Origin of the sequence: Streptomyces sp. NPDC050448, from assembly GCF_040655295.1 — a bacterium.
Classification (GTDB): Bacteria; Actinomycetota; Actinomycetes; order Streptomycetales; family Streptomycetaceae; genus Streptomyces.
Map to the genome: position 1 here is coordinate 1 of NZ_JBFAJR010000037.1, position 56,950 is coordinate 56,950.

48 protein-coding genes and 3 pseudogenes are annotated in these 56,950 nt (G+C 72.5%); 30 read left to right on the forward strand and 21 right to left on the reverse strand.

Going from position 1 to position 56,950, the window contains the following annotated elements; genetic code table 11:
* Positions 1-236: 236 nt before the first annotated feature.
* The 17 genes from AB0I68_RS31380 to hisC all read left to right on the forward strand — a co-directional run bounded on the left by AB0I68_RS31380 (position 237) and on the right by hisC (position 24,608).
* Positions 237-1,484, forward strand: coding sequence for an MFS transporter (locus tag AB0I68_RS31380; protein ID WP_363180755.1), 1,248 nt, complete (start codon positions 237-239; stop codon positions 1,482-1,484).
* 53 nt (positions 1,485-1,537) lie between these two features.
* Positions 1,538-2,140 carry an HAD family phosphatase gene (locus tag AB0I68_RS31385; protein WP_363180756.1) on the forward strand — a complete coding sequence of 201 codons (603 nt, stop codon included), beginning with the start codon at positions 1,538-1,540 and terminating at the stop codon, positions 2,138-2,140.
* A complete protein-coding gene (locus AB0I68_RS31390) occupies positions 2,137-2,751 on the forward strand; it encodes a GPP34 family phosphoprotein (RefSeq protein ID WP_363180757.1) in 615 nt (204 codons plus the stop codon). Before AB0I68_RS31385 ends, AB0I68_RS31390 begins: the two co-directional genes overlap by 4 nt.
* Positions 2,752-2,980: 229 nt before the next feature.
* Complete coding sequence (locus AB0I68_RS31395; RefSeq protein ID WP_363180759.1) at positions 2,981-4,249, forward strand: aspartate aminotransferase family protein; 1,269 nt, start codon at positions 2,981-2,983, stop codon at positions 4,247-4,249.
* A complete protein-coding gene (locus AB0I68_RS31400; protein WP_363180760.1) occupies positions 4,246-5,217 on the forward strand; it encodes an inositol monophosphatase family protein in 972 nt (323 codons plus the stop codon). Before AB0I68_RS31395 ends, AB0I68_RS31400 begins: the two co-directional genes overlap by 4 nt.
* A complete protein-coding gene (locus AB0I68_RS31405; RefSeq protein WP_363180761.1) occupies positions 5,214-6,251 on the forward strand; it encodes an alcohol dehydrogenase catalytic domain-containing protein in 1,038 nt (345 codons plus the stop codon). Before AB0I68_RS31400 ends, AB0I68_RS31405 begins: the two co-directional genes overlap by 4 nt.
* A complete protein-coding gene (locus tag AB0I68_RS31410; RefSeq protein ID WP_363180762.1) occupies positions 6,248-8,170 on the forward strand; it encodes a beta-galactosidase in 1,923 nt (640 codons plus the stop codon). Before AB0I68_RS31405 ends, AB0I68_RS31410 begins: the two co-directional genes overlap by 4 nt.
* A gap of 117 nt (positions 8,171-8,287) precedes the next feature.
* The gene (locus AB0I68_RS31415) at positions 8,288-10,471 is read left to right on the forward strand and encodes an aminotransferase class III-fold pyridoxal phosphate-dependent enzyme (RefSeq protein ID WP_363180763.1); all 2,184 of its coding nucleotides are present in this window, start codon (positions 8,288-8,290) and stop codon (positions 10,469-10,471) included.
* On the forward strand, positions 10,468-10,893 hold the full coding sequence (locus tag AB0I68_RS31420) for a nuclear transport factor 2 family protein (protein WP_363180764.1): 426 nt from the start codon (positions 10,468-10,470) through the stop codon (positions 10,891-10,893). Before AB0I68_RS31415 ends, AB0I68_RS31420 begins: the two co-directional genes overlap by 4 nt.
* Entirely contained in the window at positions 10,890-17,138 is a 6,249-nt protein-coding gene (locus AB0I68_RS31425; protein WP_363180765.1) for an amino acid adenylation domain-containing protein, read from the forward strand. Before AB0I68_RS31420 ends, AB0I68_RS31425 begins: the two co-directional genes overlap by 4 nt.
* Entirely contained in the window at positions 17,131-18,333 is a 1,203-nt protein-coding gene (locus AB0I68_RS31430) for a cytochrome P450 (protein WP_363180766.1), read from the forward strand. The genes AB0I68_RS31425 and AB0I68_RS31430 overlap by 8 nt, the downstream gene beginning before the upstream one ends.
* Positions 18,334-18,436: 103 nt before the next feature.
* On the forward strand, positions 18,437-18,685 hold the full coding sequence (locus AB0I68_RS31435) for a ferredoxin (RefSeq protein WP_363180767.1): 249 nt from the start codon (positions 18,437-18,439) through the stop codon (positions 18,683-18,685).
* Positions 18,682-20,091: an FAD-linked oxidase C-terminal domain-containing protein gene (locus AB0I68_RS31440; protein ID WP_363180768.1), complete on the forward strand. Its 1,410-nt coding sequence runs from the start codon at positions 18,682-18,684 to the stop codon at positions 20,089-20,091. The genes AB0I68_RS31435 and AB0I68_RS31440 overlap by 4 nt, the downstream gene beginning before the upstream one ends.
* A complete protein-coding gene (locus tag AB0I68_RS31445) occupies positions 20,085-21,335 on the forward strand; it encodes an MFS transporter (RefSeq protein ID WP_363180769.1) in 1,251 nt (416 codons plus the stop codon). The genes AB0I68_RS31440 and AB0I68_RS31445 overlap by 7 nt, the downstream gene beginning before the upstream one ends.
* The gene (locus AB0I68_RS31450; RefSeq protein ID WP_363180770.1) at positions 21,317-22,156 is read left to right on the forward strand and encodes a TauD/TfdA family dioxygenase; all 840 of its coding nucleotides are present in this window, start codon (positions 21,317-21,319) and stop codon (positions 22,154-22,156) included. The genes AB0I68_RS31445 and AB0I68_RS31450 overlap by 19 nt, the downstream gene beginning before the upstream one ends.
* A gap of 34 nt (positions 22,157-22,190) precedes the next feature.
* Positions 22,191-23,471, forward strand: coding sequence for an ATP-grasp domain-containing protein (locus AB0I68_RS31455; protein ID WP_363180772.1), 1,281 nt, complete (start codon positions 22,191-22,193; stop codon positions 23,469-23,471).
* Positions 23,472-23,537: 66 nt separating this feature from the next.
* Entirely contained in the window at positions 23,538-24,608 is a 1,071-nt protein-coding gene (hisC, locus tag AB0I68_RS31460; RefSeq protein WP_363180773.1) for a histidinol-phosphate transaminase, read from the forward strand.
* On the opposite strand, the pseudogene AB0I68_RS31465 reads toward hisC, so the two are convergent.
* Positions 24,526-24,804, reverse strand: a pseudogene (locus AB0I68_RS31465) (hypothetical protein); the annotation flags it as partial. The gene hisC and the pseudogene AB0I68_RS31465 sit on opposite strands and share 83 nt — an antisense overlap.
* A 149-nt stretch (positions 24,805-24,953) precedes the next feature.
* Here AB0I68_RS31465 and AB0I68_RS31470 point away from each other — a divergent pair.
* Both AB0I68_RS31470 and AB0I68_RS31475 read left to right on the forward strand, forming a co-directional pair.
* Positions 24,954-25,136 carry a hypothetical protein gene (locus AB0I68_RS31470; protein ID WP_363180774.1) on the forward strand — a complete coding sequence of 61 codons (183 nt, stop codon included), beginning with the start codon at positions 24,954-24,956 and terminating at the stop codon, positions 25,134-25,136.
* 173 nt (positions 25,137-25,309) lie between these two features.
* On the forward strand, positions 25,310-25,513 hold the full coding sequence (locus AB0I68_RS31475) for a cold-shock protein (RefSeq protein ID WP_363180818.1): 204 nt from the start codon (positions 25,310-25,312) through the stop codon (positions 25,511-25,513).
* 327 nt (positions 25,514-25,840) lie between these two features.
* Here the strand turns inward: AB0I68_RS31475 and AB0I68_RS31480 are convergent, their stop codons facing one another.
* Complete coding sequence (locus AB0I68_RS31480; RefSeq protein ID WP_363180775.1) at positions 25,841-26,692, reverse strand: GNAT family N-acetyltransferase; 852 nt, start codon at positions 26,690-26,692, stop codon at positions 25,841-25,843.
* Positions 26,693-26,823: 131 nt separating this feature from the next.
* On the opposite strand from AB0I68_RS31480, the gene AB0I68_RS31485 reads away from it, so the two are divergent.
* Positions 26,824-27,060 (forward strand): hypothetical protein, encoded by a 237-nt coding sequence (locus tag AB0I68_RS31485; RefSeq protein WP_363180776.1) that lies wholly within the window; start codon positions 26,824-26,826, stop codon positions 27,058-27,060.
* A gap of 227 nt (positions 27,061-27,287) precedes the next feature.
* Positions 27,288-28,090, forward strand: a pseudogene (locus AB0I68_RS31490) (lantipeptide synthetase); the annotation flags it as partial.
* 148 nt (positions 28,091-28,238) lie between these two features.
* Here the strand turns inward: AB0I68_RS31490 and AB0I68_RS31495 are convergent.
* Positions 28,239-28,658, reverse strand: coding sequence for an SSI family serine proteinase inhibitor (locus AB0I68_RS31495; RefSeq protein WP_363180778.1), 420 nt, complete (start codon positions 28,656-28,658; stop codon positions 28,239-28,241).
* A 468-nt stretch (positions 28,659-29,126) separates the two neighbouring features.
* Positions 29,127-29,720, reverse strand: coding sequence for a hypothetical protein (locus tag AB0I68_RS31500; protein WP_363180780.1), 594 nt, complete (start codon positions 29,718-29,720; stop codon positions 29,127-29,129).
* 301 nt (positions 29,721-30,021) lie between these two features.
* On the opposite strand from AB0I68_RS31500, the gene AB0I68_RS31505 reads away from it, so the two are divergent.
* Positions 30,022-30,858, forward strand: coding sequence for a hypothetical protein (locus tag AB0I68_RS31505; RefSeq protein WP_363180781.1), 837 nt, complete (start codon positions 30,022-30,024; stop codon positions 30,856-30,858).
* Between the two features lie 502 nt (positions 30,859-31,360).
* On the opposite strand, the gene AB0I68_RS31510 is transcribed toward AB0I68_RS31505, so the two are convergent.
* The 8 genes from AB0I68_RS31510 to AB0I68_RS31545 form a co-directional block, all read right to left on the reverse strand.
* Entirely contained in the window at positions 31,361-32,983 is a 1,623-nt protein-coding gene (locus AB0I68_RS31510) for an ADP-ribosyltransferase domain-containing protein (protein WP_363180782.1), read from the reverse strand.
* A gap of 73 nt (positions 32,984-33,056) precedes the next feature.
* Complete coding sequence (locus tag AB0I68_RS31515; RefSeq protein ID WP_363180783.1) at positions 33,057-33,734, reverse strand: macro domain-containing protein; 678 nt, start codon at positions 33,732-33,734, stop codon at positions 33,057-33,059.
* 365 nt (positions 33,735-34,099) lie between these two features.
* Positions 34,100-35,608, reverse strand: coding sequence for a HAMP domain-containing sensor histidine kinase (locus tag AB0I68_RS31520; RefSeq protein ID WP_363180784.1), 1,509 nt, complete (start codon positions 35,606-35,608; stop codon positions 34,100-34,102).
* 1 nt (position 35,609) lies between these two features.
* Positions 35,610-36,335 (reverse strand): response regulator transcription factor, encoded by a 726-nt coding sequence (locus tag AB0I68_RS31525; RefSeq protein WP_363180785.1) that lies wholly within the window; start codon positions 36,333-36,335, stop codon positions 35,610-35,612.
* A 19-nt stretch (positions 36,336-36,354) separates the two neighbouring features.
* On the reverse strand, positions 36,355-37,185 hold the full coding sequence (locus AB0I68_RS31530; RefSeq protein WP_363180786.1) for a hypothetical protein: 831 nt from the start codon (positions 37,183-37,185) through the stop codon (positions 36,355-36,357).
* 32 nt (positions 37,186-37,217) lie between these two features.
* Entirely contained in the window at positions 37,218-38,429 is a 1,212-nt protein-coding gene (locus tag AB0I68_RS31535) for an ABC transporter permease (protein WP_363180787.1), read from the reverse strand.
* On the reverse strand, positions 38,426-39,274 hold the full coding sequence (locus AB0I68_RS31540) for an ABC transporter ATP-binding protein (RefSeq protein WP_363180788.1): 849 nt from the start codon (positions 39,272-39,274) through the stop codon (positions 38,426-38,428). The genes AB0I68_RS31535 and AB0I68_RS31540 overlap by 4 nt, the downstream gene beginning before the upstream one ends.
* Positions 39,271-40,626: a biotin/lipoyl-binding protein gene (locus tag AB0I68_RS31545; protein ID WP_363180789.1), complete on the reverse strand. Its 1,356-nt coding sequence runs from the start codon at positions 40,624-40,626 to the stop codon at positions 39,271-39,273. The genes AB0I68_RS31540 and AB0I68_RS31545 overlap by 4 nt, the downstream gene beginning before the upstream one ends.
* A gap of 265 nt (positions 40,627-40,891) precedes the next feature.
* Here AB0I68_RS31545 and AB0I68_RS31550 point away from each other — a divergent pair, with 265 nt between their 5' ends.
* The gene (locus AB0I68_RS31550; RefSeq protein ID WP_363180790.1) at positions 40,892-41,500 is read left to right on the forward strand and encodes a hypothetical protein; all 609 of its coding nucleotides are present in this window, start codon (positions 40,892-40,894) and stop codon (positions 41,498-41,500) included.
* A 108-nt stretch (positions 41,501-41,608) separates the two neighbouring features.
* On the opposite strand, the gene AB0I68_RS31555 is transcribed toward AB0I68_RS31550, so the two are convergent.
* The 6 genes from AB0I68_RS31555 to AB0I68_RS31580 form a co-directional block, all read right to left on the reverse strand.
* Positions 41,609-42,631, reverse strand: coding sequence for a DMT family transporter (locus tag AB0I68_RS31555; RefSeq protein WP_363180791.1), 1,023 nt, complete (start codon positions 42,629-42,631; stop codon positions 41,609-41,611).
* A gap of 191 nt (positions 42,632-42,822) precedes the next feature.
* A complete protein-coding gene (locus AB0I68_RS31560; RefSeq protein ID WP_363180792.1) occupies positions 42,823-43,815 on the reverse strand; it encodes a superoxide dismutase in 993 nt (330 codons plus the stop codon).
* 89 nt (positions 43,816-43,904) lie between these two features.
* Entirely contained in the window at positions 43,905-45,359 is a 1,455-nt protein-coding gene (locus tag AB0I68_RS31565) for an MmgE/PrpD family protein (protein WP_363180793.1), read from the reverse strand.
* Positions 45,356-46,225 (reverse strand): cyclase family protein, encoded by an 870-nt coding sequence (locus tag AB0I68_RS31570; protein ID WP_363180795.1) that lies wholly within the window; start codon positions 46,223-46,225, stop codon positions 45,356-45,358. Before AB0I68_RS31570 ends, AB0I68_RS31565 begins: the two co-directional genes overlap by 4 nt.
* An 80-nt stretch (positions 46,226-46,305) precedes the next feature.
* A complete protein-coding gene (locus tag AB0I68_RS31575) occupies positions 46,306-47,169 on the reverse strand; it encodes a CoA ester lyase (RefSeq protein ID WP_363180796.1) in 864 nt (287 codons plus the stop codon).
* Positions 47,166-48,401 carry a CoA transferase gene (locus AB0I68_RS31580; RefSeq protein WP_363180797.1) on the reverse strand — a complete coding sequence of 412 codons (1,236 nt, stop codon included), beginning with the start codon at positions 48,399-48,401 and terminating at the stop codon, positions 47,166-47,168. Before AB0I68_RS31580 ends, AB0I68_RS31575 begins: the two co-directional genes overlap by 4 nt.
* 214 nt (positions 48,402-48,615) lie before the next feature.
* On the opposite strand from AB0I68_RS31580, the gene AB0I68_RS31585 reads away from it, so the two are divergent.
* The 4 genes and pseudogenes from AB0I68_RS31585 to AB0I68_RS31600 form a co-directional block, all read left to right on the forward strand.
* Entirely contained in the window at positions 48,616-49,050 is a 435-nt protein-coding gene (locus tag AB0I68_RS31585; protein WP_363180798.1) for a MarR family transcriptional regulator, read from the forward strand.
* 19 nt (positions 49,051-49,069) lie between these two features.
* Positions 49,070-50,485: an MFS transporter gene (locus tag AB0I68_RS31590; protein WP_363180799.1), complete on the forward strand. Its 1,416-nt coding sequence runs from the start codon at positions 49,070-49,072 to the stop codon at positions 50,483-50,485.
* An 81-nt stretch (positions 50,486-50,566) separates the two neighbouring features.
* The gene (locus AB0I68_RS31595; protein WP_363180800.1) at positions 50,567-51,151 is read left to right on the forward strand and encodes an isochorismatase family protein; all 585 of its coding nucleotides are present in this window, start codon (positions 50,567-50,569) and stop codon (positions 51,149-51,151) included.
* Positions 51,152-51,243: 92 nt separating this feature from the next.
* Positions 51,244-51,783, forward strand: a pseudogene (locus AB0I68_RS31600) (zinc-binding dehydrogenase); the annotation flags it as partial.
* Between the two features lie 23 nt (positions 51,784-51,806).
* Here the strand turns inward: AB0I68_RS31600 and AB0I68_RS31605 are convergent.
* Positions 51,807-52,577, reverse strand: coding sequence for a TetR/AcrR family transcriptional regulator C-terminal domain-containing protein (locus tag AB0I68_RS31605; RefSeq protein ID WP_363180801.1), 771 nt, complete (start codon positions 52,575-52,577; stop codon positions 51,807-51,809).
* 154 nt (positions 52,578-52,731) lie between these two features.
* Here AB0I68_RS31605 and AB0I68_RS31610 point away from each other — a divergent pair, with 154 nt between their 5' ends.
* Together AB0I68_RS31610 and AB0I68_RS31615 are read left to right on the forward strand one after the other, a co-directional pair.
* Positions 52,732-53,928, forward strand: coding sequence for a CoA transferase (locus AB0I68_RS31610; protein ID WP_363180802.1), 1,197 nt, complete (start codon positions 52,732-52,734; stop codon positions 53,926-53,928).
* Complete coding sequence (locus tag AB0I68_RS31615; RefSeq protein ID WP_363180803.1) at positions 53,928-54,863, forward strand: CoA ester lyase; 936 nt, start codon at positions 53,928-53,930, stop codon at positions 54,861-54,863. Before AB0I68_RS31610 ends, AB0I68_RS31615 begins: the two co-directional genes overlap by 1 nt.
* 2 nt (positions 54,864-54,865) lie before the next feature.
* On the opposite strand, the gene AB0I68_RS31620 is transcribed toward AB0I68_RS31615, so the two are convergent.
* Entirely contained in the window at positions 54,866-55,357 is a 492-nt protein-coding gene (locus tag AB0I68_RS31620) for a hypothetical protein (RefSeq protein ID WP_363180804.1), read from the reverse strand.
* 202 nt (positions 55,358-55,559) lie between these two features.
* Between AB0I68_RS31620 and AB0I68_RS31625 the strand changes: the two genes are divergently transcribed.
* Positions 55,560-56,159, forward strand: coding sequence for a hypothetical protein (locus AB0I68_RS31625; RefSeq protein ID WP_363180805.1), 600 nt, complete (start codon positions 55,560-55,562; stop codon positions 56,157-56,159).
* 213 nt (positions 56,160-56,372) lie between these two features.
* Here AB0I68_RS31625 and AB0I68_RS31630 read toward each other — a convergent pair whose 3' ends face one another.
* Entirely contained in the window at positions 56,373-56,840 is a 468-nt protein-coding gene (locus AB0I68_RS31630; RefSeq protein ID WP_363180806.1) for a hypothetical protein, read from the reverse strand.
* Between the last annotated feature and the right edge of the window lie 110 nt (positions 56,841-56,950).

Genomic DNA, 56,950 nt, shown 5'->3' on the forward strand with positions numbered 1-56,950 from the left:
CCAGCTCGGACACGGTCGCGCGGTTCTGCTGCATGAGCAGACCCACGACGAACTTGTGCCTTTCCATCACGTTCATGTGTCTGCTTTTAGCACAGAAGAGGCTCCTGGAGCGCGTTGCGAACACCTCACATGTTGAAATGAACATCGACCATGCGTAGTGTGCGCTTCATTGTGTGAACTTCAAGCTGTTCTGAACATGGGATCTGTTCATTCGGCTGTGAGTGATGAGGAGAGCGATGTCCGTCACCAGTGAGGCCGGCCTGCCCGAAGCGGGGAGGCCTCTTCTGACCACCGTCGCGATCGTTGCGTCCTGTGCGGCGTTCGTCGTGATCGGCGCCTTGCAGGCGCTCTACGGTCCGGCGATTCCGGCGTTGCGGGAGGAGTACGGCATCAGCCCCGCGGTGGCCGGGCTCAGTCTCAGTGCCCATTTCGTCGGTGCGCTCCTGGGCGTGCTGGTCTACCACGTACTGCGGGGCCGGCTGAACAACCGGGTGCTGCTGGGCGGCTCGTATCTGCTGATGGCGGCCGGTGGGGCGGTCTTCGCGTTCTCGCCGAACTGGATCCTGGCGCTGGCCGGGACCTTCGTGATCGGGCTGGGCTTCGGTGGCATCGACTACGGCCTCAACCAGCTGTTCGCCATCGGCTTCGGCCGCCGCAGCACCGCCATGCTCAACCTGCTCAACGCTCACTTCGGTGTCGGTGCGATCGCGGGTCCGGCCCTGATCGGCTGGCTCGGGGCGGATCGCTACCCGGAGATCTTCCTCGGCATCGGGGTGGTCTGCCTGCTGATCCTGGTCACCCTGGGCGGGGTGGCCGCTCGGGAGCCGGACCCGGCCCCGGCGGACGGCGGAGCGGTGGCCGGGGCCCGGGTGCTGCCGATCATTGCCGTGTTCATCGGCATCTACGTGCTGCACGTGGCCATCGAGACCGGTGTCGGCGGCTGGGAGCCCACCCATCTCGAGGCCGTCGGGTACGGCGCGGCCACCGCCGCCACCGCGACGTCCGCCTACTGGGCGGCGATGACGATCGGCCGGTTCGTGGTCGCCCCGCTCAGCCTGCGCTGGTCCGCACCGTCGATCCTGATCGTCTGCTGCGCGGGCATGGCCGGCTTCCTGGTCCTGGCGACCGTACCGGCGCTCGCCCCGTACGCGTATTTCGGCGTCGGCCTGATGATCGCGCCGATCTTCCCGACCTGCCTGCCCTGGCTGAACCGGGCCGTGCCCAGTGTGGCCGCGGCGGGTGCGTACGTGATCGCCGCCTCGATGATCGGCGGAGTGGCCTTCCCGCCGCTGCTGGGCGGGGTGATCGACACCATGGACGTGAAGGCGGTGCCGCTGGTGCTGTTCGGCCTCGCCGCCGTGTGCGCGGCCCTGAGCCTGTGGCTGCGCAAGAACGCCCCCGATCCCGACGGCGTCAGCGGCCCCCGCACGCCGGGACCGGCCCGGACGGACGCCGTCACCACCCCGGAAACCCAAGGCACTTGAGGAACCCGAGGCACCTGATGGACAAGGAAGCTGATGGACAAGGAAGCCGAAGCATGAAAGCCGTTCTCTTCGACATGTTCGGTGTCATCGCGCGCGTCCAGTCGCCCGAGTCCCAGGGCGTACTGGAACGCACCGCCGGCGGTGACCGTGACCGCTTCTGGCAGGCGTACTGGTCGCAGCGCGCCCCCTACGACCGCGGTGACGTGACCGGCCCGGCCTACTGGAAGGGGGTCTGTGCAGAGCTGGGAATCACGCTCGACGAACGACTGACCGCCGATCTGATCGCCGCAGACCTGGCCAGCTGGAGCGAGATCGACGGACGCAGTGTGGAGCTGCTGGGCGCCCTCGCCGACCGGGGGGTCACCCTCGGCCTCCTCTCCAACATTCCGGAGGAACTGGCCGTCCAGTACGAGACCACCCAGCCGTGGCTGGGAGGATTCATGGTGCTCGGCTTCTCCTGCCGCATCCGCAGCGCCAAACCCGAACCGGCCGCCTACCAGTGGTGTGTCCGGGAACTCGGACTGCCTCCCGGGGACATCCTGTTCGTCGACGACCGGGCCGAGAACGTCCACGCCGCCCGCGAACTGGGTCTGCAGGGCCATGTGTTCACCACGCCCGATGATCTCTGGACCGTACTGGAGGCGGCGTTGCCGTGACGGGGACGCCCCTGCTGTTCGCGCTGTGCGCTGCTGCGTACGGCCGCTTTCCGCCACCGCGCCGAGAGGCCGAGACCGGTCGGGGCCTCGCGGGCGCGCTGCTGGTTCAGGGCACGCTGTCGGGCCGGCTGGAATGGGACGGCGACCGCGTCCGGCCGACCGGTCGCGGCAGCACGGGCGATCCGGCCCTGGACGAGGCCCTGGTGCGTCTGGGCCTCTCCGCCCGTGAACGGGCACCGGCCGACTGGGTGGCGCGTCTGGGCCCCTGGGCGCTGGCCCGGCTGCACCCCGGGCCGGCGCTGCCCCAAGATGCCGTGGGCGCGCGGCCCGACTGGGCGGACCCGCGGCCCCGCCAGGCGCTGCACCGGGTGAGGGAGGCGGTGCGGAGGCCGGCCGACGCCGGTGTCCCGGCCGTGGCAGCGGGCGCCCTGCTGGCCGCCTCGGGGCTGCACGGTGCGGCCTGGCCGGGGTGGTCCGCGGCCGAGGCCTCCCGTCGTACCGCGCGGGCGATGGCCGCGCTGGGGCCTGCCGGGATGCCCGCCATCCGGGCCGCGGCGGCGGTTTCCGACTCCCGCCGCGCCTCGGCCGCCGCTCTGGCCTTTCCCGGCTAGTGATGCGGGAAGAAAGAGATCCACATCTCCAAACAGCCTCTTGTCAGGGCCTGTTGGAATGTGTTCGTATGAATGAGAAGGCGCCGCGCGAACCCTGTCTGCAACGGGTGAATAATCCGGGCCGCCCCCACCGGCATCAAGCCGCATCCCATTCCTTGTCTGTTGGACGTGAGTTGTCTCTTTCCGTCCATACCTTGACGTTTTTCTGTGACCCGTATGAGAGGGACCGATGGAAACCAAGGATGTTACCGAGCACATCTATTACCCCGTCAGCGACCGAAAGATGGAGCGGGGTGAAGGTGTCTATCTCTACGACGAGGACGGAAAGAGCTACCTCGACTGCGCGTCGGCGACCTTCAATCTGAGCCTGGGCTATTCCCACCCGGCCGTCATCGCCGCCATGAAGGACCAGCTCGACAAGGTGGTCCACCTGACCTCCTCGTACCAGAGCGACCCGATCAACGGCCTCGTGCGCCGGCTGGTGGAGACCTCCCCGGACGGCCTGACCAAGGTGCACCCCAAGGTGTCCGGCGGCTCGGCAGCCAACGAGGGCGCCATCAAGATGGCCCAGATGGCCACCGGGAAGTCCGAGGTCATCACGCTGTTCCGCAGCCACGTCGGACAGACGATGATGATGACATCGATGTCCGGCAACGCCTTCCGCCGCGAGCCGTTCCCCAACCTCTTCCCGGGCAGCCTCCAGGTGCCCGATCCGTACTGCTTCCGCTGCTTCTACGGGCAGAAGAAGGAAACCTGCGGAATGATGTGCGTGGACCGTCTGGAGGACTTCGTCGACTACGCGAGCTCCGGCCGCGTCGCCGCCGTCCTCATCGAGCCGATCTCCGGAAACGGTGGCAACATCGTGCCGCCGGACGGCTACATGCAAAAGCTCCGGGCCTTCTGCGACGAGCAGAACATCGCCCTCATCTTCGACGAGATCCAGACGGGAATCGGCCGTACCGGCCACATGTTCGCCGCCCAGTACTTCGGTGTCGAGCCTGATGCCATCACCACGGCCAAGGGCCTCGGTGGATCGGGTGCGCAGGTCGCCGCAATCATCACCAACGAGCGGCTCGCCGGACTTCCCGCGAACCACCACTCCTTCACCTACGGTTCGAACCTGCTCGCCGCCGCGGCCGCGAACGTCACCCTCGACATCGTGCGTCAGCCGGAATTCCTGGCGAACGTCACGCGGACCGGCGATTACATCATGGAACGCCTCCACGACATGAAGCGCCGCTACCCGGCCATCGTGGACGTCCGCGGTGTCGGCCTCATGATCGGCTTCGAGATCGGCGAGCCGGACGGCAAGCCGGCCGTGAAGCTCACCAACCACCTGGCCGACAAGGCCATGGAGCACGGCCTGATCCTGCGCACCTCGCGCTACGGCTACGGCAACGTCCTCAAGATCCGTCCGCCGCTGATCCTCACCATGGACCAGGCCGAGGAGATCTGCGACAAGCTGGAGAACCTGTTCGTGGCGGAGCTGACCCGATGACCCCTGCGAACCCGATGAAGCAGCTCCTGAAGGCGCTCGGCGAGCACGTCCGCTCCGAGCTGCTCGCCTACGCGGACCACGGCCACGCCCGTCAGGTCCACGGCGACTCGCCCGGCGGCGACGCCCAGTTCGACGTCGACGAGGTGGCCGAGAAGGCCGTACTGGACTACCTGCGCGCCCACGCCCACGTACCGGTGGCGCTCTACACCGAGGACGGCTCCTACGTGGAGCTCGCTCCCGAGCCGCAGGTGCTGCTCGTCGTCGACCCGATCGACGGCACCCGTCCCACCTCGGCCGGGCTGGAGATGGGCATGGTGTCCATCGCCGCCGCTCCCTACGGCGACGGGGCACCCACCCTCGCCGACGTCAACGCCGCGTGCCTGGTGGAGATCAAGAGCGGTGCCTGGCTCTACGGCGACGACACCGACGGATTCGACAGCGGCGGCTTCACCACCCCCGTGCCGCGGCTGAGCCGTAACACCGACCTGACCCGGATGTTCTGGTCGATCGAGTTCAACGGCCACCCCATGCAGCTGATGACCGACGCCTACGGCCACCTCGTGGACCGGTCGGCCAACACCGGCGGCATCTTCGTCTTCAACAGCAGCACCTTCTCCATCTCCCGCATCATCACCGGCCAGCTCGACGCCTACGCCGACATCGGCAACCGCGTCCTGCGCGACCACCCCGACACCGAAGAGCAGTTCCTGAGTGTGGGCCGCGGCTCGATCCTGCACCTCTTCCCGTACGACATCGCCGCCGTCGTCTACCTCGCCCGGCAGGCCGGCGTGGTCATCACCGACGCCTACGGCGACGACCTCGGCACCACCTCCCTGGTCGACCTCGGCCCGATGAACCAGAAGTCCTGCATCGCCGCGGCCACCCCCGAACTCCACAAGCAGCTGCTCGACTCCATCCGCTGGGACCTCGGCCGCGGTACCGCCGCGCCCGCGAGGGAGGCATCATGAAGGCCCTGACGCTCACCGCCGACCGGACGCTCGCCCTCGTCGAGCACCCCAAGCCGGAGCCCCGCGCCGCGGACGACGTCATCATCCGCGTCACCCAGAGCGGGATCTGCGGCACCGACCGCAGCGTGCTCGTCGGCAAGTTCCCCGCCGAGACCGGCGTGGTGATGGGCCACGAGGCCGTCGGCGTCGTCGACGCCACCGGCCCCGGCGTCACCCGCTTCGCCGTCGGCGACCGGGTCATCGTCAACCCGACCCTGTACTGCGGCAATTGCGCCACCTGCCTGGAAGGCCACTGGAACTTCTGCGGCCACAAGGCGGGCACCGAGGTCGGCCTCGACTACGACGGGTCCTTCGCGGAGTTCATCCGCCTGCCCGAGCTGTTCTGCCACGCCATACCCGAGGGCATGAGCTTCGACCGCGCCGTCGTCGTCGAACCGCTCGCCTGCGCCCTCAACAACATCGAGGCCGGCCGGCTGGCAGCGGGCGAGACCGCGGTCGTCGTCGGCGGCGGCCCGATGGGCGTGGTCACCGCCATGGCCGCCCAGCTGTACGGCGCACACGTGCTGCTCGTCGAGCCCGACCCGGTGCGACGAAAGCTGGCCGGCGAGGTGTTCGACGCCCCCGAGTTCGGCGGCCGGGTCACCGTCCACACGCCGGAGGACCCCGCCCTCGCCGAGCGCGCAGACATGGTCGTCGACTCCGTCGGCAACCTCCTGGAGCAGAGCATCGGCTACGCCGCCCTGCGCGGCCGGGTCGTCATCATGGGCTTCAACAGCAACGCCTCCGCCACCGTGCGTCCGCTCACCCTGCTGCAGCGCGGACTCCAGATCATCGGCGCCGGCGACTACAACAGCATGATCTTCCCCAAGGCCATAGAGCTGGCCCGCCGGCTGCCGCTGGAGCGCGTGGTCACCCACCGCTTCGGCCTCGCCGACCACGAAGAGGCCTTCAAGGCGCTCGCCGCCGTCCCCGGCGCCGAGTACGCCGCGCTGAAGGTCGTCCTCGTACCGCCGCACGCCGGGGCGGACGCATGAGCCCGTCACCGCGCGCCCGCCTGGCCCAGGCCCTGGTACCCGGCGCCGCCCGGCCGGTCGTCATCGGCGAGTACCCGTACTACCGGGCCGACCCCGCCAACTGGGCCTCCAACCTGAGGGAGTTGCGCCGCCTCGGGGTGGACGTCGTCTCCTGCTACCTGCCGTGGCGGTTCCACGAGATCGGGGAAGGCGCCGAGCGGTCCTTCGACTTCACCGGGAAGACCGACCCGCAGCGCGATGTGACCCGGCTCCTCGAGCTGGCCGCCGACGCCGGACTGCGCGTACTCCTCAAGCCGGGGCCCTTCATCCATGCCGAGGTCCAGCTCGGTGGACTGCCCGACCGCCTGTGCGGCCCCGCGCACACTCCGTACCGCGGTCTGGACGGCACCGTCCTCACCTCTCAGGGCAAGCCGCTGCCCAGCCTCCTCGACCCGGCCGTGCAGGCCGAGACCGAGAGCTGGCTGCGGGCCGTCGCCGACGAGGTCGTCGCCAAGGCCGTCGCACCCGACGGCCCGGTGGTAGCCCTCCAGCTCGGCAACGAGGGCACCGCCGGGGACGCCCACCTCCCCGTGGACGCGCAGGACGCCTCCCCGGCCGCCCGCGAGGCCTTCGCCTGGTGGCTGACCGGACGCGGCCTGTCCGACGAGGCCTCCCTCGCCGCCGAGGACGTCGGTCAGTGGACCAGCGGCCTGCGCCTGCAGTGGTCCCGGTGGTGCGGGCACGCCATCGTCGGCCTGTGGGACCGGATCTCCGCGCTGTTCCCCGACGGCCCCGCCCGGCTGGCCAACGTACCGCTGGCCGGTCTCACGGCACCGGGCGCCGCACTGGACGCCTGGGCCGCCCGGCAACGCGCCATCCAGGGCTCCCGGCACCTGATCGGCCACACCGAGTGGGTCGGCAATCCGGCCCGCGACACCACCGCGTTCGGATCCCACCTGACCGGAATCCTGCTCGGCGGCACCGACGTGGTCGAGGCCAACTGGGGGTTCACCTGGACCGACGCGTCCTTCGCCGAGCCGGCCACCCCCGTCTTCAACGCGCTGCTGGCCCTGCTCCTGGGCTCCAGCACCGTCAGCGTCTACACCGCCTGCGCCACGGCCAACTGGGGCCCCCTGGTGGACATGGACGCCGACGGACTGCGCTCCGAAGGCGTGGACCCGGCCTTGCACGCACCGCCGTACAGCCCCGGAGCACCCCTCGCCGAGGCCGGGACCCACCAGGCCAACGCCGAAGGCCTGCGCCTCCTCGCCGCGTTCCTCGACCGCTTCGGCGACCTGCTGCTCGCCGGCGCGCCGGACCGGGACGCCGTGGTGCTCGTCGACCGGGCCCTGCCCGAGGCGGGCGCCTGGCAGCGCACCGGCCGTACCGTGCTCGCGGAGCTCGCCGAGGCCGTGGGGCAGCAGCTGGCCGAGACCGGCCGGCTGGTCGGCCTGGGCTGGCTGGACGAGCACCCCGGACCGGCCGCCGACGGCTCGCAGGTCCCGGTCGCCGTCCTGCGCGCCGGCCACCCCGACGCCTCCGACGGCCCCGGCGAGCTGACGCTCCCGGCCGGGGAACCCGCCGACGGAGCGGTCGCGGCCTTCGTCGCCTCCTTCGCCGCCGCACTGCCGGCCCCCGACGGGCCGCGCTGGACGACGGCGCACGGCAGGGCGCGCGTACTGAGCCGTTCCGGACCCGGCGGCGTCCGCATCACCGGGGCCTTCAACCCCACTGACAGCGCCGACCGGGTCACCGGCACCGGCACCGGCACCGACGGCGGCTGGACGCTGGACCTGCCGCCCGGCTCCGCCGCCGTGACCGTCACCCGCGACGGCGCACTCCTGGGATGGCTGGCCACCCCCGAGCCGCCGTCCACCACCCCCGTCGCCCTCACCTGGGGCGGCGAAGAGGCCGACGCGGCACGCGTCCACGCCTCCTGAGAACGCGGGCGGCGGGAGAACGTACCTGACAGCGCGCCTCCCGCCGCCCGCCCCTTGCCTTTCGGCCTCCCGCGGATCACCCCGCCGCCGGGGCCCTCCCACGAGCGAGACGGCACCATGCACCCGAACTCCCACGCCGTACCCGGCCCCGAGCCACACCTGCGCCCGGCCGGCCCGCAGACCCTCGGCATCCTGGCCGGCCTCATCGCCGAGGAACGGCCCGTCTTCGCGATGCCGTCCTGGTTCGTGACCACCGAATCCGCCCAAGCCGGCCACCTCATCAGCGAGTTCGTCCGGGAACTCGGCGGCATGCCGGCCGGCACCCGCCACCGCAGCTTCTTCGCCAACTCCCGCTACGAGGCCCTGCACGGCGCCGTCAAACTGCTGCGCCACCGCGCGGCCGCGACGGCCGCCACCCACCGCGGCCGCGTCCTCGTCCTGGACCCCGACGGCACCCTCGCCCGCCGCTGCGACCCGCTCGGCGAAGGGCCCGACCGCTCCCTTGCCCCCGGCGTCATGTGCCACGCCACCGTGGCCGAGCTGCGGGCGGCCCTGGACGGCACGGCCGTGTGCGGGCTCCTCGTACGCGCCCCGGAGCGGCTCGACGAGAGCGCCCTGGCCGCCGTCACGCAACTGGCCGGCCGAGCCCGGGCCGCCGGGGCCCGGATCGTCGTGGACCTCAGCGACATCGCGCCGGACTGCCCCCGCGACCCCGCCGTCACCGCCCTGCGCCCCGACCTGGTCGTCCTCGGCGAGTCCCTCACCGGCCACGAGGTCCCCTTCGGCGCGTTCACCGGCAGCCACGACATGTTCGCGCCGTGGAGCACCCCGCGGACCGGCTTCCTGCACTCCAACACCTACGGCGGCAACAGCGTCGCCATGCGGGCCGTCATCGCCCGGCTGCTGCCCCGCTTCGACGACACGGACCCGGTGCACCGGGAACTCGCCGCGGCCGCGGCCGGCCGCCAGGCGACCCTCGACCTCTACGCCCGCCATGTGAACCCCATGACGGTCCGCATGCACCGCAAACTGCACGGCGCGCTGAACGTCGTCCGCGCCAAGGGCTCCCGGCTCACCGTCCGCCTCGACTCCGGCCGCGAACTGGACCTGGTCGACGGGCTCTGCGGGGCCGGGCTCGGCGTGGCCGGCCACAACCCCTCCGACGCGCTGACCGCCGTCGTGCGCGGCCACGACCCCGCCCGGGACCACGTCCGCGAGCTGGAACAGGTCCTGGCCCGGGAGACGGGGCTGCCCCGCGCCTTCCCCGCCGTCAGCGGCGCCTCGGCGGTCGAGAGCGCCATCACCCTGGCCCGGCTCGCCCGCCCCCGCCACCGGCGCATCGTCGTCTTCAAGCACAACTACGGCGGCAAGACCCTCGTCTCACTGCTGGCCACCGCCGCCGACCGCACCCGCGCGCCCTTCGGCCCGCTCTACGACGACATCCGGTACATCGACCCCTTCACCCCGTACGCCGTGGACGAGTTCCGCAAGGAGGCCGCCCGCGGCGACATCGGGCTCGTGTGGATCGAGCTGGTCCACGGCAGCTCCGACGCCTACGCCCCGATCCCCGCGCCGCTCCTCGACGCGGTCACCGAGGGCCGGACCGCACACGGCTACCTCATCGGAGTGGACGAGGTCCTGACCTCCTACTACCGCTGCGGCACCCGCTTCGCCCACCACGGCCGGCTCCCCGCCGTCGACCTGATGAGCCTGTCCAAGGCCCTGAGCTACGGCTGCTTCCCCACCGGCGCCGCCCTGGTCTCCCAGGAGGTGCACGACGCCGCCCGCCGGACCAACCCGCAGCTGGTCGAGGAGCTCCGCACCCACCACGCCCACGGACTGGGCGCCCATTTCGCCCTCCAGGCCATTGCACAGGTCGATGCGCTGGGGCTGCCCGAGCGCGTCCGGCATCTCTCGGACATCGTGCGCTCCGGGCTCGCCGCCCTGGACACCGGGCCGCAGGGCGTCGTCGGCCGCCGCTTCGCCGAAGGGCTGCTGGGCCGGCTGGAGCCCCGGGTGCCGGGCGTGCTGGGCCGGTTCCTCGCGCCCGAGGGCGAGTGGATGACGTACGCGCTCATCCTGTGGTGGATCACCCGCGCACGCGCCTTCGTCGTCTACGACGTCTTCCTGCTGCCGCTGACCGCCACCGAGCGGGAGATCCGCCACGTGATGCGCGGCGCCCGCAGGCTTTCGCGCACCGGACCGGTACGCCTCCTCGCCCACGCCGCGCTGTTCCGGCTCGGCCAGCGTCTGTCCCAGGTCCTGTCCCCCAGTTCCACGAAGCCCAGGAGCACGACATGAGCACGCAGAACGTCGAAGTGGTCCGCCGCTTCTTCCAGCTCTTCGAAGAGGGCCGGCTGGCCGACATCGAGCCACTGCTCGCCCCCGACTTCGAGTGGGTCTACCACGGCCCCGCCTCGCTGCCCTGGGCCGGCGTCTACCGCGGCGTCGAAGGATTCCGGGAGTTCTTCGCCATCGTCCGCGAGCTGATCCAGGTACAGGAGTGCGAAGCGTACGACTACCTCGACGCCGGAGACCGGGTCGTGGTGCTCGGCGTGAGCCGGACCCTCGTGCTGGCCAACGACGCGCGCTACGAGGCGCAGTGGATGAACGTCTTCACCGTCCGCGACGGGCTCATCTCCCGCTACCTCGACCTCTACGACACCGCCAGCGTCGTCGACGCCCTGCGACGCGACCGCCGGGAGGTGACGGCGGCGTCGTGAACGCTCCCGCCACCACCACCCTGGGCGCCGCCTTCACCGCCGTCGCCCGCGCCCACCCGCACCGCACCGCCCTGGTCCAGGGCGACCTGCGGATCGGCTACGGCGAACTGGCCGCCAGGGCCGCCGCGGCCGCGGGCCGGCTCACCGGCCGCCTGACCCCCGACGAGCCCGTCGGGATCTGTGCCCGGCGCTCGCCCGGCACGATCGCCACCGTGCTCGCGGTGGTGCTGGCCGGGGGCGCCTACCTGCCGCTGGACCCCGAGGCTCCCGACGACCGCATCCGCGCCCTCGTCGAGGACAGCCGGGTCCGCACCGTGTTCGCCGCCGCGCAGGACCTCACCCGGCTGCGGGACGTACTGCCGTCCGGGGTCAGCGTCCTGGCCGTCGAGGAGCACGCGCCGGAGCCCGGCGAGGCGCCGCCGTCCGCCGCGGCGCAGGCCGAGCTGCGACCGGGACCGGACTCCCTCGCCTACGTGATCCACACCTCGGGCAGCACCGGCACCCCCAAGGGGGTCCAGGTCGCGCACCGTTCGGTCCTCGCGCTGGCGCACGCCCCCGAGGCCGGGCTCGGACCCGACGACGTCGTCCTGCAGCTCGCCCCGCTCCACGTGGACCCCTCCGTCTTCGAGATCTGGGGAGCGCTGCTCAGCGGCGCCCGGCTCGTGCTCCCGCAGGCCGACCGGCCGGGCGTGTACGACATCGGCCGGGAATGCGCCCGGCACGGGGTGACCGTACTGCGGCTGGCCGCCCCGCTGTTCCGGCTGGCGATGGAACACATCACGGCCGACCTGCGCGGGCTGCGGCTGTGCGTCTCCGGTGGCGACCGGGCCGACGCGAACGCCGTACGGACCGCTCTGCGCGAGCTGCCCGGCTGCCGCATCGTCAACGGCTACGGGCCCACGGAGACCACCGTCTACGCGTGCTGGCAGACACTGGACGGCCCCGACAGCTGGGACAGCGGCTGGCGGGACGTGCCGATCGGCCGCCCCTTCGCCGGCGCCACCGCACACGTCCTGCGCCCCGACCGGACCCCGGCCGCGCCCGGCGAGGAGGGCGAACTCTGCATCGGCGGGACCGGCGTGGCCCGCGGCTATCGCGGCCGGCCGCAGCTGACCGCCGAGCGGTTCATCCCCGAACCCGGCCGGCCCGACCGTACGGCCTACCTGACGGGGGACCGGGTCCGGCTGCTCCCCGACGGCGCGCTCGCCTTCCTCGGGCGCTTCGACGACCAGGTCAAGATCCGCGGTCACCGGGTCGAACCCGTGGAGGCGGAAAGAGCGCTGCTCGCCCACCCCGCGGTGCGCGAGGCGGTCGCCGTTCCGTACGGCACCGCCGCCACCCGCCGGCTGGCGGCCTACGTGGTGCTGGCACCCGACACCGCGTTCGCGGGCGACGCCCACGCCGTCCTGACCGCCCATGCCGCCCGGAGCCTGCCGGCCCCCGCGGTTCCGGCCGCCGTCACGGTCCTTGCGGAGATCCCGGTCACCGCCAACGGCAAACCGGACCGCCGACTGCTCGCCTCGCACGCGGACCGGGCGGCGAACCCCGCCGGTGCGGCCTGGCCCGGGGCCGGTGCGGCCGGTTCGCCGGCCTGCGGTCCGCAGGACTCCGGCTCGCCGGTCTCCGCCGCGGAGGCCGTCGCCGCGCACTGGGAGGCCGTCCTCGGCCGGACCGTCGGCCCGGACACCGACTTCTTCGCCGCCGGTGGCGACTCCCTGTCCGCCATGGCGGTCCTGGCCCGGATCGAACGCGACCAGGGCGTCGCCCTCACCCTCGCCGACCTCTTCTGCGCCCCGACGATCCGGGCGCTGGCGGCCCGCGTGGCCACGGCCACCACATTCGCCTCCGCCACGGCCACCGCATCCGCCGTCCCCGGGCCGGGGGCGCCCCGGGCCGGGGACACCGCATGGCTGCCGCTGTCGGCCGGTCAGCAGGGGATCTGGTTCGAGCAGGAGGCCGCCGGGAGCCCGGGACGCTACGTCATCGGACGCGGCTATCTGGTCCGGGGGCCGTTGCACCTTCCGCGGCTCCGGACCGCGCTCGGCCGGCTGGGGCAGCGGCAGGCCGCGCTGCGGACCGTCGTACGGCGTGAAGCCGAAGGCTGGCAGCAGAGCCTCACCGCCGACGCGGGCGCCGCCCTGCAGCACATCGACCTCACCACCACCCCGGCCGAAGACCGCGACAGCCGCGCCCGGACCCTCGTCGCCGCGCACATGACGGCCGGCCCGGACGCCGGGGGCACACGGCTCCTGCGCACCCTGGTGCTCACCCTCGGCCACGACCGCACGCTGGTCCATTTCGCCGTCCACCACGCCATCGCCGACGACTGGTCCCTGGAGCTCTTCCTCACCGAGCTGTCCGCCCTGTACGAGGACCCGGACGCCGCCCTGCCGCCCCTGCGCCTGTCCTACCCCGACCACCTGCGCCGGGCCCTGGCTCCCCGGCCCGAACAGCTCGCCGCCGCAACGGAGTTCTGGCAGGGCGCGCTGGACGGCGGGGCCGCGGCACTCGACCTCGTCACCGACCACCCCCGCCCGGCCGTCCTCAGCGGAAGCGGCGACCGGGTGCGGCTGCGGATCGGCCCCGGGCAGCGCGCCCGGCAGGCGGAGGCCGCCCGCCGGCACGGCGTCAGCCCGTACATGCTCTGCCTGGCCGGCGTGTACACCGTCCTCGCCGCCCACGCCGAACGCGACGCCCTGACCCTGGGCACCCTCGCCGCCGGCCGGGACCGGGCCGGGACACAGGACCTCATCGGCTGCTTCGTCAACGTGCTGCCCGTACGCATCGACGCCGACGCAGACACCAGCGTCGGCGCCCTCCTGCACCGCATCCGCGCGGCCTGCACCCTGGCCCTGCGCCACCAGGACGTGCCCTTCCAGACGGTGGCCCGGGAACTGGCACCGGCCACCGCCGCGCGCGCGGCCGTCCCCTTCCAGGCCGTCGTCAACTACCAGCGGCGTCAGCCGCGCCCGCTCGGCCTGCACGGCACGCGGGCCACGCCGTGGGCCGCCGCGGAACGTACCGGCGCGACCTTCGAACTCGCCTTCACCTTCCAGGAGGCCGGAGACGGTCTCGATCTGGAGGTCGAGTTCAGCACCGACCTGTACAGCCCGGCCACCGCGCAGCGGCTGGCCGGCCAGCTGGCCGCCGTACTCGACCGCTTGGCGGACGGCGACCCGCAGCTGCGGAACGTGACGCTGTTCGAGCCGGGGGAGTACGAGCGCCTTCGCCGCGGACCGGAGGCGGCGCCCGACGGCACGGACACCACCCTGCCCGCGCTCGTCGCCCGGCAAGCCGCCGCCCGGCCCCACAAGATCGCCGTGACCGGCGCGGACACCAGCCTCACCTACGGGGAACTCGACCGCCTCGCCGACACCGTGGCCGCCCGCCTCACCGCCCGCGGAATCCGGCCCGGCGACCGCGTCGCCGTGTGCCTGGAGCGTTCCCCGCGGCTCGTCACCGTCCTCCTCGGCGTCCTCAAAGCCGGCGCCGCCTACGTGCCCCTCGACCCGGCGTACCCCGCGGAACGGCTGCGCCACTGCATCGGCGACGCCGAAGCCGGCGCGCTGGTCTGCGCCAAGGAGACCTCGGACGCGCTGCTGCGGCCCGGCCCGGACCGGAGCCCCGGCCCACCGGTCCTGGACATCGAGGAACTCACCGCCCCCGGCGAAGAGACCGGGGCCTGCGCCGCGGCCGGTGATCCGGGCGATCCGGGCGATCCGGCGTACGTCATCTACACCTCCGGCAGCACCGGTCGCCCCCGCGGCGTGTCCGTCCCGCACCGCGCGGTCGTCAACACCCTCCTCGGCTGCCTCGCCCGCCATCCCTTCACCGAGGACGACGTCTGGCTCCAGCTGACCTCGCCCGGCTTCGACGTGGCGGCCTTCGAGCAGTTCATGCCGCTCGTCTCCGGCGCCACCCTGGTGTACGCGGACGACGCCACCCGCGCCGACGGCGCGGCTCTCCACCGCACCCTGACCACCTCCGGGGTGACCGTCATGGTGACCGTCCCCTCGCTGCTGCGCGCCCTGGACCGCCCCGACCTGGCAGGCGTACGGGTGCTGCTCGTCGCCGGCGAGCCCGCGGACGTCCACGACACCCGCCACTTCGCCCGGGACCGGGTGGTCGTCAACGGATACGGCCCGACCGAGGCCGCGATCCTCGCCACCACGTACCGGGCGGACCCCGGCGACGGACGGGCCCGGGTACCGGTGGGAACAGCGCTGCCCGGCACGGCCGCGCACGTCGTGGACCGCCACGGACGGCTCTGCGCCACCGGGGTGCCGGGCGAACTGTGGCTCTCCGGTGCGGGACTCGGCGACGGCTACTGGAACGATCCCGGACAGACCGCCCGGCTCTTCACCACCCATCCCGCACTCGGCCCGGCCGGGCGCTGCTACCGCACCGGGGACCGGGTACGCCGGCTGCCCGACGGGAGCATCGACTACCTCGGCCGTCTCGACCACCAGATCAAGCTCCGCGGCTTCCGCATCGAACTCGGCGAGATCGAGGCCGCCCTCGCCGAACACCCCGGGGTCCGCGAGGCCGTCGCCGTCCTCCTCGGCGCCGGGGCCGACGCCGAACTCGCCGTCGGCTACGTCGGGCACGCCTCACCGCGGGAGGCCCGCGCCCACCTGGCCCGGCTGCTGCCCGGCCACATGGTCCCGCGCCTGGCCGTGGCGGTGCCGGCCATCCCGACCGGCAGCCACGGCAAGGCCGACCGCCCGGCGCTCGCCGCCCGGCTGGCCGGCCACCGCCGGCAGCGGCGCCCGTCGGCCGGCGACGGTGCGGACGGCCCGGCGAACGAGACCGAGCGGCGGTTGCTCGCCCTGTGGCAGGAGGTCCTCGACGGCCCGCCGGGCTCCCCTGACGAGGACTTCTTCGCCCTCGGGGGCCACTCCCTGCGGGTCATCCGGCTCCTCGGCCGTATCGAGGGGGAGTACGGGATCCGCATCGCCGTGTCCGACTTCCTCGCCGCACCGACCGTACGCGCGGTGGCCCGCCGCCTGGACGGCGCCGGAGCGGGTGCGGCCGCGGTGGGCCCGGACGATGCACGGCTCGACCCGGCCGTCGTCTTCACCGGCCGACCCGTCGAGGCCGGCCCGCACGATGCCGTCCTGCTCACCGGGGCCACCGGGTTCGTCGGTTCCCATGTCCTGGCGGAGCTGCTGGACCGAGCGTCGGGCCCCGTCCTGTGCCTGGTCCGCGCGACGGACGCCGACGCCGCCCGCCGACGCCTGGCCGGGGCGTTGCGCCGCCACGGCCTGCGCCCCGATGCGGACGACCCGCGCATCGTCGCCGTACCCGGCGATCTGGCCCTGCCCGGTCTCGGCCTGGCCGGCACGGACTGGGAAGCGGCGGTCCGCCGGGCGGCGACCGTCCTCCACGTCGGAGCCGAGGTCCACCACGTGTCCGGCTTCCAGCACCTGGAGGCCGCCAACGTCCGCGGCACCGCCGAACTGCTGCGGATCGCGAGCGAGGGTAGGCCGGCCCGCTTCCACCACATCTCCACGCTCGGCGTGTTCCGGGACGGCCCGCAGGACGCACAGCCGCGCACCGTCACCGAGGCCACCTCGGCGGCCGGCGAACGGCATCCGCGCGGCCGCGGCTACGCAGCCGGCAAATGGGCGGCCGAACAGCTCGTCGCCCAGGCCCTCGACCGGGGCGCCGACGCGCGGATCTACCGGCTCGGCCGGGCCGGCGGGAGCACGACGGGCGCGGTCAGCGAAGACGACTTCCTCAGCCGCCTGCTGGTCACCTCCGCCGCCCTCGGCTGCCATCCCGACGACCCGCGGCTCGCCACCGACGCGCTGCCCGTGGACACCATGGCCCGCGCCCTGGTGGCCCTGGCCCTCGCCGACGGTGAACCGGGCGCCGTCCACCACCTGCACCACTCCCGGCGGACCCCGCTGTCCGAGCTGCTCGCCGTACACGACCGGCGCACCGGCCGGACCACCCCTCCGGTCGACCTCCGCACCTGGCTGCGCCGTCTGGCAGAGGCAGAGGCAGAGGCAGAGGCAGAGGCAGAGGCCGGACCCGGGGCCGCCGGGACCACCCTGCCCGCGCTCGCCTACCGCGAGCACCTGAGGGACCTCGGGGACGACCCGGCCGCGGGGCGCCTCGAGCACCGCAACGACGCCACCCTCGCCGCCCTGCGCACCCTCGGCATCACCCCGCCCGCCCTGGACGACGCCCTCGTCGGCCGCTGGTGGGAGAACCTCGACCGGAGCACCCGCGATGACTGACCCGACCGAACTGCACTACCCCATGGACCGGCAGTGTCCGTTCGCCCCGCCCCGAGAGGTCACCGGCATCCGCGACGCGGGCGCGGTGCCCCGGGTGACCCTGTGGAACGGAGTGCGGCCCTGGCTGTTCACCCGCTTCGACGATGCCCGCACCGTCCTGTCGGACCCGCGGTTCAGCGCCGACAAGAGCCGCCCCGGCTACCCGCTCTCCAGCGCCGTCGCCCTGGCCGAGACCGCAGTCGAACCCACCCTGCTCGTGATGGACAACCCGGAGCACGACGCCGTACGGCGCCTGGTGCTCGGTGAGTTCACCGTCAAACGGGCCGAGCTGTGGCGGCCCGCCGTACGCGCCGTCGTCGACGGCTGCCTCGACCGGATGCTCCAGGGCGCCGAGGCCGACCTGGTGGCCGATCTGGCGCTGCCCGTCGCGCTCACCGTCATCTGCGAGTTCCTCGGAGTGCCCTTCGAGGACCGCGAGCTCTTCCGCAGCCTGACCCACACGATGAACCTCGTCGCGGGCAGCACCGAGAGCGCCGCCGCCGCCCGCCAGGCCCTCCAGGACTACCTGGAGGACCTCGTGGCCGCCCGCGAGCTGCGCCCGCAGGACGACTTCCTCGGCCGGATGGCCGCCCGCCATCTCGCCGACGGTTCCATGGACCGCCGCCAACTGGCCGCGATGGGACTGCTGTTGCTCACCGCAGGCCACGACACCACCGCCAACATGATCTCCCTGGGCGTGCTGACCCTGCTGCGGCACCCCCGGCACTTCGCCGCCCTCGGCGCGGACGACGACCCCGTCCTGCTCGCCGCCACCGTCGAGGAGATGCTGCGCCATCTCACCGTCGTCCAGCGTGGCATCCGCCGTATCGCACTCGAGGACGTCGTGGTCGGCGGTCACCTGGTCCGGGCGGGAGAGGGCGTGGTCGCCGCGATCAACGCCGCCAACCGGGACCCCGAACGCTTCCCCGCCGGGGAGGAGTTCGACCCCGCGGCCCGCGCGCACGGCCACCTCGCCTTCGGGTACGGGTCCCACCAGTGCATGGGCCAGTCCCTGGCCCGGGTGGAGCTCCAGGAGGTCTACGCCGCCGTGGCCCGCCGGATCCCGACGCTGCGCACCGCCGTGCCCGTAGAGGAGATCCGCTTCAAGTCCGACATGGCCGTCTACGGAGTCCACGCCCTCCCCGTGACCTGGTGAGCACCGCCGCGGGCCCCGATCCCGCGCCGCCGGGCCTTCGTTCCCGCGCCGTCCCGCCCCTCCCTGAGACCCCCTCCGCCGTGCCCCGAAGGAGCCGCCCCCCATGAAGATCACCCTCGAACCCGACCGCTGCGTCGGCGCGGGCCACTGCGTGCTGTCCGCCCCCCAGGTGTTCGACCAGGACGAGGCCGACGGCGTCGTCCTGCTGCTGGACCCCGAACCGGCCGAGGCCCTCGTCGACGCCGTCCACGAGGCCGCCGACCTGTGCCCTGCCCAGGCGATCCTGGTCGCCGACGCCGACGCCGACGCCGACGCCGACGCCGACGCCGCCGACACCCGGCCGGCGGCATGACCGCCACCCTGCTGGCCGCCCTGCGCGCCGCGGTGGGTGACGGCGGCCTGCTCACCGACCCCGGCGTCACGGCCGGCTACGCCCACGACATGATGCCGCTGGCCCCGTACGGCCGACCGCACGCCGTCGTCCTGCCGGCGACGACCGAGCAGGTGCAGGCCTGCGTACGCGCCTGCGCTGCGGCGGGCGTCCCGATCGTGCCGCGGGGTGCCGGAACGGGACTGACCGGCGCCGCCAACGCCCTCGACGGCTGTGTCGTCATGGTCAGCACCAGGATGAACCGGATCCTCGAACTCGACGCGGACAACCGCCTCGCGGTCGTCGAGCCCGGGGTGGTCAACCAGGACCTGAAGACGGCCGCCGCCGCCCACGGCCTGTTCTACCCGCCCGACCCGTCCAGCCTCGACACGTGCACCCTCGGCGGCAACCTGGCGACCAACGCCGGCGGCCTGTGCTGCGGCAAGTACGGGGTCACCGGCGACTACGTCCTCGGCCTGGAGGCGGTTCTCGCCGACGGCTCCCTGCTGCGCACCGGCCGCCGCACCGTCAAAGGGGTGGCCGGCTACGACCTCACCCGCCTCCTCGTCGGCAGCGAGGGCACCCTCGGCGTCATCACGCGGGCCACCCTGGCCCTGCGGCCGCTGCCCGCGGCGCCCGGCACCGTCATCGCCGCCTTCGACTCCGTGACCAAGGCGGGCGACAGCGTCAACCGGATCGTACGGGCCGGCCTGGTGCCCTCCCTCATGGAGATCATGGACGCGACCTCGCTGCGCGCGTCCTCCTCCTACCTCGGCACCGATCTGGCCGGCGACGGGGACCAAGCCCTGCTGCTGTGTCAGTCCGATGCGGGCGGACCGGCCGCCGAGGCCGAACTCGACCACATGGAACGGCTGTTCCGGCAGGCCGGTGCGGCGTACACGCATGCCACGCAGGACCCGGCGGAGGGAGCGCTGCTGCTCCGCGCCCGCAGGGTCAGCCTCACCGCCCTGGAGGCCCGGGGCGCCTGCATGACCGAGGACGTGGCCGTACCCCGTACCCGGATCGCCGAACTCATCGACGGCTGCACGAGGATCGGCGCCGAAGCCGGGCTGACGATCGCGGTGGTGGGCCACGCGGGCGACGGCAACATGCACCCCACCGTCCTCTACGACCGCTCCAGCGCCCACGAGTACGCCCGCGCCCGGACGGCGTTCGACGAGATCCTGGCCCTGGCCCTGGCCCTCGGCGGCACCATCACCGGCGAGCACGGCGTCGGCAAGCTCAAGCAGGACTGGCTCGAGCGGGAACTGGGTCCGGTGAGCCTGCGCGTCCACCGGGCGGTCAAGGACGCGCTCGACCCGGCCGGCCTGTTCAACCCCGGCGGCATGCTCGTCCGGCGCTCGGGCGCACCGGACACACGGTGCTGACCCGGACCTGGCGGACCGTGGCCGGGCTCCCGGCTCCCTTGCGGACGCTGTTCTTCACCACGCTGATCTTCCGCACCGGCACCATGGCCTACCCCTTCCTGGCCCCGCACCTGCTGCTGAACGGGGGACTGGACGCGGCCACCGCGGGGCTGACCGTCACCGGATTCGGGGTGGGCGCACTCGCCGCCGACCTGGCCGCCGGCAAGCTGCTCGGGCGGCTGCACCCGCACACCCTGATGCAGGGCGGCTTCCTGCTGGGCGCCGCCGTGCTCGTGGTGGTGCCCGTGCTGCACGGCCTGCCCGCGCTCGCCGCCGGGGTACTGGTGTGGGGTTTCGCGTACGAGATCGTCACCCCCGCGGCCTACGCGGCGACCATCGCCGGGTCGGCACCGGCGGAACGCAAGGTCGCCTTCTCCTGCTACCGCCTCGCCATCAACCTCGGCATGGCCGCCGGACCCGTACTCGGAGCGCTGCTGTTCGCGATCGACCCGTACGCCGTGTTCTGGGCCAACGCCCTGTGCGTCCTGGCGGCTGCCGCCCACCTGCACTCCCGCCGCGACCCGGCCCCCCACGACCCGGCCCGCCGCGGTCCGGCGGCTGCGGCCGCCGGGCGCGACGGGTCGGCCCCGCCCGGGGGAGGGGACCGGCAGCCGCTGCCCGAACGCACCAGGTTCTGGACCGCGTTCGGTCTCTCGCTGCCCCTCCAGCTGGCGTACGCCCTGCCCTCGGTCTTCGTCGGCACGTACGTCATCGTCGGTCTCGGCCTGCCCGGCTACTGGGCCGGCATCGTCTTCACCGTCAACGCCCTGGGGATCGTCCTGTTCGAGGTCCCGCTCAACGTCCGGATGGCACGCGTCGGCGACCTGCCGACGCTGCTCACCGGATACACGCTGGCCGGCGCGGGGTTCCTGCTCATGGCCCTGGCCGACACCGGCCCGGGGCTGGTGCTCGCCACCCTCGTGTGGACCGCCGGGGAAATCGTGGTCTTCCCGGGACTGCTCGACTACGTCAGCCGTCTCTCCGGTCCCGCGGCCGACCACAACATGAGCCTGTTCTCCGGCGGCGTCAACCTCGCCTTCATCACGGCCCCGCAACTCGCCCTGCACCTCTCCGCCCCCGGCCACCCCGGCACCCCGTGGGCCGTGGCCGGAGCAGCGGTCTGCGCGGCCTGCCTGCTGCTGCTCGCCGCCCGCAACCACCCGTACACCTGGCACAAGGAGGAACCGTGCACAAGCGCGATCTGACCCCCTTCATCGGCGTCGAATACACCGGGCTCACCCACGCCGAACTGAGCCGCCCGGAGGTCTTCGACGACCTCCGCGACTCCCTGCACCGGCGCGACCTGGTCGTCGTCCGCGGCATCGGCCTCACCCCCGAGCAGCAGATCGGCCTGGCCGCCCGCCTGGGCCGTCCCGTCCCCTTCCTGCTGGCCGACTGGCGCCACCCCGAGTTCGCCGAGATCCTCGTCTCGTCCAACGAGCGCAGGGCCGGCCGGCCGGTCGGGATCGAGCGGGTCGGCCACTTCTGGCACCAGGACTCCTCGTTCGACGCCGACCCCTGCGCCTACACCGTGCTGCACGGCGTCAACGTGCCGCAGGACTGCGGCCACACCGTCTTCGCGAGCGCCGCCGACGTGTACGACCGGCTGCCCCGGGGATGGCAGACGCTCCTCGAGGGCCACACCGCAGTACACGGCCTCACCAAACAGCAGCGCATCGCCCCCGAGCACGTGGGCCTGTCCATCGCCGAGGTGCGCGCCCTGGTCGCCCTCCAGTACCCGGCCGTGGAACACCCCGTCGTCCGCCGCGACCCGCACACGGGCCGCCGCTTCCTGTACGCGGCCCGTGCCTACACGGACCGGGTCGTAGGGCTCGACGCCAACCAGAACGAGGAGTTCTTCGACCTCGTCGACACCCTCCTGGCCGATCCCGGCCACACCTACACCCACCACTGGACCCCGCACGACCTGCTGCTGTGGAAGACCGCGACGACGTACCACGTCGCCACCGACCTGCCGCCCGGCGTCTCCCGGACCGTCCACCGGGTCAGCGTCGCCGCCGCATGACATGACCGGACCACACCCGAGAAAGGGGCTCGCGATGCCCGCGCCCTCCACCGGCCACCGCACGCCCGTCGGCGTGATCGTCGACGGATACTCGGTCGGCAAGTACCTGCCCGCCGCCTTCCGGCGACTGGGCGCCGACGTCGTCCACCTCCAGAGCACCCCCGCGTTCCTGGACTCCGTACCGCCGCCCGACCTGCGCCCGTACCGGGCGAATGTGGTCCAGGACCCGGCCGACCCCGGCCGCACCGCCCGGGAACTGGCCGACTACGGGCTGTGCGGCGTGCTGCCCGGCCAGGAGACCGGCGTCCCGCCGGCCGACCGGATGGCCGAACTCCTCGGCCTGCCCGGCAACCCCTCCGCCACCTCCGCCCTGCGCCGCGACAAGTACCGCATGATCGAGGCCCTGCGCGCCGCCGGCATCCGCTGCGCCGACCAGCTCAAGTCGTCCGACCCCGACGAGGTGCTCGCCTGGGCGCAGACCACCGGGTACCCGGTGGTCGTCAAACCGCTCAGCTCGGCCTCCACCGACAAGGTCTCCGTCTGCCGAGGCCCGGACGAGGCCCGCGCCGCGGTCGCCGAAGTCCTCGGCAGCCACGACATCTTCGGCCGCCACAACACCGAAGTCCTCGTCCAGTCCTTCCTCGACGGCACCGAATACATCGTGGACGTCGTCAGGGGCCCGGGCGGCGGACGGCATGTCTGTGGTGTCTGGCGGTACGAGAAGACCCTCATCGGGTCCCGGCCGGTCTACGACAAGGACGTCCTGCTCGACCCCGGCGCGCCGCCCGTCGCGCCCCTCGTCGCCTATCTGGACACCGTTCTCGACGCCCTGGACATCCGGTTCGGCGCGGCCCACGCGGAGATCATGCTGACCGCCGCCGGGCCCGTCCTGGTGGAGGTCGGCGCCAGGCTCGACGGCCTCATGGACCCGGGCCACCACGACTCCTGTCTCGACGGCAACCAGGCCGATCTGCTCGCGCTGGCCTGCGTACGGCCCGAAGAGTACGCGCGGAGGTACCCCGGCGACACCATGTACCGCAAACACCGCGAGGGGATGGTCATGCACGTGCAGACCACCCGCAGCGGTGTGGTCGAGGCCGTGGACGAGGAGGCCCTGGCGCGGATCACCGCCCTGGACACCGTGCACCTGGCCGTACCCCGGCTGGCCCCCGGCGACCGGATGCGGCCCACCACCGACCTGCTGTCCAGCCCGCTGCGCGTCTTCCTGACCGGCGACACCCAGGATCAACTCATCGCCGACCACCACCGGATCCGGCGGCTGGCCGACGACGTCTTCCGCCTTGCCCCGCAGTGACGCCCACTGCGCTGTGACGCCACTTCGCTGTGACCCACCGCCCGCCCGCCGACCCTGAGGAGCCCCATGGGCGTTCCTGTCCGCGCCGACCTGGCCGCCATCCCCGACTACAACATCCCCGGGACGGCACCCGACGCCGTCCTGCTCAACTCCAACGAAGTGCCGCTGCCGCCCCCGCCCTCGGTCGTCGAGGCGATCGCCCGGGCCGCCGTCGAAGGCCACCGCTACCCCGAGTGGTTCTCCGACACCCTGGTGAGCCGGCTGGCGGCGGACCTCGCCGTCCCCGAGCCGTGGATCGCAGTCGGCTGCGGGTCGGTCAGCCTCTGCCGCGACCTGATCCAGGCCGTCTGCGGCCCGGAGGACGAAGTCCTGTGCGCCTGGCGCTCCTTCGAGGCCTACCCGGTCTTCGCCCGGGCCACCGGGGTCCGCGTCCGTACCGTCCCCCTCGACGCGGAACACCGCCACGACCTCGCGGCGATGCTCGACGCGATCACCCCGGCCACCCGGGTCGTCTTCGTCTGCAACCCCAACAACCCCACCGGGACGGCGGTACGCACCCGCGAACTGCACGACTTCCTGGACCGGATGCCCGACCGGGTCCTGGTCGTACTCGACGAGGCCTACCGGGAGTTCGTCACCGACCCGGGCGTGCCGGACGGCATCGCGCTGTCCCGTACGCGGCAGAACGTGGCGGTGCTGCGCACTTTCTCCAAGGCCTACGGGCTGGCCGGAGTCCGAATCGGGTACTGCGTGGCACCGCCCGCCGTGGTGTCCGCGCTGCACAAGGTGTCCGTCCCCTTCGCGGTCAGCCGCCTCGCCCAGGCCGCGGCCCTCGCCGTACTCGACCACCCCGACGAAGTACGGGCCCGGTGCGCGGAGGTGGTCCGGGAACGGGACCGGCTGCACACCCGCCTCCTCGAATCCGGATACCCGGTGCCGCCGTCCCAGGCCAACTTCCTCTGGCTCCCCCTGGGCGAACGTGCCACGGAATTCGCCGATTTCTGCGCCCGCCACGGCGTTCTGGTCCGGGCCTTCCCGGGGGACGGCATCCGTGTCACCGTCGGCCTGCCGGAGGAGAACGACGCGTTCCTCTGCGCGGCCGCCCAGTGCAGCGACGCGAGCGCCCTGCCGGCTTGATCCGGACCGGCACCGGCGGCGAAGGGCTCACCGCCGCCAGGCCGTGGCGGAAGCCGGCGTGCGCACCGTAGCCGGTGTCCGCGACCGGGAAGACCTCCTCGGCGCGGCCGAGTTCGCCCGGGTCGATCCGGCGCTCGACCACCTCGACGCCGAGGCCGGCGGCGAGTGCGATGACCGTCTGCCGGGTGATGCCGTCGAGGAAGCGGCCTCGGTATACCCGCCTCTGGCCGCGCCTCTGCCCGCCTCTGCCCGCCTCTGCACGGCTTCGCCGGCAGTGGCGTCCGGGCCAGTGTCCCGGCCATTGGCCACGCGGGGGAGGGGCGGGCCGTGGGGTGGCCGGCGGGCATGACGGACACCGTGCGGTCCCTGTCGGCGGCTTGGGCCACCGAGGCGGACATCCGGGCCGGGCAGTCCTCCGGCGCGTGGCGCGAGCGGGAGCGCCGTGCGCACGTCATCCGCCTGCCGAACCGTCACCCCCCGGTCCTGGACTCCTGGACGGCTGTTCTCCCCACCTCCTGCAACCAGTGATCGTCGCTCTCTGGTGACAGGACGTTCCGACGTGTAGCGTCAGCGTCAGCTGTCGTGGTTCGCAGTCCCTGCCCGCGCCCTGGCGTGGGCATTCTGCTGTGCAGTGCCGGACCAGGGCGATCACCTCCCGGGGCCGCGCGGTGCGGCCCCGACATCGACTGAGAGGCATGAACATGGCCAGCGGAACCGTGAAGTGGTTCAACTCCGAAAAGGGCTTCGGCTTCATCCAGCAGGACGGCGGCGGCCCGGACGTCTTCGCGCACTACTCCAACATCAACTCCTCCGGATACCGTGAGCTTCTGGAAGGCCAGGCCGTGACCTTCGACGTCACGCAGGGCCAGAAGGGCCCGCAGGCGGAGAACATCACGGTCGCCTGACCCACGACCGGTTCGCGAGGCTCCCGGAGCAGGGCTCCGGGAGCCTCGCGCATCCCATCCGCCCACAGGCACGCGCGGGACGTCGCCGTGACCGCGGCGGTACCCGCTCATCGAAGCGCCGGTCGAGAGGCCGCAGCTCGGCCACGTCACCGCACACCGTGCCGCGCCGTACAGGTGCCGGGCGGCTTCCCCCGGCCGCCGACCGGCTGGTGCCGCGGCTGTGCCGGCACCTCTTCCGCGTCGACTTCCCGGTGCAGCGGCCCCGGATGAGCGCGGCAGCCCTGCTGGCCGCTCCGGCTCATCCGGAAACCTTCCCGGTCGCAGCACCTAAAGGTCGATCGAGCGGTACTCGTCCAGCACGGCGAAGCCGGTGCGGTCGTACAGGCTCATCGCGACCTCGTTGCCGCCGAAGACGTTGAACATCATCGCCTCGTCGCCGCCCTGCCTGGTGGCCCACTCGCCGACGGCCATCGCGGCCCGGCCGTAGCCCCTGCCGCGGTGCTCCTCGTACACCTCCAGCGAGAAGCCGAAGGTCACGCCCGGCAGGAAGCCGTGGTTCACCCAGCCGGTGCCGACCACCCGGCCGTCGGCCTCCAGGGCATAGAAGGCGTGACCCGGGGTCAGGTATCCCTGCGGGAGGTGGCGGGCGAAGTCCTCGTCGGACTTCGCCTTGGCCTCCGCCGGGGTCAGCGCCCCGGCCCGGACGATGTCCGCGATGTAGGCGGCCTCCTCACCGGCATACCAGCCCGGATACTCCTCCTCGGTGAGCCTGCGTACCGTCAGACCCGGTGGCAGCTCAGGCCTCTCGGACACGGCACGCATCCGGTTCTGTCTCCGTACGGGATAGTCGGCGAAGGCTCCCGCTCCGCCGGTGAGCCGGACCTCCGCGCGCTGCGCGCCGTGCTCGGCACACCACCGCTCGGCCCACTCGCGCCCCCGCGGCACCGTCAGGTCGTGTATCCGGCCCACGGTCGCCCCGTTCTCCTCCGTCACCCCGACCGCGATCCACCCGGTGCCGTCCGTGGCCACCGTCCAGTCGTCGATTCCCTTCAACGCCCGTTCCAGCAGGGCCCGGGCCAGCGGCTCCGAGCACCCCGCCGCCCGGTACCCGGCCAGCACCCGCTCCTCGAACCCGCCTCGCCACTCGCCCCGGCCGGCCACGATCTCCATCTCGGTCATCCGCCCACCCTAGGCAGCGGTACCGACAGCGCGTGCCGGATATCCACCCCTCAACCACGGCGACGAAGAACATCGGCTCTCGGAACGTGTCGTCGTGCCCGTCACAGGTCACGACGTGGAACCGTTTCCGCATGACCGAAGGCTCGGCACCTCACATCTCCCCGGCGCGGATCACCGTACTGGGCGTTCAACCCGGCAACCCGCCCTTTCGTATCGTCGAGGTCGACGGAGAGTTCGTCGGCAGGGCGATGTCGATGACGGATGTGCTGCTGGTCGCCGCGGAGGCGGGGATCCCGATCCACGACCTCGACGACCTGGACGTGGTTCGGTGGGTCGGCGGCGGCAAATTCACCTGGACTCCGCACTAGCCAGTGCCGCATCGGGCAACACACCGGGCCGTCCACGGGAACCTGCTGCCGGGCCTGTCGCCCGGTGTGCTCCTGCCCCGCCTGCCGCCCCGGAGCCGGGCGGACGTGACGGGAAGCGGAGCCTTGTGACTCGTGAGTACTGCACACCCCACCGGTGACAGCGGTGACTGTCGGCGCGCCTGCCAGGCGTGACACCGTCGGGCCTGCCGCCGACCGAGGGAGCAGGTGTGAACAAGGGGTACGCCGCCTTCTGCGACGCCGACCGCTGGTTCTACGACGCTCCGTACCGGCGGGTCGGCGAGAGCTGTCCGGCCGCCGACGCCCCCGCCGCGCCGGGGTGGCGCTCGCACCGGAGCGGCGACTGGCTCGCACCGCGTCCCGTCGGCGCCGAACTGCCCGCTCAGGGCTGGAAGATCCACGTCTCGGCCAGGCTCGACAACGCCGAATCGCTGCTGACGACGGTGTACGAGTACCGCACCGCCCGGCGCATCGCCTTCAAGTTCATACCGAGCCGGTACCTGCTGCACCTGCGCAACGCCAAGTACGCCGACCGTGCGGCGAGCGGGAAGTTCATCACCGTGTACCCGGCCGACGAGGAGCAGTGCCGCCGGATCGCGGAGGACCTCGACGCCTCGCCGGCGGGGGCGGCCGGCCCGTACATCCTCAGCGATCTGCGCTGGGGCGCCGGACCGGTCCACCTGCGGTACGGCAGCTTCACCCTGCGGCACTGCCACGACGAGCACGGCGAACTGGTCCCGGCGATCGAGGCCCCCGACGGGCGGCTCGTACCGGACCGGCGCGGACCGGTCCCCAGCCGCGCGAGTGGCTCGAACTGCCCGCCTTCCTCAAGTCGCACCGCGCAGCGCGCTCCGCGGTCACCCTGACCGGCATCGCCTTCACGGTGGAGCGGGCGCTGCACTTCTCCAACGGCGGCGGCGTCTACCTCGGCAAGGACAGCCGCACCGGCGAGCCCGTGGTCCTCAAGGAGGCCCGGCCGTACGCCGGCCTCGCTGCCGACGGCGCCGACGCGGCTCCGAGGGGCGTGCGGGGGCGTACGGGCAACTTGGGCGAGATGCCCACGGTTTCCGCCGGCCGTCTCGCCCCGGCACGCGTCCGCCTCCGTGCCCGGACGGGTACGGAGGCGGACGGGGTGGCTTACGGCGGCCCGGGTGGAGCGGTCAGAACGCGAAGAGGGCGTTCCCGTTGAGGGTCGCGGACATGGCGCACGCATTGGGGAAGGTGTGCTTCCAGGAGATGCGGCTGCCCCGCCAGACGCCGTCCGCGGTGACGGTGACGGGGGCGTAGTGCATCGGGCAGACGCGGTTCGGGTCCGGGGCTGCGAGGAGGGTGTCAAGGGCGCCGGCGGTGGCGGTGAGGGCCGCACAGGCAGCCCGGGGGTCGGGGTGCGTGCCCTGGGCGGTCGGTGCGCAGCTGAGGGCGGACGCTCGTACGACGGTGGCCCCGTCCTCTCCCTGGGCGACAGCGAGGACCACGGCGGACGGGGCGTACAGGCTCGAGGGCTGTGCCTGCGCGATGCCGGTGGCGCCGGTCAGAGAGAGGAAGGCAGCGGCAGAGACAGCAGCGATGCGGTGACGCACGACAGAACTCGCTTTCAATTCGAAGGAGAGGTGCAGCATTTGGCTGCGCTATATCGACTGGGCGCTGCTGAGTCTCTCTGGTGCGAAGGGTGCGCGCACATCGATGACCGATTTACGGACACATCATTCGAATGTCGGCGACCGAATGGTCGTTCGGGCAGCTCATGCGGGGTGTGCGCCCCTCGCGACCATGCGCGGACCGAGGGTGAAGCGGGGCGTGACGTGCCGTTCGCAGGCCGTTGACCTGCTGTCAGCCGCGGGCGGTTCATCGAACGGCCATCCAGGCTGACCGGATAGTGCCGTTCCGCATTCGCCGGACGCACCCGGTCCCGGCCGACGAACTCTCCGCTCGTCGCCGTGAACCTCACCGCGTCCGGGTCGCGCAGGGGCCGCAGCCCCTCGCGCGGAACGGACGCGGTGAAGAGCGTCACCTGGGACCGGGCCCCACCGCGGTGTCGCGCTCGACCGTCAGCCGACCTTCCAGACGACCTCGGGCGCGGTACCGGTCTCGTGGCTCGGGGAGCGGTCGTCGCGGTCGCCCTGGAAGCCGACGAACACGGGCTGCACGTTTTCCGGCACCAGGTAGATCTCGCAGGTGGTGACGGACTTGCCGTCGGCCAGGCGCATGTCGCCGTCGGAAGCCTCCTGGCAGGGCTCGAACTTGGTCCCCCAGGAAGGGGCGGAGAAGTACGCGCTCTGCCGGTCGGTGCCGTGCAGCAGCAGCTTGTGGTTGAAGCTGCCGAGGTCCGCCGCACCGCCCTTGTGCGCGTACGTGGTGGTGACGTAGTAGGGCGTCTTGCCCTCCAGCAGCCCGACGCCGAGCTTTTCCACCGCGGCCTTGTCTCCCTTGACGACGGAGACCGGGGTGACGCTCAGCTGGGTCTTCGCGTTGTCCGGGAAGTGCGTCTCGGACACGTCCGCCGGCGTCTTCAGCGCGAGCGGTTCGGTGAACGTCCCCTTCTGCGTGGCGGCCGGTCCGTTGTTTTCCGGCCCGCAGGCGGTGAGCGCCAGGGCCGCCAGCGCGATCGGCGCGGCAGTGCGGAGCAGGCGGTTGGTCGTCACGATGTGAATCCCCCGAGTTTTGGATGTCCGGCAGCCGGCAGCGCCCCTGCGCCAACCGGCTCGCCGACCCTACCCCGCCGGATGATCACGGTTCGCCACGCCTGTGTGACGGTCCCGTCGCAGCAGCAGGCAGGCCTGGCCGATCACCGCGGGAGCTCGTGGGAGCTCGCGGGAGCTCGTGGGACCTGCCGCGGTGGGCGCGGTCTTGCGGCCCGGCGGCGGCCGCGCGGAGGAGGTGACGATCGCCGGTGTCACCATCTACGTTCGCGGACTTCCGGAGGCCGGGGGCTAAGGTCGGCGGGTGAGTCAAACCGAAGGGCGCTCCGGGGGAGCGGGACCATTCACAACCCGGCGGGCCTGGCGCCCCGCGGAGGGCGGCACCGCCGTCTGGGAGTCCCGTCCGGCGCGCAAGCGCGGCCTGCTCACCGTGCGTGCTGCGGGCGAGATCGAGCCGCGTGCCCAAACCGTTGACAGCGTGTCGGCCGGCCGCCTGCGCAGGCTCAACGCGGTCGCCGCGCTTGCGTTCACCGTCGGCGGAGCCCTCTTCGCCCTCGGGGCCTGGGTCGCCCAGTTCGGCTCGAGCGGCGCAACAGGCGCCCGGATCTACTTTGCCGGCGGCCTGTTCTTCAACACCGGCGGCTACGCCTCACTGCTCCAGGCGATCAACGCCCCTCGCCCGGAGGCCGACGCGGCCTCGCTGGCCGCACGGCCCTGGGCATGGTGGAGCTACGAGCCCTACCGGATCGACTGGCTGAGTACCTTCGTGCTGTTCGTGGGCACCCTTGTGTTCGGCATCAACCTGCTGAGTTCCCTGCTGCAGGGGCTCTCGCTGCAGCAGGTGAACAGGCTGATCTGGGCGCCCGACATGGTCGGGTGCATCCTGTTCCTGGTCTCGGGACACCTCGCGCTGGTCGAGGTCTGCCATGGCCGGCCAGGCGTCCGCGCCCGCGACCTCAGCTGGTGGATCGTCGCGATCAATCAGCTCGGCTCCGTACTCTTCCTCATCTCGGCGCTGGCGGCCTTCACCCGTCCCGCGACCGGAAGTCCCGTGAACGAGGACATCGCCAACTGGGGCACTCTGACGGGGGCGCTCTGCTTCTCGGCCGGGGGAGTCCTCCAGTTCTTCGAGCGCCCCTGAGCGTGTTGTGCCGGACAGGAGCCCGGAGCCCGGCATCCACAGCGCGGGCCGTGACCCTCCCGGTCAGCCGGGGGTCATCGGCATTGCACTCGGCGCCGTGCTGACGGCCATGCTCGCGCAAGGTTCGTGGCAGTGGTTCGCCGGATACATCGGGGTGACGCTTCTTGCGGTGCTCTTCTCCCTCTACCGACCGCCGACGTGGACGCCCTGCGTCCGGTTCGCGTCCGTGGGGAGTCTCGCGTCGTATTCGCTGGTCGTCGGCCTGTGTGTGGCGGTCACAGTGGCCCCCATGCTGCAACCCTGGGCGTGGCTGTTTCCGATGCCGGGCACCCGTGGGGCGGCCGCGGCCGGCCCCGCACCTGCTCGTGGGGCTGAGGACGCACAGCGCCTGGCCGAGGCAAGCGCGGGCGTGGCGGACGCGTGCATGCAGGACCGGGAGCCGGCGTCCGGGGGCCGCGGCCCTGGACCACGGGGCCCGGGGCCGCGGGCCCGGGGCGGGCGGTCAGGAGACGAGGGGCGCGGCCTCCTCTTCGGTCAGCTTGATCGTGCACAGGCCGCCGCGTTCGGTCTTCACGTCCGTCACCTTGAGCTGGGTGCCCGGCGCGAGGATGTATTCCTCCTCGCCGGTGAAGGCGGAGAAGCTCCGGATCCCCACCGCCCGGGCGGGCGTCACCTCGAAGAGCGTCCGCTTGCCGCGGCTCCCCAGGAAGGACCGGGCCACGCTCAGCTCGGAGGTGCACGAGGACACGCCCCACCAGGTCACCGTCCGCCCGACCGGGTACTGCGCCCGCAGGTCCAGCGACACACCGCGCCAGAGCGGCTGGGTACGGGCCGGCAGCCCCGAGACCGCCGAGAACAGCAGCCGCAGGTACGGGAGGTAGGGCACGACCTTGGTTCGGTCCGGGGAGCGGAGGACGGCGTTGATCTCGCGGTAGAAGGCGGATTCGCAGGTGTAGAGGTAGAGCGCGGCGATGGCGTCGGCGGACACGTGGCCGGCCGTCTCGTCCGCCCGCCGCTTGCCGAACTCGTGGGACCGGTCGATGTGCCGGCCCAGCCCGAGCAGCACGTCGGCGACCGGGGCGAGGGCATCCTGGAAGTCCATCAGCGGGGTGTCGAACACACCGGTGATCGCCGGGAGGACGAGCCCCTCGTCCTTGACGCTGGTGAGCCGCTCCAGGTACAGCTGGTGCAGTTCCATCGTCGACGCGATGAAGGCCCCCATGCGCGCCGTGACGTCCTCGTCCGCACCGCCGGCCCCTGCCGCCCCGTCGTTCCACCCCTTGCTGGGCAGCCAGTCGATCCCCTCGGCGCCGAGCGACGCGAGGGCCGCGTTCACCATGGCGAAGTGGTCGCCCTCGCAGAAGATGTCGCCCTGGGCCGCGGGGTTGGCGTGATCGATGTGCCGGACCTCGACGTCCGGGTACTTCTCCTGGAGCCGCAGGACGACCTTCTTCAGGTTGCGGGCGTGGGCGCCCCACCAGGCGAACACGACGCCGCGGTCCTCCTCGTCGGCGTCCTGCTTGGCCTTGAGGATCTCCTCCACGATCCGTTCGGCGACGGGCCGCCAGAACGTGGTGTGCTGGTCGGCCCCCATCGCCCCGTCGCCGCTGGCCGTGAGCGAGGCGTTCAGCAGCAGCACGCCCTGCGTGAGCATCGCCTGGAACCACTCCGGCGGCTGGACCGTGTCCCGCTCCTTCAACAGGGCGCGGACGTCGGCGATGGGCGTCTTCTTGGCGATGCCGTATTTCCACATCGCGGCCGCCTTGATGATGCAGCGGATGCTGACGACCCTGCCGAACTGGCTGTCCTTCCAGTCGTTGAAGGTGTTGTCGAACATGGCTATCCCGGTGGCGCTCTCCGGCCGCGGGTACGGGTTCTGGCCGAAGGCGACGACCTTCCACTTGTGCGGCGGGTTGGGCTTGAGCGCCTGGAAGGTCAGCTCACGGATCGGGACGACCTCCGGGCTGCGGCCCTGGCCGATGAACCGGGCGGCATCCGGCTGCGCTTCGATGACGGGCTTCAGGAGCGGAAGCCAGGGTTCACCGCCACCCTTGAAGAGTTCGGTGAGGCCCAGCGGGTCGTTCGCGTCGGGCTGGGCCGGGGTGGTGGTGGCGTCGTCGCTCATGGGGGAAGGGCTCCCGGTTGTCGTACCTGAGGGATGGAGGTGGCCGGCGGGCTGACCGGCGCTCTGGACGGGATCAGGGGCGAAAGGAATGCCCTTTCGGCGGCACGATGCGCACCCGCTCCGCGACCGGCGCGTTCTCGATGCCGTCGAGCTGCTCGGTGATCGTGGCGCGCAGCTGGTCGTCGTCCTCGAACCAGTGGTCGTGGAAGAGCGTGAAGCCGGTCCACATCAGGTTGGCGCAGACCCGGGCCGGCACCCGGCCGGTCTGCGCGCCCATCCCGACCAGCGCCACCGAGCGGATGCTGCCCGGCACCTGACGATTCTGCCGGTGGACGGCCTGGAACGCGGCGGCGCACGCCAGGGCCACGTTCAGCGTGTCCCTCACGTTCTGCGAGGACTGCACCATGGTCGGCGTCGATATCAGGTAGCGCGGGACGGTGGCACCAGACGGGACGCAGACGGCGCTGCCCACCGGGAGGGTCCCGGCGAACCGGTCGCGGATCGCCCGCTGCACGCGCAGCTGGATGCCGGCTCCGAGGTGCCGCTTGATGACTGCGTCGACCCCGCCGTCCATCCGGCCCCGGGAGTTGGTCGGAGTGACCCAGGCGTCGACATCCTCGTCGAGGATCGAACCCCTGCGGATCTCGATCCCGGGGGTGTCCGCGAATGCCGCCCGCCACGCCTCCACCACACGCTCGTTGACGTCGGTCAGTACCACCCTGAGCGCGGGCTGCACATGGTTCTCGGTCATCGTCCACTCCTGTCGGGAAACGGTCCTTCCAACACCTCCGACGCTATCGGCCACCACTGACAACGCCGTCGTGGGGAGGGGACGATGACATGCCGTCACAGCGTCGTCGCAGAGCCGTCACAGCGCCTGCCGGGCGCCGGCCGCCAGTGGCGTGCCGGCGCGGCCTCGCCCGGATCGGCTCGGCGCCCCTCCGGAGCCGTGGCGGCAGCCACGCACGATGCCTTCCGCGGAGACGGCGAAGGCGTCCGCGACGTTGCGTTGCTGCGGGGCACGGCCGCCCCGTCGCCACCCCGCAGTCGGCGTCGGCCCCGACGCAGCGCCACCCGGCCGGCATCCGAACGGGAAAGCGTGCAGTCGCCGTACGATCAGGGTCCGGCCGACTCCAGGCGGACGCGGAACAGTGTTCCCCCGCCCGGTGACGTCTCCAGTTCCAGCCCGCCCCCATGGGCCTGGACGAGCGCGGAGGCGATGGCCAGGCCGAGGCCCGCCCCGCCGCCCGCCTGCCGGCTGCGCGAGGCGTCCACCCGGTAGAACCTCTCGAAGACCCGGGCCGCCTGCTCGGGCGTGAGACCCGGCCCGGAGTCGGCGACCTCGATCACTTCGTGCCCGCCCGCACTGCCCACTCCGATGCGCACCGGGGTCCCCGCGGGGGTGTGGGTGACGGCGTTGCCGACCAGGTTGGCGACGACTTGGCGCAGTCGAGCCTCGTCGCCGTTCACCGGTGCGGGGCCGGGCAGGCCGACGCCGCCCGGACCGGTCAGCGTCACCTCGCGCGCGGGGTCCAGCGCCTGGGTGTCGTGCAGGGCGTCGACCGCGAGGGTGCGCAGGTCCATCGGGGCGAGCTCCAGCGGACGCTGCTCGTCCATGCGGACCAGGGTCAGCAGGTCCTCGACCAGACCGCTGAGCCGCACCGCCTCGCTCTCGATACGGGCCATGGACCGTTTCACGTCTGCCTCGTCGGCGAGGGCGCCCATCCGGTACAGCTCGGCGAAGCCCCGGATTCCGGCCAGTGGTGTGCGCAGTTCGTGACTGGCATCGGCGACGAAGCGCCGCATCTGGTCCTCGGATTCGGCGCGGACCGCGAACGCCGATTCGATCTGCGCGAGCATTCCGTTGAGGGCGCTGGTGAGCCGGCCGGTCTCGGTACGGGGCGAGGCGTCCGGCATGCGGTGCGAGAGGGGGCGCCCGGCGGAGATCTCCGCCGCGGTCTCCTCGATCCGCCGCAGCGGTCGCAGTCCGGCCCGTACCGCGAACCAGCCGGCTGCGGCGAGCAGCAGCGACACCATGACGCCGATGAGTTCGAAGGCGGTGGCCAGGTGGTCGAGGGTCGAGGACACATCGTCCAGTGGGGCCGCGACCACGACTCCGGTGGGCAGTGCCGGGTCGTCGCTGCCCACCGGCACGACCAGCACCCACCAGGTGCCGCCACCGTGGTCGCTCGGGACCTCGAACGGCCGCCCGAGCCTGGCCCGCAGCTGCGCCCCGTCCATCGCCGGCCACAGCGGGCCGGGATCCCCGGCGGCGACGGGCTGCCGGAACTGGTCGGAGACCGAGCCGTCGGCGTCGGCGAATGCCACCACGTACTGGCTCGGCAGCCACGGCCGCCCGCCGCCCGCCCGGCCCAGGTGCGGCTGCGGGGTGCCTTCGGCCCGGACCCGGTACGCCACCGAGTCCCCGTACCGCTCGAGCTGCTGGTTCACCCGCCCCACCAGCTGAGCGCGCACCGAGCCGAGTACGACGGTGTCGCTGACCGTCAGCCCGAGCGCGACCAGGGCCATCGAGAGCAGCACGAGCCGCGAGCGCAGGGACAGGCCCGCGATCAGGTGCGCCAGCCGCCTCGTCCGCCCCCGCCCACCGGGAAGACGCCCTGCCATGTCAGGTCTGCGGGCGGCGCAGGACGTACCCGATGCCGCGGACGGTGTGGATGAGCTTGGCGGCGCCGTCCGCGCCCGAGTCCACCTTGCGGCGCACGTAGGAGATGTACGACTCGACGATGCTGAGGTCGCCGCCGAAGTCGTACGCCCATACGTGCTCGAGGATCTGCATCTTGGAGACGACGCGATCGGCATGGGTCATCAGGTACGCGAGCAGTTTGAACTCGGTGGGCGACAGGGAGACGGGCCGTCCGCCGCGCAGCACCTGGTGGCCCACCGGGTCCAGTTCGAGGTCGCCCGCGATCAGCCTGCCCTCGCCCGCCGGGCCGCCGGTGCGACGCAGGATCGCGCGGATCCGGGCGATCAGCTCCTCCAGGCTGAACGGCTTGGTGACGTAGTCGTCGCCGCCGGCCGTGAGTCCGCTGATCTTGTCGTCGACTCCGTCCTTCGCGGTGAGGAAGAGCACCGGCAGATGGTCGGCCCCGGAGCCGCTGCCGGCCACCTCGCGCAGACGCCGTACCACGGCGAATCCGCTGATATCGGGCAGCATCACGTCGAGCACCACCAGGTCGGGCCGCTCCTTGGCGACGGCCGCCAGCGCGTCGGTACCGTTCGCCGCCGAGGTGACCTTGAAGCCGACGAACCGCAGTGAGGCGGACAGCAGCTCCCTGATGTTCGGCTCGTCGTCGACGACGAGCAGGCTCGCCTCGGGCGTCGCCGTGTCCATGGGTCCTCCCTTGTCGAGCTCAGCCCCGGCCGCCGCCGAACCCGCCGCCGCCGGACCCGCCGCCGCCCTGGGCGACGGTCGTCGCGGCGACGTCGCCGGAGGGGCTCTGACTGCCGCGTACGGTCACGGTCTGACCCGGCTGGAGGTCGGACACCTTGCCGCTCTTGGCCTCGGTGACCTGAGTGCTGTTGTCGGTGGTGACTTTGACGACATCGCCCTGGGCATCGGTGACGTAGAGGGTGGTGCCGTCGACGAGCTTCACCGTACCGGTGGTCACGCCGGCTCCGGCGCCCGGGCTGCCCGTCGCGCCCCCGGAGCCCTGCCGGGGCCCGCCCTGTCCGGTACCGGTGCGCCCCTGCCCGGTGGCTCCCTGCCCCTGGCCGGACCAGGTACCGCCCTGGCCGGAGCCCGTACGCCCCTGACCGCCCGCCCCGGCGGCGAAGTTCCGGCCTCCGGACCCGGCCCCGGATGCACCCTGAAGGTGGCCCTTCTCGACCAGGGCGCCCCCGGTGAACGCGAGCCCGGCCACCACCCCGCCCGAGAGCAGCAGGGTCAGCCAGGGCAGCCGCGCCCGGGGCGGAGCGGAGAGTTCCGCCGAGATGTCCCGCGTGTCGGGGGGCCGGGAGAGGATCTCCGCGGGATCCGCACCGGAGTCCGCCGCGGATCCCGCGGAGGCGGACCCCGGAGCGTGGTCCGCGACGGGGTGTTCCACGATCAGTTCCTCCGGGAAGCGGTCCTCCCCGGCGGAGCCCTCCCCGGCGGCCGATGCCGTGAACACCTCGGCGAACGGCGTGAACCGGTCGTTGCCCGCCTCGGGCTGCTTCTCCAGTTCGGTGCGGCGTCGTGCCATGTCAGCTTCTCCCTGTTCCTGCGTCTGCCGGTTCACTCGTGCCGCAGTGCTTCGATGGGCCGCAGGCTCGCAGCCCGGTTGGCCGGGTACCCGCCGAAGAACAGCCCGATCACCACGGCAATGGCGAAGGCGCCGACGACCGACTCCGGTATGACGACCGGCTTGATGCCGACGATGGTGAAGTGCGAGCCGATCAGCCCGGCCGCGACGCCGAGCCCGCCGCCGATCAGCGACAGCAGGGTCGACTCGGCGAGGAACTGGCCGAGAATGACGCCCCGGGGCGCCCCGATCGCCTTGCGGATGCCGATCTCACGGGTCCGCTCGGTCACCGTGACCAGCATGATGTTGGTGATCCCGATCCCTCCGACCAGCAGGGAGATCGCGGCGACCGCACCCAGGAGCACGGTGAAGGTCTTGTTCGTCGACGCCTGGGTGGTCAGCAGGGACTCCTGGCTGGCCACCCGGAAGTCCAGGGCGGTCGGGTCCTTGATGCCGTGCCGCGCCATCAGGACGGTGGTGATCTCGCTCTGCGCCCCGGCCGTCGCGTCCGCGGACTTGGCTTCGACGAGGATCTGGCTGACCGAGCCGAAGCCGGTGAAGGCGTTCTGCACGGTGGGCAACGGCGCGATCACCACGTCGTCCGGGTCCTGGAAGCCGGTGCCGCCCTTGGTGGAGAGCACCCCGACCACCGTGAACGGCGTGCCGCCGAGGACCATCGTCTTGCCGACCGGGTCGGCCGTGCCGAACAGGTCGGCGGCGGTCGTCGAGCCGATGACGGCGACCTTCCGGGACGCCAGTACGTCGTCAGCGCCGAAGTAGTCGCCCTTGGCCACCTTGCTGTTGGAGGCCTTGAAGTACGCCGGGTAGGTGCCGACGACCTGGCCGACCGTGTGCGAGGTCCCGTCGTGGAGCGCGGTCTGCGAGGTGGTGACCTCGGGCGCCACCGCCTCGATGTGCGGGGCCGCCGAGGGGTCGGCGAGGGCCCGCGCGTCCTCGACGGTCAGCGGCTTCGTCCCGTTGGACGAGCGCGAGCCGCCGAATCCGCTGCCGGAGGAGACGGTGAGGGCGTTGGTGCCGAGCTTCTCGATGGAGTCCTTGACCGCCTGCGAGGAGCCGTTGCCGACGGCGAGCAGCAGGATCACCGCCGCGACGCCGATCAGCACGCCCAGCATGGTCAGCGCGGAGCGCACCTTGTTCGCCGCGAGGCCGCCGAAGGCGAAGCGCAGCGTCTGGAACGGGCTCACCGCAGGCCCCCGGCCGCGGCGTGCTGCCCGGACATCGCGGGCGGGGGACCCTCGACGGGCGCCTGCCGGACGTCCTCGACGATCTGCCCGTCCACCAGGCGCAGGACCCGCTTGGCGTGCCGGGCCACCTCGTCCTCGTGGGTGATCAGGACGACGGTACGGCCCGACGCGTTGAGCCGGTCCACGAGGGCCAGGACCTCCTCGGTGCTGTGGCTGTCCAGATTTCCGGTCGGTTCGTCGGCGAGCAGCATCGCGGGCGCGGTGACGAGCGCGCGGGCCACGGCCACGCGCTGCTGCTGGCCGCCGGAGAGTTCGTTGGGCCGGTGGTCCAGGCGGTCGGCCAGGCCCACCAGGGTGAGTGCGGCCTCCGCGCGTCGGCGCCGCTCGGCGGCCTTCACGCCGGCGTACGCCAGCGGCAGTTCCACTTGGGCGACGGCGCTGGTGCGGGGCACCAGGTTGAACGACTGGAAGACGAAGCCGATCTTGCGGTTGCGGACCAGTGAGAGCTGGTGCTCGTCCAGGCCGCCCACATCGATCCCGTCGAGCAGGTAGCGGCCCGACGTGGGGACGTCCAGGCAGCCCAGGATGTTCATCAGGGTCGACTTCCCCGAACCCGAGCTCCCCATGACCGCGACGAAGTCACCCTGCTCCACGGTGAGTTCGACGCCGGGCTGACGGCCCGTGGCCGGATCGCGCGGCCCGCCGAGCGCGCGTACGGCGGCGTCCCCCTGCCCGTACGTCTTGAGCAGCGCGCGGACCTCGATCACGGGTGGCACCGGCTGTCGCGGCGCGTCGGCCTTCAGCGGCCCGGGCAGCGCCCGGCGCGGCCACAGCGGCGGCGTCATCCGCGGCCACCCCCGCCCCCGCCGGTACGGAAGCTGCCGCCTGCGCCTGCGCCTGTGCCTCCGCGATTGCGGGCGCCACCGGCTCCGGTGCCGCCGGGGAAGGCGCCGCCCGGGAAGCCTCCGTTGCCGGTCGAGGAGACCGTGGCCAACTGCACCTGCTCGCCCTCGGTCAGCCCGCTGACGATCTGGTCGGTGCCGTCGCCTTCGAGGCCGACGGTGACCGGCGTGCGTACGGTGGTGCCGTCCGCCTTGACGACGGTGACGGTACGGTTCGCGCCGGTCCCGGACACGGCGGCGGCCGGAACCGAGAGGGCGCCGGACGCCTCGCCGACCACGACCTGGATGGTGGCGCTGAGGCCGCTGCGCAGGTCGTCGGTGGGACTCGTGAGGGTGAGCGTGGCCGCGTACTGCACGGCGCTCCCGCCGCCCGCGTTGCCGCCGCCGGAGGACGAGCCGCTGCTGACGGGCAGCGAACTGACGGACAGGACCTGCGCGTTGAGGACCGTACCGGACTTCGCGTTGAGCGTGACCGTGGCAGCCTGGCCCGGCTTCAGCTTGAGGACGTCGGCCTCGGAGAAGTTCGCCGTCACCTGCATGCCCGACGGGTTGGTGAGTACCACGAACCCGGAGAGGGAGGACGAGGAACCGGCGCTCGAAGACGCGGAGTTGCCGCTCGAACCGCTGTTGCCGCCCCCCGAACCGCCGCTGCCGTTGCCGCTCGTGCCGGAGACCGTGTCACCGGCCTTCGCCGAGACGGAAGCGACCGTCCCGGCGGCCGGTGCCTTCAGTACGGTGCCGTCGACGGCGCGCTGCGCCGCGTCCACGGCGTTCTGCGCCTGGGTGAGCTGGGCGCGGGCCTGGGCCAACTGCGCCGGGTCCACGGTCGGCGTGGCGGCCGGCACGGAAGCGGCAGTGGAGCCGCTCCGCGACGACGAGGAGCCGGAGCTCGGCGCCGAACTCACCTGTCCGGCCTCGGCCTTGGCGACGTTGGCCTGGGCCGCGGTCAGCGCGGCCCGAGCCTGGGTGAGCGTCTCCGTCGCGGCGGTCGCGTCCACCTTCCCGAGCAGCTGTCCCTTGGCGACCTTGTCTCCCGGCTTGACGTTGACTTCGGTGAGCCGGCCGCCGGTGGTGAAGTTCACCCCCGCATCGCTCGGTGAGCTCAGTGAACCCGAGCCGGACACGGTCGCGAGGACGGTCCCCTTGGTGACCGCCACGGTCCGGGCGCCGCTGCGCGCCGGACCGTCACTGCCACTGGTCACCGCCGCGTACGCACCGCCGGCGCCCGCGAGGACCGCCACTCCGAGCACCGAGTTGATCAGGACGGCCCTGCGCCGCCGTGGGAGCACCTTCATGGAGCAGGATTCTGGCCGCCCGTACTTTGGAGGATCTGGGAGCTTCCTGGGAGTTTCCTGGGAACGTCACGCCCGGTCGAAGCGGGCGTATCGGTCAATGGGTTCCGTATTCATCGATTCTCGACGTCCCAGGGCCGCTCCGTCCCGTGCACTCTCAGGGAACTCCCAGCCGACGCCCCGGTTGCCCCCATCTCCGTGCGGTTCAGTCTCGGTCGCCGACGCGCCCACGCCGCCGGCGGCTCGACACCCCGAGGAGACAACGGACATGCCCTGGACCACGCCCCGGCCGTCCACCGCCCGCGCTGACCTCGCGTTCCGGGCGGCCCTGTCCGCCGTAGCCCTCGCGGCGTGCGGGCTGCTGCTCGCGGGCTGTTCCTCCGGTTCCGGCGCGGCGAGTGCGGCGGCCCCTGTCTCCGCCTCGGCGTCACCGGACGCCAAGTCAATGGACTCGTACCGTCAGTGCCTGGCACAGCACGGCGTCACGATGGCGCCGCGCCCGAGCGGTAGCGGCCGCCCGTCCAACGGCACCCGGGAGCCCGGTGCCGGGGGCTGGGGTGGTGCATCCGCAGGCTCCGGCCGCGGGGCGTCGGCCGACCCGCAGCGGAGGGAGGCGACGCAGGCGTGTGCGGATCTGCGCCCGCAGTTCAACGGACGCGGCGGTGGCCCCGGTGGCGACAGCAGCGCCATGAAGGCGTTCAGCAGCTGCCTGAAGGATCACGGTGTGGTGCTGCCGTCGGCATCCCCCGACGGGTCGCCGATGCGGGGCTTCTCCACCTCCGACCCGCAGTCGGCTCAGGCCTTCCAGACCTGCAAGGCCCTGCTGCCGCAGCGAGGCCAGAGCGCCCCCACGCCGGGCGTGAGCCCGTCCGCCTGACGGGCACGCGCCGTGTGGAGCTGAGCGGCAGCGCGACCCGTCGACGTCCCCGGACCGCGGCACCTCCTTTGGCAACACCGTGGGGCTCCGGCACGGCGTAAGTGACCTTCAGCTCGTCGACGAAGGCTGGGCGGGCAGCGGCCGGGGTGGGCCGGCCGGTTCGCCGGCGCCGCGCTGCGGTTCGGTACGGGTGAGGCCGGCGCGGTTGAAGAGGTACGAGGCCAGCAGAACGCCCGCGATCACGAGCAGGCCGCCCCACAGTTCGTGGAAATTCGGGGTCCGGCCTTCCCACAGCAGGTTGAAGGCGGCGCCGAAGACGGCTTCCATGCCGATGACCGGTCCCATCACCGTGGCCGGCAGCTGCTTGGAGGCGAGGTTCCAGAACCAGGTCGCGCACCACGAGCCGAGGACGGCGAGCGTCACGCACCACGCCAGGAACGGCCACAGCGTTCCCGCATCGGCGAACGGCGACGGGCCCCCGCCGGTCAGCGCGAGCGGCAGCAGGAACAGCGATCCGAGGCAGGCGCCGAGACCGATGCAAGCGGTCCAGGTGGTGCCGTCGACGGCCGGCCGGGCGCGCTCCAGGGCCCTGCGGTTGACGATGACGAAGTAGGACCACGCGGCCGAGGCGAGGAAGCCGAGCACGGCGCCGAGCGCGAGGTCGCCGCCGTCGGCGGAACGGTCGGCGGGCGCCCCGCTGTTGACGAGCAGGAGACCGAGGGAGATCACCACGACGGGGAGGGCCAGCCTGCGCCAGGCGAGCACCTTCTCCAACACGTTCGAGACCAGGGTGACCATGAGGGGGATCAGCCCCGTCAGGGTCGACGCGAGAACGCCGCCGCCGAGCTCGGCGGACATCGCCAGCAGCAGGTAGAAGCCGATGTAGCCCACCACGCCCAGGTGCAGGGCCGTCAGGAGACGGCGGACACCGAGGGCGGGCAGCCCGCGGCGGTGCGTGAGGAGCACAGCCAGGGACATGAGCCCGAAGACGGCGTACCGGCCCACGACCAGGTAGTAGACGTTGACGGGGGCGACGGCGGCCGGCCCGAGGAACGTGAAGCCCCACAAGGCCGTCGCCGTCAGTGCCGCCGGCAGGCCGACGAAATAGGCGCGGTATGCCCTGACTGTCATCGGTGCACCCTATTCGCTTTGCTCCGGAAGCTGCTCCGGCGTGTGCCAGGCCACGGCGTCGCACCGGTCCGGCTCCATGACTGCGGGCTCCACGGACGAGTGCCCACCTCGAAGTGGATACCGAGGTAGGCACGCCGCGATGCGGGCGAGCGGCCGTGGACGGTGCCGCCGCGCGGATACCGGCAGCCGGGTCAGAAGCCGTCGACCTCGGCGACCGTGAAGGGGACAGGGGTTCCCGCACCGAAGGGGCCGCCCTTGTCGTACTGGGAACGGGTGACGAGCAGGCGGTCGCCGGAGCGGATGACGGACGTCGGGATCTGCAGCTTGGTGCTGCTCAAGGTGGCGTCCTGGGTGACGGACTGCGCTGCGGACGAGACGGTCAGGCGCACCAGGGTGTTCGTGCGGTTGAGGGCGACCCAGAGCTTGCCGGCCTGGTAGAACAGGCCGTCGGCGTTGGGCAGGGAGATGCCGGGGACCGCGGTGACGGCGCCGGTGTCGGTGGCGATGCGGTACACGGCACCGGTGGTGGTGTTGGCGGTCAGCAGGGCGCCGCCGTCGACGTACACGATGCCGTTGAGGTTGAGGCCGGAGTGCTGGGTGTAGTCGGCGGGCGTGCCGGTGAGGTCGCGCCAGGTGTCGAGCGCGGTGTCGGTGCCCTGGGCCGCGGTCAGTTGCTCCGGGGTGACTCTGTAGACGGCGGGGTTGAAGGAGTCGGTGAGGTAGGCGGTGCCGTCGGGGCCGAAGGTGAGGTCGTTCACGCCGCCGGAGGCGAAGGGGATGTGGAAGCGGGCCACGCGTACGCCGGTGGTGTCGTCGTAGACCGTGACCGAGCGGTCCGTACCGCCGGAGACCCACAACCGGCCGAACCTGTCGGCCTTGACTCCGGCCGCGTGGGCTCTGCCGTCCGCGCCGGACGGGAGGAAGACGGATGCCTGCGTCCCGCCGGCCGGCACGCGCAGGACGGAGCCGTCGCCGTAGGCGGAGACGAACAGGTCGCCGGTCGAGGGGTCCTGAGTGAGGCTCTCCGGGTAGATCCCGAACCCGGGCAGGGTGTCCGCGGTCCGCACGGTGGGTGCGGCCAGGGCGGTTCCGGTGGCGAGGACCGTGGCGCACAGGGCGGCCGCGCCGCCGACGGCGAGGCGGTTCAGACGCGTGCGGAGGCGGTTCGAGGTGCTGGGTGACATGGCAGGTCGGACCCTTTCGTGGATCTCGTGATGCTGATGGATCGCGTGAACGGTCGTGCGGATGGCAGGTGTTCGGTCGTTGCGGCCGGTCACACCGACGGTGACTCCGGGGCGGCGTCCGGGGCGCAGAGCGCGAGGACGTCCGCGGCGCTGCCGCCATCGGGCAGGGCGCGTACGGCCTGCAGGACGGCATCGACGCGCTGCGGCGAGAGCGCGGTGCCGGCCGAGAGCCGGAACTTGCGCTCCTTCTCCGCGGCGGTCAGGGGCATGTCCGGGCCGCCCTTGCTGGTCTCGACGCGGACCTCGTGTGTCTGCCCGTCGCGGGTGTTCACCCGCAGGACGGCCGGCAGCCGGGTGGGGAACAGGGGGTCGAGGCCGGGGTCGGGCACGCAGCGGATCACGCCGGCGAGAGCGCGTCGGGCCGGGTCGTGAGCGGCCGCGTCGGTGAAGTCGTCGAACCAGACGCCGAGGCCTCCGCCGCCGAGGAGCGTGGTGGTCACGGTGAAGGGACCGGAGAAGGCCGCCGCGTAGCCGGTGGCGGGGGTGGCCTTGGCGGCGGCGGGTTCACCGATCGTGCGGTGCATGGCCGTGGGAACGCGCAGCTCGCCGTGGACGACGTCCGCCCCGCGAACGCCTTCGGCCCGCAGGCGCAGTGCGGCGTCGATACCGGGGTGGGTGAAGTGGTTGCACGGGTACGGCTTGACGATGATCTCGCTGGTCTCCCAGCGTTCGCCCAGGTCGTCGAGGACGGTCTCGGGGCGGGCCCGGTCGCCGCACCACGCCTGAAAGAAGCCGAACCGGCCCTCCAGGACGGTCGGCGGCCCGGTGATGCCCGCCTGGGCCAACTGGGCGGCGGCCACGCCGGCATGGGCCGCCCAGCCGCAGTGCATCCGCTTCACGGTGCCGCCGGTGCGGTTGGCCTCCAGCAGGCCGGCGCCGGTGCTCGCGGCGATTCCCAGGGCGGCGGCGATGGTGTCCTCGTCCGCGCCGAAGAGCATGGCGGCCGCGACGGCCGCGCCCAGGGTGCCGCAGATGGAGGTGGCGTGCTGGCCGCGTTCGAAGAACAGCGAGTTGCCGAGGTCCGGGTCGTATCCGGCGATGCCGAGCCGGATGCACACCTCGGTGCCGACGGTCACGGCGTCGAGCAGGCGCGGCCCGGAGGCGCCGGTGGCCTCGGCGGCGGCGAGCGCGGCCGGGATCACGGAGGCGCTGGGGTGCAGGACCGACAGCATGTGGGAGTCGTCGAAGTCCATGGCGTGCGCCAGGGTTCCGTTGACCAGGGCGGCCGCCGGCGCGGCCAGTGCCTGATCCGACCCGATGACGTGTGCCCGGCCGGTGCTGCCCCAGTCCCGGGCGACGGCCAGTACGGCCTGCGGGGCGGATTCGTCGCGGGCCAGGAGGCTGTTGCCCAGGCAGTCGAGGACCCGTTCCGCGGCCTCGGCGCGCAGCCGCGCCGGCAGGCCCCGGTCGCGGGCCTCGGCGGCGAAAGCGGCGAGCCGGCGGACCAGGGGCGCGGTGGTGGTTGCGGACTGTGCCGTCGTCATCGTGCCTCCTCCCGGACGGATGCGGCGGCGGTGAGGACGGCGAGCGGCCGAACCGGGGAGCCCGTACCGCCGGTGATCTTCAGCGGGCTGAGGACGAACAGGAACTCGGTCGCGCCGGCCGCCGCCAGCCTCTCCAGGTTCATGTGCTCGATGAGATGGACGCCGCGGTCCACGAGCAGCGTGCGGTGCACCGGCAGCACCGCGTGCCCCTCCCCGGCGGGGATGTGTTCGACGGCGGTGGTGTCGGCGCCGATGGCGCGTACCCCGCGGTCGGCGAGCCACGCGGCGGCTGACTCGGTGAGGCCGGGCACACCGGTCGTGTGGCCGATGTACGCCTCCGCGTCGCTCCACCGCCGCGCCCAGCCGGTGCGTACCAGGCACACGTCCTGCTCGGCGGGTACGACGTCCGCGCGGGCGGCGGCGTGTTCCAGATCGTCGGCGGTGATGCCGTAGCCGGCGTCGAGGATGTCGGTGCCGTGTGCGGCGGCGACGTCGAGGAGGACACCGCGGCAGACCATGGGCGGCACGGTGTCGATGCCGTGGACGGAGAAGCGCCCGCCCTGCTGGGCCGCGGCGGCGTCGTGGCCGCCGAAGAGCCGTCCGTGGTGGGAGGCGTGGGACAGCGCGTCGATGTGCGTACCGACGTGGCCGCCGGTGACGATGAGTTCGTTGGCGGCCGAGCTTCCGTCCGGCCGGATCCCGTCGCCGTGGCGGCGCAGGAGGGCCATACGGAAGCCCGGGTGGTTGGGGGAGCACGGCATGCCGTTCTCCAGGGGCTGGGCGAGGTCGTGGACGATCGTCCCGGCGGCGATGGCTGCGAGCAGGGGATCGGCGGTGGTGGACGGGATCGGAGGGGCGTTGGTCATCGATTGCCTTTCTCGGGCTGACTGAGCAGGTCGTACGGAGTTGCACGGCGGTTGACGAAAGGGCTCCGGGGGAGGGGGAGTCACGAGGAGCGGGCGGGGGCCGACAGCGCGTCGGCCATCGCCAGCACGGCGCGGGCGCTGGCGACCAGCGGCGGCGCGACGGTGCGGCCGTCCTCGGTGACGAACACCGACGACCCCGCGTCCGGCCGGGACGCGGCCGCCGCCAGTACGGCGCGGGCGGCGGCGACCTCTTCCGCGGCGGGGGTGAAGACCTCGTTGATGACCGGGAGCTGGCCGGGGTGGACGGCGAAGCGCCCGAGGTAGCCCATGCCGCGCCCGTCCAGGCAGGAGCGGCGCAGCCCTTCCGGGTCGTCCAGACGCGGGTAGACGCTCATGGCCGGACTGACGAGCCCGGCGGCGCGGGAGACGAAGACGCAGCGCACCCGGGCTGCGTCCATGGTGGGCCCGTCGAAGTCGGTGCGCAGGTCGCTGCGCAGATCGTTCTCGCCGAGGCCGATGCGCTCGAGGCGTGGTGTGGCGTGGGCGAGCTCGCTCAGGGCTTCGACGCCGAGCGCGGACTCGACGAGGATCTGCACCCCCGCGTCGCTGCCGGCCTCCTCCAGCCACCGGGCCGCCTCACGGATCTGCTGCGGGTGCTCGACCTTGGGCAGCCGGACGGCGGCGAGGCCGGGCCCCGCTACGGCCCGCACGTCGTCGTGGGCGAGGCCGCTGGCGATGGAGTTGATGCGTACGTACGTCGGCTTGGGCGGGGTGGCGGACACGATCTCGGCGGCGGCCCGGCGGGCCTCCTCCTTGCTGCCCGGCGGTACGGCGTCCTCCAGGTCGAGGACGACGGCGTCGGCCTCGCTCGCGTAGGCCTTCTCCACCAGGCGCCCCTTGTGCGCGGGAACGTACAGGTAGCTGCGGTGCACGGCGGCGGTCATATGACTCCTCTTTCTGCGAGCGCGGCTAACCCCTCGGCCCCGATGCCGAGTTCGCCGAGGATGTCGGCGGTGTGCTCGCCCAGGCGCGGTCCGGCCGAGCGCACGGATCCAGGGGTGTCCGAGAGCCGGAAGGTGACGCCGGGCATGCGGATCGCGTTCAGTTCCTGGTCGGGTACGGAGACGATGGAGCCGCGTGCGGCGATGTGCGGGTCCTGGAGGACGTCGGCGAAGTCGTAGACGGCGCCGATGGCGGCCTGGGCCTGTTCGAAGTCGTTGACGACCTCGTCGCGGGTCCGCTCGGCGATCCAGCCGCCGACGGCGGCGTCGAGTTCGTCGGCGTGCAGTGCGCGGCCGGATCCGGTGCCGAACCAGGGCTCTTCGGCCAGTTCGGGGCGGCCGACCAGGCGCACCACGCGCTCGGCGATGGAGACGGTGGTGGCGGCGACGGCCACCCAGTGGTCGTCCTTGGTGCGGTAGATGTTGCGCGGCGCGTTGTTGGGCGAGCGGTTGCCCTGCCTGGTGGGCATGATGCCGGTCAGGTCGTAGGTGGCGAGGGGCCCGCCGAGCACGCCGAGCATCGACTCGACGATGGAGAGGTCGACGACCTGTCCGCGGCCGGTCATCTCGCGGGCGCGCAGCGCGGTCAGCGCGGCGAAGGCCGCGGTGAGTCCCGCGACCGCGTCGGCGAGCGGGAAGGAGGGCAGCGTGGGCGGCCCGTCGGGGGTGCCGGTGAGGTGGGCGAGCCCGCTCATGGCCTCGCCGACCGTGCCGAAGCCGGGCCGGTGGGCGTACGGGCCGGTCTGGCCGAACCCGGTCATGCGCAGGAGCACCAGGCGGGGGTTGTCGGCGCTGAGGGCGGCGTAGTCCAGACCCCAGCGCTCCAGGGTGCCGGGGCGGAAGTTCTCCACGATGAGGTCGGCGTCGGCCGCCAGCCGGCGGAAGAGTTGCTGGCCCTCGTCGGTGTGCAGGTCCAGGGTGGCGGAGCGCTTGTTGCGCGCCACGACCTTCCACCACACGGGGACGCCGTCGGCCTGCGCGCCGTAGCGGCGGGCGGGGTCGCCGTCGGGGTGCTCGATCTTGACGACATCGGCGCCGTAGTCCCCGAGCAGGGTGGCGGCGAAGGGGCCGGCGAACAGGGTGGCGGCGTCGATGACCTTCAGGCCTGCGAGCGGGAGCGGGGAGTTGGGGGGCTTTGTGCACTCACGGGGATCGTTGGCGGAACGGTTGATCATGATCCTCAGGCAACATGGTTAGTACAGCGAAGTAAATGCGAGCAGCGTCACATCCAGGGATCCGGGTCGCCTTTCGGCCACACTTTGCCCTTCCTTGCAGGTTAAGGAGGTGTTAAGCGGTCTGAAAGCGAAGGGTCGGTGACGTAGGGTCCGGGTGTCACTACAGATCAGGTTGACGAAATACCAAGCCATGCTTATAAGCTAGGCTTCGTTCGTGGATGACAATCAAGACACCATCGACCTGGCCAGGCAGACCCGCGACAGTGTGTCCGCGCTGGCCCGGCGCATGCGTCAGGAACGCCCCGCGCACGGCCTCGGACTCACCAGCGCCTCGGTGCTGAGCCGGCTCGACCGCGTAGGGGCCCTCAGTCCCAAGGAACTGGCCGCCCATGAGGGCGTCCAGCCGCAGTCGCTGACCCGTCAGCTCTCCGCCCTGGAGGAGCGCGGCCTCATCACGCGTCGGCCCCACGACCGCGACGGCCGCCAAGTCCTGATGGAGATCACCGACGCGGGCCGCCACCTGGTGGAGACCGACCGGCAGTCGCGCGACGCATGGCTCGCCCGAGCCATCGCCACACGCCTGACGACGGTCGAGCGGGAGATCCTCTCCGCCACGAACAAACTCCTCGACCTCTTGTCCGAAACCTAGAAGTCCCCAAGGGGGCACCGTGGCATTACCCACCGCGCGGACCGCGACCGAACCGGTTCCCCCCACACCCACCCGTATCCCGCTCGGCTTCCTCACCCCGATCGTCCTGGGCACCATGCTCAACGCCCTCAACTCCTCGATGCTCGCGGTGGCCCTGCTCTCCATCCAGAAGGCGTTCGACGCCGGGGCCGCCGTCATCTGGCTCGTCTCCGGCCTCTACCTGCCCACCGCGGTCGCCCAGCCCACGATGGGCCGCCTGGCCGACGCGTTCGGCGCCCGCCGGATCTTCGGCATCGGCCTGGTGCTGGTCCTGGTCTCGGCGGCCGCGGCGCCCTTCGCCCCCACCCTCGGCTGGCTGATCGCCGCCCGCGTGGTACTGGGCATCGGCACTTCGGCCGCGTACCCGGCCGGCATGTCGATGATCCGCCTGTGGGCCGGCACCCACACGGGCGAAGGCGCCACGCCCACCGGCGGGCTCGGCGCCATCTCGGCCGCCTCCCAGGCCGCTGTCGCCCTCGGCCCGCCGCTCGGCGGCGTGCTCGTCCAACTCGTCGACTGGCGCGCCATCTTCTGGGTCAACGTCCCGATCACCCTGACCGCCATGGTGATGGCCCTCATCTGGCTGCCCGCCGACGATCCGGCGCGGCGCGACACCGTCACCCTGCGCGAACTGGACCTGCCCGGCATGGCCCTGTTCACCGGCGAGCTGTGCGGCCTGATGCTCTTCCTGCTCTCGCTGCCCGACCACCCGCGCTGGTGGGCACTGGCCGTCTTCGTCGTGCTCACCGCCGCGCTGATCTGGCGCGAACTGCGCGCACACCGGCCCTTCGTGGACCTCCGCATGATCGCCCGCAACCGTCCGCTCGCCGCGACCTACGTACGCTGCATGGCGACGTACGTGGTCTTCTACTCCATCACCTACGCCCTGCCCCAGTGGCTCCAGCAGGGACGCGGCCTGTCCGAGTCCCAGTCGGGCCTGGTGATGCTGCCCGTGGCCATCCTCGGCATCGCCACCACCATGTGGGCCACCAGGCTCGTCGACCGCGGCCTGCGCACCGTCCTGATCACCGGTTCCGGCGCCCTGTGCCTGGGCAGCGCCGCACTGGCCCTGTTCGGATCGAGCGTGCCGATCTGGCAAGTTCTCGTCATCGGCGCAGTGCTGGGCCTGCCCAACGGCTTCAACAGCCTGGGCAACCAGACGCTGATGTACCGCACCGCGCCCGCCGAGCAGATCGGCACCGCCTCCGGGCTCCTGCGCACCTCCCAGTACATCGGCGCCAACCTCGCCTCGGCCCTCGTCGGCATCGCGGTCGGCACACAGGCCGACGACTCCGGTCTCCATCTGCTGGCCGCCGTGATCACGGGGATCAGCCTCGTACTTCTCCTCAACGCCGCCACCAGCCGGCACCTGCGCGGTGCCGGCGACCGCGGCTGAACCACCCCTCGCACCCCTGCGCACGTACATCGTGTCCGTCGCGCACGTCACGTACCTCGCGTACGTCAGAAAGGAACCACCATGCCCGTCATGGAACTCAGCCCCAAGGCCGCCCTCGTCGTGCTCGACGTGCAGCAGGGCATCCTCGGCCTGCCGCTGCAGCCCCACCCGGCCGCCCAGGTCGTCGACAACAGCGCCCGCCTGGCCCACGCCTTCCGCGCGGCCGGCCTGCCCGTCGTCCTGGTCAACGTGGCCCACGGCCCCGACGGCGGCGCCGCCCTCCAGCCCCGCGCCGACGTGCCGCACAACCCGCCGGTCCTGCACCCCGAGTTCTCCCGGCTCTCGCCCGAGCTCGCGGCGCACCCCGACGACCTGCTCATCACCAAGCGCCAGTGGGGCGCCTTCACCGGCACCGAACTGGACATCCAGATGCGCCGCCGCGGCATCGACGAGCTCGTGCTCACCGGCGTCGCCACCAACCTCGCCGTGGAGTCCACCGCCCGCTTCGCCTACGAGCACGGCTACCACGTGATCGTCGCCGAGGACGCGACCAGCACGTTCTCCGCCGAGCACCAGGAGTTCGCGACCAAGAAGATCCTGCCGATGATCGCCCGCGTCGACTCCACCGACGCCGTGCTCACGGCACTCGAGGCCGCACGGCGGTAGGGCGGTCCGGCGAACGCGCGCCCATGTGCCCGCACGCTGCATGCCCGCATGCCCTGACGTCCGCCCTCGGCCCTCCCGAACCGCACGACAGGGTCCTGCGCCAACTCGGCTGCGAGGCGGTCATCGACCGCTCCGCCATCGAGCAGGGCGACCGCACCATGCTCCAGCGGCCCGAAGGCTGGAAGAAGCTGGGCAAGGCGATCCGCGAGGCGGTCGGCGAGGACCCGCACATCGTCTTCGAGCACGTCGGAAAGGCGACCTTCGCCGCCTCCGTCTTCCTGGCGCGCCGCGGCGGCACCGTCGTCACCTGCGGCTCCAGCACCGGTTACGACCACCAGTACGACAACCGCTACCTGTGGATGAAGCTGAAGAACATCATCGGCAGCCACGGGGCCAACCTCGACGAGCAGTGGGAGACCAACCGGCTCATCGGCATGGGCAAGGTCCTCCCGGCGCTGTCCGCCACGTACGCGCTGGACGACGCCGGTGAGGCGGCGCGCAGCGTGCAGGTCAACGAGCACCTCGGCAAGGTCGGCGTGCTCGGCCTCGCCCCCCGGCCGGGGCTCGGCATGACCGACGCGCGGGCGCGCGCCCGCGTGGGCGAGGAGCGGTTCCAGCTGTTCCGCAGCTGAGGCCGCGCCGGCCCGGACGAGGGCTACGGCGGCGGACCGGAGGGAGTTGCCCCGGCCCGCCGCCGTTCCGCGCTGTCCGCGTCGGCCACGTCGACCGCACGGTGCGCGCTGTCCGTGAGTTCCGCCTCCAGGCCGTGCAGCACCCGGTCCAGGCCCCAGGTGAACTGCTCGTCCTGCGCCCCCTCCGGTACGAACGCGACCGCCGCGTGCAGCAGGGGGAACGACTCCGGCGGCAGGTCCGCGACGGTGTGGCGCCACCACGCCCGGTGCTCCTCCTGGCACTGCGGCGGGGTCCGGTCGATCTCGTACAGTACGAAGCCGAGCGTGTAGGTCTGCACGGAGTGGTACGCGCGGACCGCCTCACGCAGCGGCCAGCCGCCCGCCGTCATCCTGCCCAGCAGCCACTCGAAGACCTCCGCCAGACCCTCGCTCCACATCCGACGGGTGATCAGAAGCTCGGTCACGGCCCCGTGTTCGAGCATCCGCCGCCGCAGGGCCGCGGAGAAGTCCGCCAGCGCCGGTCGCCAGTGTGCGTCGCCCGAACGCTCCAGCGGGAAGTCCTCGAGGACGGCCCCGGCGAGCAGCTCGAGCAGGTGCTCCTTGCTCTGCACGTGTCCGTAGAGCGACATCACTCCGCAGCCCAGCTCGCGCGCGAGCCGCGGCATGCTCACCGCCGCCAGGCCCTCCTCCCGCGCCACGTCCAGCGCCGCCGCGACGATCTGCGGACGGGACAGGGAGCCGCGCGGGCGTCTTCCGGTCCCGGCCGGTGCCGCCTTCTCCGACGCCTTCGACATCGTTCTCCCCTCGTCGCCTTCCGCGGCCGGCCGTGGCCGGGTATGCCCTTGCGTGCTGCTGCCGACCATTCTACGGTAGCCCTTACCGTAAGTCTTACGGTAAAGAATCCGGGCACCCGTCAGAAGCGCCCGGGGGAAGCGACGGTGATGTGCTGTGGACGCGACGACACCACTCCCTTTACGCGGCGTACGGGTGCTGGACGCCGCCACTCTGTTCGCGGGGCCGGGCGCGGCCACACTGCTGGGGGACTTCGGGGCGGACGTCATCAAGATCGAGCATCCGACCGGCGATCCGGCCCGGCACCACGGCGTGCAGGTCCACGGCGAGAGTCTGTGGTGGAAGCTGGTCGGCCGCAACAAGCGCACGGTCACGCTCGACCTGAGCCGCACCGAGGGCCAGAAGATCTGCCGGGCGCTGGTGCGCGACGCGGACGTACTGGTGGAGAACTTCCGGCCGGGCACCTTCGAGCGGTGGGGCCTCGGCTACGAGCAACTCGCCCGGATCAACCCGAAGCTGGTGATGCTCCGCGTCAGTGGCTTCGGCCGTGTCGGCCCCATGCGGCACCGCGCGGGCTTCGGCACCCTCGCCGAGGCCATGAGCGGCTTCGCCCACTGCACGGGCACACCGGACGGGCCGCCGACACTGCCCCCCTTCGGCCTCGCCGACGGCGCCGCGGCGGTCATGTCGGCGTACGCGACGATGGTCGCCCTGCACGCGCGCGGCACGACCGGGCGCGGCCAGGTCGTGGACACCGCCCTGATCGAGCCGATCCTGCACCTGCTCGGCCCGCAGATCTCCGCGTACCAACAACTCGGCGTCGTCCAGCAGCGCTCGGGCAACCGGTCCGTCAACAACGCCCCGCGCAACATCTACCGGTGCCGCGACGGACGCTGGCTCGCCGTCTCCACGAGCGCGCAGTCCATCGCCGAGCGCGTGATGCGGCTGGTGGGCAGCCCCCACCTGATCGAGGAGCCGTGGTTCGCCAGCGGCTCGGGGCGCGCCGAGCACGTCGAGGAGCTGGACGCCGTCGTCGGCGGATGGATCGCGGCGCGCGACGCGGACGAGGTCATCGCGGCCTTCGACAAGGCCGAGGCGGCCGTCGCGCCGGTCTACAGTGCCGCCGACATCGTGGCCGACCCGCAGTTCGCCGCCCTCGGCACGGTCGTGCACGTCGACGACCCCGAACTCGGCCCCCTGGCCATGCAGAGCGTCCCCGCACGCCTGTCCGGCACACCGGGGCAGGTCCGCTGGGCGGGCAGGCCGTTGGGTGCGGACAACGACGAGGTCCTCGGGGAGCTGGGCATCGGTGCGGAGCAGCGCACGGAACTGCGCCGGAAAGGGGTCATCTGATGGAGACGTCACCGAGCGGTGCCCACACGGGCGGCACCCGTCCGGGAGGGGCGACCCGCACCTGGCTCTACGTGCCGGGAGACCGCCCCGAGCGCTTTGGCAAGGCCCTCGCCGGCGGAGCCGACGCCGTGGTCATCGACCTGGAGGACGCGGTCGCCCCCACACGAAAGGAGACCGCACGCGAGGCGGCCGCCGAATACCTCGGCCGCGGCCGCCGACGCCCGGTGTACGTGCGCGTCAATCCACTGGGGGTGGGCGGCGAGGACGACCTGGCCGCCCTGCGCGGCACCAGGGTCTCGGGCGTACGCATCCCCAAGTGCGAACACCCCGCGCAGGTCGCCGAGGCGGCCCGGCTCCTGCCGGGCGTGCCGCTCGTACCGCTCCTGGAGACGGCGCTGGGCATCGAGCGCGCCCACGCGCTGGCCACCAGCCACGCCCTGGTGGCCGGCCTCGCCTTCGGGGAGGCCGACCTCGCGGCCGAACTCGGCACCGGGCACCGCGACGTACTGGACGCGGCCGCCTACCGCGTCCTGCTCGCCGCCGCCGCGGCCCGCCTGCCCCGGCCGCCCATGAGCGTCTTCCCCGCCGTACGCGACGCCGACGGGCTTGCGGCGGATTGCGCACGGGGCCGGGACCGCGGATTCTTCGGCCGCTCGGTGATCCATCCAGCCCAAGTGCCAGTTGTCAACGCCGTGTTCACACCCTTGGCCGGGGCAGTCGCCGCCGCGCGCCGCCTCGTGGAGAGCGTCGAGACGGCCAAGGCGAACGGTTCGGGAGCCTGGCTCGACGAAAACGGCGACCTCGTCGACGCCGCAGCCTTGCGCCAGGCTCGTGCGGTCCTGGGCACTGCCCGTGCCACAGAGGGGTCGGCCCGCGCCGGCCGGCCGGGCCGGGCAGGGCCGGAGCAGGCGGGCTCCGCCACGATCCGGCCCTGACCCTACCCGGCCACCCCCCAACGCACCGGCTCCCCGAAGCCGGCCGAGTGCGGGCCGTGGGGCCCGGGGGTGGCCGGGCGCCCCCGGCCGCCGCCGTCCTGCCGGATGAAGCCGAAGCCCGAGCAGCCGGACCTGGTCCTGGCCGAAGTCGACAGCGGCCCGAGCCAACTGGTCGGGGGCCCGGCAGGAGGACGGACCCGCCTGGCGTCGAGGGCGAACTGAGGCAGTGCCTGGCAGCCGGGGTCGTCGCGGGGCAGGCCGGTGTCGGCTGCGATCGCTGCCGCCAGGGCGTGCGTCGGCTGCCGCCGGGCGCGGCTGGTGGGCACTGCGCCGGCGCACCGTTGGGCCGGCGCTGCCGCTTCCTGCGGCTCGGCCGCGACCCGCTCGGCTCCGATGATCCGGCCGAGCGGGGTCAGTGCCTGCGCCGTGGACAGCACATCGAGCCGCAGCCGAGGTGCGGCCGCCGGCTCCGGGAGTGTGCTGCGGCTGGTCACCAGCACGGCGCAGCCCGGTGACCCGGGCAGCAGCGGCTCGATCGGGAGGGGCGCGCCGGGCTCTACCTGCGGAGCTCCGAAAGGCGCTTGCGGTGGATGCGGGCGTGCGGGCCGGGAAGTCCCATGAGGGGAATGTCCCGGCACATGGTGACTCTCCGTCGGGGGCCCGATCACGTGTTCCCGCGGGACGTACAGTGACCGCATGCCGGCAGACCCGTGGTTCGTGAGCGACGACCCAGAGACCGAGGCCGAACTGGACCGGACCGAGCGGGCCTTCGTGGGGGCGCTGCGCGAACGCGCCGAAGCGTGGAAGGTCCCGCCTGCCGTCAGCTGGGTGGGGCGGCCCGACGACGACTCGTCGCTGGTGGCGTGCGTGGGTCTCGGCGACGGGCCGTTCGGGTGGCCCCCGCTCATCGGCCTGCACCTGACCGGCTCCACGGTCAGCGGAGACCACCTCAACGAGCACTTCTACTTCCTGCCCCAGCCGCGGACCAGGCTGGCGCTGGACGCCACCGGCACCCCCCAGACGCTTGCCGCACTCTCGGCCGACTGGTTCGAGCGCGTCCTCCGGATGCGCGTGGTGCGGCACGAGTGGTACCACGACGGCCGGCGCTACGCGGACAGATACCTCTTCGGGGACGACGGCGACGGCCGGTGCGACACCTACATCGACGGCGTTGCCCCGCAGGGGCAGCGTGAGTACCTCAAGGCCATCGGCGCGGAGGACACCGGGCGCTGGATCCGGTCGGGGGCCCTTGGCCGGCCCGGTCGCATCGTCGCCCTACGGCACGCAGCGGACTGACATCCCGCCCCTCACCCGCCCGGGCACTGTCGTACCCGTGAACGCGCAGGCGATCGAGAGCGTACGACCGGCACCCCCTCGCAGTGGACGCCGACACCACGGGCCGCCGGGCATCGCACGTCACGTTCGCGTGCGCGGGCCGGTGGCGAGAGGCGCTCGCAGGCCGTCTCGGCCGGCCCACGCGGGCCAAGCCCCTCACGACGGGGCTGAGGCTCAGCTCGCCGGGCCGGCGGGAGCGGTGGCCGGGGTGGTGGTGAGGGCGCGGATCGCGGCCTCCTGGGAGTAGGCGAGGAGGCCGATCGTCGTAGCGCTCATGACCAGGGCGAAGAGCACGTGGCCGAGGGTCGAGGTGACGGCCAGGCCCAGGGCGTTCAGGGCGAAGTGGCTGCCGACCCGGAGGGCGATGAGGGCGAAGGCCACCTTGCGGGTCTCCTTGCCGCGCCACAGTGCCTTGGCGAGTTTGATCCGCTTGCGCATCATCGTCAGCGAGACGGTGATGTTCACGGCCAGCAGGACCAGCAGCACGGGCCAGGACGAGGGGAACGCCTTGAGGATGTCGAAGGCGGCCGCGAGAACGCCTTCGAAGCCGAAGAACCAGATCGGAAGCCGGTAGTCGGCAGGTACCAGGACGCTGGTGTCGATCGCTTCGGCCGGTGCGGCCTTCTTCTTCAGGATGTTCATTCTGCTGCCCCCGTGGTCGGTGTGATGATCATAATTCTGCCCGCGAGGGAGGCTTCGGGGGCAGAGCCCCGGGTCACGTGTGCAAGGTGACAGTTGTCATACGCCGGCAG

What these genes read in the sequence shown, in the direction of transcription:
- AB0I68_RS31380 (WP_363180755.1), top strand. Translation starts at nt 237, where the DNA reads ATGTCCGTCACCAGTGAGGCCGGCCTGCCCGAAGCGGGGAGGCCTCTT.
- AB0I68_RS31385 (WP_363180756.1), top strand. Translation starts at nt 1,538, where the DNA reads ATGAAAGCCGTTCTCTTCGACATGTTCGGTGTCATCGCGCGCGTCCAG.
- AB0I68_RS31395 (WP_363180759.1), top strand. Translation starts at nt 2,981, where the DNA reads ATGGAAACCAAGGATGTTACCGAGCACATCTATTACCCCGTCAGCGAC.
- AB0I68_RS31400 (WP_363180760.1), top strand. Translation starts at nt 4,246, where the DNA reads ATGACCCCTGCGAACCCGATGAAGCAGCTCCTGAAGGCGCTCGGCGAG.
- AB0I68_RS31405 (WP_363180761.1), top strand. Translation starts at nt 5,214, where the DNA reads ATGAAGGCCCTGACGCTCACCGCCGACCGGACGCTCGCCCTCGTCGAG.
- AB0I68_RS31410 (WP_363180762.1), top strand. Translation starts at nt 6,248, where the DNA reads ATGAGCCCGTCACCGCGCGCCCGCCTGGCCCAGGCCCTGGTACCCGGC.
- AB0I68_RS31415 (WP_363180763.1), top strand. Translation starts at nt 8,288, where the DNA reads ATGCACCCGAACTCCCACGCCGTACCCGGCCCCGAGCCACACCTGCGC.
- AB0I68_RS31420 (WP_363180764.1), top strand. Translation starts at nt 10,468, where the DNA reads ATGAGCACGCAGAACGTCGAAGTGGTCCGCCGCTTCTTCCAGCTCTTC.
- AB0I68_RS31430 (WP_363180766.1), top strand. Translation starts at nt 17,131, where the DNA reads ATGACTGACCCGACCGAACTGCACTACCCCATGGACCGGCAGTGTCCG.
- AB0I68_RS31435 (WP_363180767.1), top strand. Translation starts at nt 18,437, where the DNA reads ATGAAGATCACCCTCGAACCCGACCGCTGCGTCGGCGCGGGCCACTGC.
- AB0I68_RS31440 (WP_363180768.1), top strand. Translation starts at nt 18,682, where the DNA reads ATGACCGCCACCCTGCTGGCCGCCCTGCGCGCCGCGGTGGGTGACGGC.
- AB0I68_RS31455 (WP_363180772.1), top strand. Translation starts at nt 22,191, where the DNA reads ATGCCCGCGCCCTCCACCGGCCACCGCACGCCCGTCGGCGTGATCGTC.
- hisC (WP_363180773.1), top strand. Translation starts at nt 23,538, where the DNA reads ATGGGCGTTCCTGTCCGCGCCGACCTGGCCGCCATCCCCGACTACAAC.
- AB0I68_RS31470 (WP_363180774.1), top strand. Translation starts at nt 24,954, where the DNA reads ATGACGGACACCGTGCGGTCCCTGTCGGCGGCTTGGGCCACCGAGGCG.
- AB0I68_RS31475 (WP_363180818.1), top strand. Translation starts at nt 25,310, where the DNA reads ATGGCCAGCGGAACCGTGAAGTGGTTCAACTCCGAAAAGGGCTTCGGC.
- AB0I68_RS31480 (WP_363180775.1), bottom strand. Translation starts at nt 26,692, where the DNA reads ATGACCGAGATGGAGATCGTGGCCGGCCGGGGCGAGTGGCGAGGCGGG.
- AB0I68_RS31485 (WP_363180776.1), top strand. Translation starts at nt 26,824, where the DNA reads ATGACCGAAGGCTCGGCACCTCACATCTCCCCGGCGCGGATCACCGTA.
- AB0I68_RS31510 (WP_363180782.1), bottom strand. Translation starts at nt 32,983, where the DNA reads ATGAGCGACGACGCCACCACCACCCCGGCCCAGCCCGACGCGAACGAC.
- AB0I68_RS31515 (WP_363180783.1), bottom strand. Translation starts at nt 33,734, where the DNA reads ATGACCGAGAACCATGTGCAGCCCGCGCTCAGGGTGGTACTGACCGAC.
- AB0I68_RS31520 (WP_363180784.1), bottom strand. Translation starts at nt 35,608, where the DNA reads ATGGCAGGGCGTCTTCCCGGTGGGCGGGGGCGGACGAGGCGGCTGGCG.
- AB0I68_RS31525 (WP_363180785.1), bottom strand. Translation starts at nt 36,335, where the DNA reads ATGGACACGGCGACGCCCGAGGCGAGCCTGCTCGTCGTCGACGACGAG.
- AB0I68_RS31530 (WP_363180786.1), bottom strand. Translation starts at nt 37,185, where the DNA reads ATGGCACGACGCCGCACCGAACTGGAGAAGCAGCCCGAGGCGGGCAAC.
- AB0I68_RS31540 (WP_363180788.1), bottom strand. Translation starts at nt 39,274, where the DNA reads ATGACGCCGCCGCTGTGGCCGCGCCGGGCGCTGCCCGGGCCGCTGAAG.
- AB0I68_RS31545 (WP_363180789.1), bottom strand. Translation starts at nt 40,626, where the DNA reads ATGAAGGTGCTCCCACGGCGGCGCAGGGCCGTCCTGATCAACTCGGTG.
- AB0I68_RS31550 (WP_363180790.1), top strand. Translation starts at nt 40,892, where the DNA reads ATGCCCTGGACCACGCCCCGGCCGTCCACCGCCCGCGCTGACCTCGCG.
- AB0I68_RS31555 (WP_363180791.1), bottom strand. Translation starts at nt 42,631, where the DNA reads ATGACAGTCAGGGCATACCGCGCCTATTTCGTCGGCCTGCCGGCGGCA.
- AB0I68_RS31560 (WP_363180792.1), bottom strand. Translation starts at nt 43,815, where the DNA reads ATGTCACCCAGCACCTCGAACCGCCTCCGCACGCGTCTGAACCGCCTC.
- AB0I68_RS31565 (WP_363180793.1), bottom strand. Translation starts at nt 45,359, where the DNA reads ATGACGACGGCACAGTCCGCAACCACCACCGCGCCCCTGGTCCGCCGG.
- AB0I68_RS31570 (WP_363180795.1), bottom strand. Translation starts at nt 46,225, where the DNA reads ATGACCAACGCCCCTCCGATCCCGTCCACCACCGCCGATCCCCTGCTC.
- AB0I68_RS31575 (WP_363180796.1), bottom strand. Translation starts at nt 47,169, where the DNA reads ATGACCGCCGCCGTGCACCGCAGCTACCTGTACGTTCCCGCGCACAAG.
- AB0I68_RS31580 (WP_363180797.1), bottom strand. Translation starts at nt 48,401, where the DNA reads ATGATCAACCGTTCCGCCAACGATCCCCGTGAGTGCACAAAGCCCCCC.
- AB0I68_RS31595 (WP_363180800.1), top strand. Translation starts at nt 50,567, where the DNA reads ATGCCCGTCATGGAACTCAGCCCCAAGGCCGCCCTCGTCGTGCTCGAC.
- AB0I68_RS31605 (WP_363180801.1), bottom strand. Translation starts at nt 52,577, where the DNA reads ATGTCGAAGGCGTCGGAGAAGGCGGCACCGGCCGGGACCGGAAGACGC.
- AB0I68_RS31615 (WP_363180803.1), top strand. Translation starts at nt 53,928, where the DNA reads ATGGAGACGTCACCGAGCGGTGCCCACACGGGCGGCACCCGTCCGGGA.
- AB0I68_RS31625 (WP_363180805.1), top strand. Translation starts at nt 55,560, where the DNA reads ATGCCGGCAGACCCGTGGTTCGTGAGCGACGACCCAGAGACCGAGGCC.
- AB0I68_RS31630 (WP_363180806.1), bottom strand. Translation starts at nt 56,840, where the DNA reads ATGAACATCCTGAAGAAGAAGGCCGCACCGGCCGAAGCGATCGACACC.